Here is a 54052-nt window from a genome sequence, read left to right as displayed (position 1 = left end):
TTAAGTTTCTTTCGTTCTTTCGTTCGACCGCCGAAGCGACAAGGAGTAATATAGCAAATCCAGAAAAAGAATGCAAGGATTTTTTTAATATAATTAAAAATTAAAAGAAGCACGTATTCATATACGCACTTCTAATGAATTTAATCCTTATGAATTTTGACACTCAACACCAAGCCCATACAAAGCATATTAGTCATCAAGGAGCTGCCTCCGTAACTAATAAAAGGAAGTGCTATCCCTGTAAGGGGCATTAAACCCGTATGCATGGCAATATTTTCGAAAATCTGCAAAGTAAACATGGAGATTACACCAATGATCACATAAGAACCTGCCAGATCTTTGGATGCAATAGCAATATGGATCATTCGATATATGAGGAAAAAATATAAAAAGAGCAGCAAGGACGATCCTGCAAAACCAAACTCTTCACCAATTACAACATAGATGGAATCTGCATAATCATAAGGTATATAACCGCCTTGAATCATAGTTCCATGCAGATAACCCTCGCCCATCAATTGTCCGGAGCTTACTGCCTTTATTGAATTAAGAACATGATAGCTTTGGTCCGGATCGCTGGCGGGGTTGAGGAAAGTTTGAATCCTGTGCAGTTGATGGGGTTTGACGATTTTATTGAACAATGGCACATCGTAAAAATAAAGAGCTGTGACACTGCCAATTACCCCGACAATCGCACTTACCCCAACGATAGCGTGTTTTATAGGAATTTTGCCGATCCACATCATCCCGATTAAAATACATACAAATACAATGGAAGTACCCAGATCCGGCTGTTCCAGCACCATTAAAAAAGGAACGCCTACAATAGCTATCATCGGCAAGATATCACGAACCGGGCGCAAGTACTCGCCCTTCTTATCACCTAGCATTTTGGCAAGGAGCAATATAACGAATATTTTGACAAGCTCTGACGGTTGAAATTGAATAAAATGAAGGTCAATCCAACGTGTGGAGCCATTGATCGTCATCCCCTTGAATTTGACAAAGATGAGCATGAGTATACCGCTGACATATAAGTAAATGGATAAGTGCCGAATAATGACATTGTAATCAAAAAGCGCTACGCCAATCATAACGATAAAAAACACGAGAAACATAACCAGATTGTTAATGTGAATGCCCGCGTATTTGGTGTTGTTGGTAGCACTATAAATGGCCATCGTGCTAATAACCATGAAACATAGCAGGATAACGAGCGTTGTGACATCGATTTTCTTGCCTCTAAATAGGATCTCTCGTAACACGTCTATGCCTCTCTCTCATTGTTCTCTCTCCATCATAGATGAATTTATAGGCATGTTACAAATTATAAGTTCATGTGAATGAAAAAAGCTGCGTAAACTTCACGCAGCTTTTTGTTTTTAACCTTGGCTTCCAATAAACACATACCGGGCAATAACCAGAACAGCAAGCACCCACATTAACCAATGAATCGGATAACGCGTCGAGCTTTTACCGCTTAAATTAGAAGCAGCCGCCAGCACAACGTACGTTACGATACCAAAGGAAATCCCGTTCGCAATATTATAAGTGAAAGGCATCAATACGATTGTAAGGAACGCCGGGATGGCCACAACGAAGTCTTGAAAATCAATCTCACGGATGGACTGTACCATCAGTACGCCAACCACGATCAAAGCAGCCGCTGTAGCGGAGCCTGGAATCAACATAGCAATAGGAGCTAAGAACAAGGCAAGCAAGAAACATACGCCTGTCGTCACCGACGTCAGACCTGTACGTCCGCCCTCTGCTACACCCGCTGCGCTTTCGACGAAAGCTGTCACGGTACTCGTTCCAACTAACGCACCGCCACTAACACCGACAGCGTCTACGAACATCGCTTTGCCTACGCGTTTATTGCCTTCTTCTTTGTTCTTCATAATCCCTGCACGGTTAGCCGTTCCAACCATTGTACCGAAGGTATCGAATAGCTCAACAAACGTAAACGTAGCAATGACAGATACAATTCCCGTGGTCATAATGCCTGCAAAGTCAAAATCAGCAAAACGAAGCTTGGACAAATCCGGAACCCAAGTTGTATCTGCACTAGTCAGCGTGCTCAAGTTAACCAGACCCATAAAGTAACCGATCACCGTTGTAGCCAAGATTCCGAGCAGAATTGCGCCACGAATGCGAAGCACCATAAAAATGGAAATCAGCAAGATCCCGATGATCGTTAAAATAACGCCTTTGTCATGCAAGGAGCCCAAATGGAAGATCGTTTCAAATGAAAGAACCTCCGTATACTGATGAGCTTTCAGATCTTTGCCGCTTTCGACAGCAACGCTTAGGATGCCGCTATTTTTGAACCCGATCATGGCGATAAATAACCCAATACCTACCGTAATGGCATGTTTCAAACTGTCCGGTACGGCCACAAGCAGCATTTGACGAACTTTCGTAACGGTTAATATGATAAAAATGATCCCCGAGATAAAGACTGCGGTTAGAGCCATTGAAAATGTAAATTTACCTTGCGATGTCAAAATAATCGTTGCAAAATAAGCATTCAAGCCCATTCCCGGCGCAAGAGCAACAGGAAAGTTAACGAATAACCCCATTGCAATTGTCATGACACCCGCAGCAATCGCTGTAGCCAAGAAAATCGAAGTCCAGTCACCGCCGGTAGCTCCCGATTTAAAAGCACTCAGCACGTCCGGGTTGACCGCAAGAATGTAAGCCATGGTCATGAATGTCGTGATCCCCGCCATGATTTCCGTTCTTACGGTCGTGCCGTTTTGTTTCAATTTGAAAAAGCGATCCATTTTTCCTACTCCTCCTAAACGAATGGTGGGGAACAGCAAAAAACCCGGAATCATGTTGCCTGATTCCGGGTACGAAAAAGGAGCTTCCATATGAGGCCTGCCCCTTCGATGCGTAACGCAAAGAGACGTCGTAACTCACACAGATACCGTTCCTTTTTTTCGTAGCCAGATCATTTACGGTGATCTCGTAGAAACTCTCGGGCCAATCCCCAAGATTATACGAAAAACTGTTATCCATTTCACATTTTATTGCGAAACTAACCCTTTGTCAATAAAAAAGACGAACATTACCGGGTTAATTTTTCCCTTAATGTTCGTCTTTTCTATTTATCTATTCCCACTCAATCGTAGCAGGCGGTTTGGACGTAATGTCGTACACAATACGGTTTACATTCTCCACTTCGTTCACGATACGAACGGAGATTTTCTCCAGCACATCCCACGGAATACGCGCCCAGTCGGCGGTCATGCCGTCGATGGACGTAACCGCGCGGATGCCTACGGTGTAGGAGTATGTTCTGGCATCTCCCATAACCCCAACGCTTTTCATGCCCGGAAGAGCCGTGAAATACTGCCAGATCTCGCGATCCAGGCCAGCTTTGGCGATTTCATCGCGCAGGATGGCGTCGGATTCACGAACAATTTTCAGCTTATCCTCGGTTACCTCGCCTAGTACGCGAATAGCCAGACCAGGACCTGGGAACGGTTGTCTCCAAACGATCGCTGCAGGCAGACCGCACTCTTCGCCCACTTTGCGCACTTCGTCTTTAAACAAAGTTTTGAGCGGCTCGATCAGTTTGAACTTCATATCTTCCGGCAGGCCGCCTACGTTATGATGTGATTTAATGGTATGCGCTGTAGCCGTGCCGCTTTCTACGATATCCGTGTAGAGCGTGCCTTGTGCCAGGAATGTAAAGTCGTCGAACTTGCCGGATTCCTCTTCGAACACGCGGATAAATTCGTTACCGATAATTTTACGTTTTTGCTCCGGATCGTCAACGCCGGCCAATTTGCCGAGGAAACGCTCACTCGCATCAATTTTGACAACTTGCATGTCGAATTTGCCGACAAACGTATCCATTACGCTTTCAGCCTCGCCTTGACGCAGCAAGCCATGATCAATGAACATACAAGTCAATTGCGAGCCAATCGCTTTGTGCAGCAGGATCGCAACAACGGATGAATCCACGCCGCCGCTAAGCGCGCAAAGCACTTTTTTGTCGCCGACTTCTTCGCGAAGTTCTTTCACCATATCCTCAACAAAGGAGGACATCGTCCAATCCCCTTCACAGCCGCAAACGCCGTAGATGAAGTTATGGATCATTTCGTTCCCTTGAAGCGAATGGCGAACTTCCGGGTGGAACTGCACCGCATGAATGTTGCGGTCGCGGTTGCTCATCGCGGCAATTTCCAGGGAATCTGTGCTTGCTTCGATCACGAAGCCTTCCGGCAGAACGGAAACGTGGTCGCCATGGCTCATCCAGACCGTTTGTTTCGCCTCCAAACCTTTCACAAGCGGGCTTTCATTCGTAAACGAAAGATCGGCTTTGCCGTATTCACGCGTATGCGCGCGTTCAACTTTCCCGTTCAATTGGTGGGCAATCAGCTGCATGCCGTAGCAAATTCCCAAGATCGGAATCCCCAGATCAAAAATTTCCGGATCGACAGCTGGAGCTCCTTCCCCGTACACGCTTGACGGACCGCCTGAGAACACAATACCTTTCGGCTGAAGCTCACGAATTTTTTCGACGGTTGTGTTAAACGGCAGCAATTCGCTGTACACGCCCAAATCACGGATTCGTCTGGCAATCAGCTGGTTGTATTGGCCTCCAAAATCTAAAACGACGATCATTTCACTCGGTTTACTCATTATCCGACCTCCTAATTTCATAGCGATAAGGTTATGGGGATCCCCTTGTCCACTTACCGCTATTTATAGGTACTAATTTTAAACATTAGGTACCTAGGATGTAAAGGGGTTTAATGTGTCTTTTGAATGGCTTTCCATGTTGCCAATATCTCCCGCTTCGTGTATGAGGCAGAGATAGCGCTGTCATAGCGGATGCTTTCATAGATTAAAGCGAACCTCAGCAGCGCTTGTTGCTGCCCTGAATGCTTGAGGTTTAGCGCTGAAAAGTAGTCCCGGACGGTTTGATCCTTAGGCTTGGCGCCGTACTTGCGAAATAACTGCATCCACAAACGATCCATAAAAGGAATTAGAGGATGCGGATTGTTGAGCCCGTTTTTGTAAAAGGGATGGAGCGCCGCGCTAACCAAGAAACCTTTTCGCTGAAGAAGAAGGAAAGCCATAGCCAGTAAAAGGATGCTTCCTATTAGCGCCATGAGGAGGTTCCGGTTCGATTTTGCATAATCAAGCACCGTATTTTTCGCTGCAAGCAGCCACTCGCCCGGATTCGCCGTAAAATTCCCCGGCATCGGAATGTTCATGAGCGAAGCTGTCATGGCAGATTGCTCCATAGCCGCTGTCGTCAGAGTCTCTCTTGGATGATCGGAAGAAATACCGGAGAATCCCGGCGTAGGCTCAAACGGCACCCAACCCATCGAGGGGAAATAAACTTCCACCCAGGAGTGCGCATCCTGATTGCGTACCAGCACCTCTTGAAGCGAATCCGCGCCATCCCCGGAAGAAGATTGCAGTGCTCCTGGAGCAAAGCCTTTAACCCAACGCGCAGGCACGCCGACAGAACGCAGCATAACAACCATCGATGTCGAAAAATGATCGCAATAGCCCGCCTTATCCACGAACAAAAAGTGGCTGACAAAATCCTCGCTCCGACTCGGAGGCGTAGGCTTCTCAAGGCTGTACGTATAGGTATGGCTCAAATATTGTTCGATCGCAACGGCTTTGGCATAGGGCGTCGCCCGATTCGCCGTCACTTGTTCGGCAATGCTGCGAACGGACCGCGGGAATGCCTCCGGCAGCTGCAAATAGTCCCTTGCAATCTCAGCAGGGTAACTGCCTGTATCCGAGTTCAGCAAGGCGGGATCTTCCTTGACGGGCTGCACGGTTATTTTGTAATACGAAAGCGGATCCGAGATATCAGGCAGAACCACTTTGCCGCTGAACGGAGAAGCAAGCAGAATATTTGACGTTAGCGGCTTCCCGCTTTCGGTCAGAAGCGAGTCTACCTCTGCCAGGTTGCCTCCCACGAACAACTGCTTATTCGGCTCCTTGCCGCTCCACAGAACTTCCTGCGTGACAAGCCGGTTTGCAATAGTTGAAACAGGCGATTCATAAGACTCGAGCTCTTGATTCGTTTGGGTCCAACCTTTGCCGTTGTAAAAGTTTTTGGATTCCCCGCGCCAGTAAGTAAGCTCGGACGTTCTGGCTGTGAAAACCGGCGTCGTGTCCACTTGGAGCGGACCGCCCAGGGAGGTGTCATTTTGGCCGTAACCCGATTTGGCTGCAGCTCCTCCTGGATATTTCTCCTCACTGTAAAGCTCAAACAGGCGATCGGACACATAAGCCCAGCTTACCGGCTTCATCAGCGGTTCCGGCTCTGCCTGCCTGGCCGAATACCACGCTGTACCAGCCAGCGCCCCCACAACGACCACACTAACAGCCAGCCATTTAAAAGCGCTGCCTGGCCGCGTCGAAGCAACGCCGTAGGTTTGTTCGATTCTCGAAAGATTGAGCAGCGACAGCAGCAGCAGCCCATATCCTATTGTGCGCATGATGCCTTGAACGGTATCCGCACCAAAAACCAATTGCAAAACAACCAGATAAATCAGTGTAGCAGCGACGAACCACAAGCTGTGCTGTCTTTGCAGCATAAGAGTTTGAATGACGGAAATGAGCAGCGCCCAGCCCAGCAAAAACAGCAAGGTCCTGAGCTCGCCGCTGATGAGGTCGAAATGGCCCTGCATCAAATGAGCGGCGTCCTGAGCCATGATCCTCAGCAAATCAATCCCCCAAGCTCCGGTTGCGAAAGTATCGCGGTTAAACATGAAACCAACGAAAAGCAGGATCAACACGCCTTTGGCGGTCCACCCCCATCCGTAGGGAACTTTGAAGCAATCTATGGCGATGCAAAGCGCAAAAACAACAAGAATCGGTCCGGTTTCAATCGACATATCTGCCATCCAAGCCAATGGACTGAGCCACTCCGATAACAGCAGGAAAAGCAAGAGCGAGGTCAGCATGTCTCGGAAAAAGGGTTGGCGGACCTCAGGCGATGTCTGCACACCGGCAATCGCGCCGGCGCGGAAGACAGGACCTGACGGGATAGCGCCCGAAGAGCGTACAGCCTCACCTGTGGTACGAGGCGATTTGGACGATTGAAAAAACATGCGCGAATCGCGCCGTGGTTCAAGCGGTTGCATCCGCGACACCTCCTTGCTTCGGCCATTGGCGAACGGGGTGCGGCACTTCCGTGAAGGAGCAGCCTGCGGCCTGCAGCTGCGAAGCCATCTCTCGCTCAGCGACCGAGAGCGAAGGCTTGGCGTGCACGTAAATCACGTGCACGGAGCGGCGCCTGGCGCGCGCGTCGAACACTGCGCGCACCAGCGCCGCATCCAACGTCGATGTGATGCTCACCATCGACGCCCCCGGCGGCAAGGCCCCGGCCTCTTTCCTGACGAGGTCAGGAAAGGCCATGGCGGGCTTGCCGCCCACGCTCGCGAGCACCTCGTACGCGAGCGTCAGATCCGGGCGAATCGTCGGCGCGATTCGCCTGCCGTTCGAGCTGCTGGCGAAGCCGCAGCTCTCGCGCCCGCCGGCGGCGGCTTCGAAGAAGCCGGCCGCGAGGGCGACGCCCTTCTCCAGAAGCGGCTGAGCCGCTTCTGCCGCGCCGGCCGCCGGCGCCGCATCGAGCAGCAGCATCCGCATCGCGGAGGCGGCCTGCTCGGGGTCTTTGGTCATCAGCCGGTTCAGCCGGGCTGTGGATTTCCAATGAATGCGGTGATACGGATCACCGCTGGCGTAGTCGCGGACACCGCTGATGAGCGGTGTCTCGGCTTTGGGGCCCCGGGCGGTCGAGACCTCGCCATCGTCCGCTTGAAATGTCATGCCGGAGCGGCCGAGCGTATCCGGCTTCGGGTAGACGAGGCAGCGATGAAGATCGTCTCGCCTCGCTCTGCGGACGGCAAAGCCGAACAAGTCTCCGCTGACCGCTTCACATCCCGCGAACCGGTAGACGCCGCGCATAAGCCCCGTTATTTTATAATGAAATAACATTGTGGATTGAAACCATGGAAAAAGCAGCTTGCTGTAAATCAGCTGCGCACCGCTTCCTTCATGCACCCACGTTTCTTTAATCACCATCCAAGGCAGCGGGATCTGGGCGCGGTGCCTGATATCCAGCGTAATTTTCATCTCTTCGCCGGAAACAAAAACCTCTCCCGACAACTGCCGGTTGATCGACAGTCCTTTGAACGCAAAGACATAAAATACACCGGCCTGTATCCAGATCAAGGTTAAGCAGATGCCTAAATACCAGGCGGCGAAACCGCCTTGCCGGTAGGCCAGCAGAACCGACAGCACACAACCCGCAAAGAGCAGCGACGTTTTACCCCAGCTTTTCATGAGCGCGCCTCCTACTTCGACGAAACATAGCGAAGCACTGGCGTTTGCAAAGAAGCGGATACTTCTGCCAAAATCAGTTCCGCCGACTTGCCCGTCATCCGGGCTTCGGAAGTCAGAATAAGCCGGTGCGTCCACACCGGAAGCACCAAATCCTTAATATCGTCAGGCACGACGAAGCTTCTGCCCTTCATGTAGGCGGATGTTTGCGCAGCACGCATCAACGCGTGGGTTGCCCGCGGACTAACGCCGAGGTACAAATCGGCATGTTCCCTTGTTGCTAACGCAAGGCGGACAATGAAATCTTTTAACGTATTATCAACATGAATCATTGCAGCTTCTCTTTGTAATTGCACAAACTCATCCTGCACAATAACGGGCTTCACCTGATCGACCGGATGGCGGTCCTGGAGTCGGTCCAGCATCAGAATCTCTTGATCCGGCGTCGGATAACCAAGCGACAGCTTCATCATGAACCGGTCCATTTGCGCTTCAGGAAGCGCGTACGTTCCCTCGTAATCAACCGGGTTCTGAGTTGCGAGCAGGACAAAAGGCTTGGGCAGCTCATATCCCACTCCGTCCACCGTGACCCGCTTCTCTTCCATGGCCTCCAGGAAAGCAGACTGTGTTTTGGGCGAGGTGCGGTTGCATTCATCCGCCAACACGACCGGCGTCATTAAAGGCCCGGGGCGAAATTCGAATTCACCGGTCTTCGCATTAAAAACAGACACCCCCGTCACATCCGACGGCAGCAAATCAGGCGTGCATTGAATTCTCTTAAACTCGCAACCAATCGTTTTGGCCAAAGCGCGCACAAGCATCGTTTTGCCTACGCCCGGCACATCTTCCAGTAACACATGACCGCCGCTTAACATGGCGATAAACGCCTGCTCAATCGTCTGTCTTTTGCCGACAATGACTTTCTCCACGTTCAGGATCATCCGTTCCACGAGAGGCTGCGGCTGATCGAATATTCGCGTCTTCGACTGCATAGTCAAGAAGCCTCCTTATATAAGGGTATGCTTCTAGTTTTTCCAGTCTTCTACTCTTTTAGACATTAGCCTGCCATGGCAAATAGAGAGTTTTTCAGACTATTATTATTGTCTCTGAGCATATAAAAGTGCCGGAATGTCATAGATACCTCTCGCCTGCCGGGCTCCATAACCGTCTCTATAATTTGCCCGCCTAAGGATTCCACCGTTTTGCGCAGCGGAACGATAATCGATCCTCCCAGCAATTCCATATCCGCTAAGTAGTAGTCTGCTACGCTATTGCCCAATACATAGGCACGGATCGTTCTTGCAGGCAGATCATATTCCAAATCATATACGCCATAATGGGCATTAGCCGTCTTCGTTTTCTCCTGCCAATGCACCTTTCCGCCGATCTGCTCAATCAACGACCGCAGGGGAAGCTCAATCCGATTCGACCGCAGCTGATATTCCGCAGGCCCCAGCGTAAAGCTGCTCCCTTCCAACAAGCGGATCTGCAGCGGTACCGCCGACTGCGCAGCGAGCGATTTCACCTCTTCGTCCGCAGAAGCTGCCTTTTTGACAAGCTGCTCGTCAGTGCTCTTAAGCTCATCCTTTGTCTTCTGCGGCTCCGAATGCCCGTGCGCTAGAGCGTATTGCTGCGTTTCCTTCAATAACTGTTGAAAATGAGCCGCACTCATACTTCTCGACCATTTGGGTTTACCCACGCGAAACTGTTCGGGTTTCACCTCTGTTGTCAGAGGCGCGAAAGCGTAACCGAGATTTTTGTAATAGGCGATTACTTTAGGCAGCACCTCCACCGTCGACTCATGCCCCGTGCCATCATGGAACAGGACCGTTAATTCATGCTCGAGCGGCGATGCCTTCACAGTCTGCCATATCTCGCTTGCAGGAACATGAAGTCTCTTCGAATCCCCGCTGTCCACATTCCAATCCACGACGGTATAACCCGCTTGATCCATTAAATAGTAGTAATAGGCGTCAAAATTGGTATAAGTTCCTCCGGGAGCGCGCACCAGTTGCGGGCGGACATCCGCGATATCGGCGAATACATCCTCGCTGCTCTGAATTTGATCCCAAAACGTTTGAAAATCGCTGTAAAGCTCGTTATATACGTGATTATAGGAATGATTGCCTAAGGTATGTCCTTCTTTCACAATCCGCTTTACCAAATCAGGGTGTTCTTTGGCTTGTTCGCCCAGTGCGAAAAACGTCGCTTTCACGCCTTCTTCTTTTAAAATATCTAAAACCTTCCCGGTCAGCTTGCTGGGGCCGTCATCAAAGGTTAAATAAACCGTGGGCTGCTCCGGCTTTACATAGGTTTTTTCCGTTTGCAGGCGTTTGCCGTTTTTGAGCTTTTGATAGATGTCTTGACCGTCTTTGGCGGAGTTTCCTTCGTCCTCCGAGGCCTTTACGGGAACAGCAGAGAGAAACAGTGAAACTAGTAATAGAATGACCATGGTGAGTTGAATTCCTTTTCGGCTACTGGTTGCATGGTGAACTTGAAAGCGCATGCGATGATCCCTCCGCTTGTTCTATCATTTTGGTAACTGATAGAGTATATGGGAGAAAAGCCGGGAGTATGTCTCTTGTGTAGCAACAAATATTATAAGAGCGGTTCAATTAGCGACTGCCGATTTGCAAAGGGAACTACAGTCCTCTATTCAGGCAAAATCGGCCGCTTTTACCGATTAAGCGGAACTACAGGGTCTTATATGTTCGAGAGTGGCAGCAATTTCCACAGAAAATAGAAGATAGCGGATCAGAGTTCCGTTTCATGTACCAAACCCTATTTTCGAAGAAAATAGCGGACCCATAGGTCTCTCCACCTCTACACTACCAAACAAAAAGCCGCCGAGATCATATCCCGGCAGCCTCTTCTATTCCAACGCCACAACCGCATCCAACACCGATTGCACATGATTCTTAATCCGCACCTTGCTCCATTCCTTCACAATGTACCCTTCCTCATCAATGAGGAAAGTCGAGCGCACAATGCCCATGTACTCACGGCCATACAGCTTCTTCAGCGCCCATACACCGTATTGCTCAGCCACCTGGTGGTCCGTGTCAGAAAGCAGCAGGAACGGCAGCTCATACTTGGTGATGAATTTATGATGAGCGTTCAGCTCATCAGGGCTGATGCCGATGACTTCCACTCCGAGCTCGGCGAACTTCCCATTATAATCGCGGAAATCGCAGGATTGCTGTGTGCAGGTCGGCGTATTATCTTGCGGGTAAAAGTATATGACGACCTTCTTCCCTTTGTAATCGTGCAGGGATACGCTGCTTCCATTGGATGCAGGCAGTGTAAAATCGGGAGCAAGACGCTTAATTGTTTCCGGCTCTTTTTTCTTAGCCATTTTCTGAACTCTCCTCTATCCATTCCTTCTTTTCTCCCTCCATTATGCGGTATTTGAAGCATCACATCAAACCGGCATGTCCAAAACTAGCATAAGGTAAGAAAAATATGGTAGTTTTAAGAGGAAGCTATAAACTTTAAAAGGAGTGAAGAAACGTCATGCTTCCTATCAAACGTATGTCACTGCTCTCCGTCTTGGGATTAACACTAGCCGTCCCTACTCTTTCTGTCTCTGCCGCAACGGTGAATGATAGCGCGCTTGTGACTCGCGGTCAATTTGTGAAACAAATTGCCGATGAGCTGAAACTGGCACCTCTGAACAATCAAGCTGCTCTGCCTTCGGATGTAAGCGCCGATTCTCTTTATGCAAATACGGCACGAATCATGCTTGAACGCCACATTCTGCAAGGCTACTCCGACGGATCCTTTCGTTTGGATCAACCCGTCAGCCCCGCTGAAGCTGCGCTAATTCTGGGCAGATTCCTCGGCATGGCCGACAGCAAGGCACTCGCCGAACTGCAGAGTGATTTCGGTGTTGATCTGGGCCAAGCTTCCGGCATTTCCCGTGATGCTGCAGGGGCCGCCATCAAAAAAGCATTAGCCAACGACCCCTCGGTGTCCTCCTGGTTAGGTGCAGACCCGGCTTCGCCGACGGATTTGAAAACGTTCCGCGGTCACATGGAAATGGACATGCATATTCTTTTTAAACACAATGCAGGATATCCGCTGGATAACGTTCAAACAACCGTCAAATCGGACATCAGTTTTAATAAAGATCAAGGCATTCATCAATCCATCACGACCACGGCGCCAGGCTCGGATATGGTATCGAGGACGATCCAAATGGAACAATATATGGTCAGCCAAGGTACTTTCATGACGATGCCGAATGCGGCGAACGATGGCTTCGAATGGTATGACTTGTCCAAGCAGGTCCCCTTTACCTTCGAACAGCTAATGGAGCTGCAGAAGAAAAGCATGGACATTAACAAAGCCTTGGTAACGCCTTATTTCTTCTATAAAGATCTCGGTACGGTCGAGAAAGACGGGAAGCAGCTGCGCAAAGTTTCGGTTCGAGGCAAATTGACCAATACTGCCGATATCGTCAAAACTTTGAGCGGACTTGGCGGCGGTCAAGATGCTTTCAAAGATGTGCTTAACTCCCCAGCCATCGCAGGAATGAGCGTTTCCTTATCAGCCGTACTCACGGTCGATGAGCAAACTAAGCTCCCTGTCAGCATGGATGGCGATTATAGCATCGGCTATGGCGAAGATCCGAATATTCCGATTGACCATATGGATATGACCATGTCCATGACTTACCAGGATGTGAATCAGCCGGTAAATATTCAATTGCCGGAAGAAGCCAAGAAAGCAAAGCCGCTTCCTGTCCCTGCTCAGTAACAGCTATGCAAAGAACCTCGATCTCCGCTTTCCGTGGAATTGAGGTTCTTTTTTGAACCGTCGAAACCGCCCATTCGCGCGCGCCGCTTTTTTCCATTACAATGAATGTTAGAAATTTGTCGCAAGCGGGTGATTCCTAATGTTTAAAATATTGCTGATCGAAGACGATGCCACGCTCTTCACAGAAGTTAGGGACCGGCTCGCCCAGTGGTCCTATGATGTCCATGGCATAACGGATTTTGGCCGGGTGATCGAGACGTTCGCCGCCTTCAAGCCGGACCTCGTGATTATCGATATCCAGCTTCCGAAATTTGACGGCTTCCATTGGTGCCGCATGATACGGACCCACTCCAATGTGCCCATTGTCTTCCTGTCCTCGCGCGATCATCCGACCGACATGGTCATGTCGATGCAGCTTGGCGCCGACGATTTTATCCAGAAGCCTTTCCATTTCGATGTGCTTGTCGCCAAAATTCAGGCCATCCTCCGGCGTGTCTATAATTACAATACGGAACCGCTCAAGCTGAAAACCTGGTGCGGCGCTACCATTGATTACGAGAAAAGCACGGTGGCGAACAAGGCGGGAACGATTGAATTAACGAAGAATGAAATGTTCATTCTCAAACTGCTCATCGAACGCAAAAACACGATCGTAAGCCGGGAAATCCTCATTAACAGCTTATGGGACGATCAGCGGTTTGTCAGCGACAACACGTTAACCGTCAATGTCAACCGGCTGCGGAAAAGGCTGGACGAGCTGGGGCTCGGCACATTGATCGAAACGAAGGTCGGTCAAGGCTATATGGCCACGGAAGAGGCTCATTTCCATGATTAGACGCTACCTTGCCGAACGAAGAAGCTGGCTGCTTTTCTTTTTATCCGTACAGGCTCTGTTTCTGCTTATCGCCTTCTTGGATCATGCCGTTCCCTTTGCGTCCATTCTATATATGGTCTTTCTATCGACGACGCTATTTCTAATATTTCTCGTTTTTCGCTACAACAAGGAAACACGCTTCTATAAACAGCTGGAAGAACGGGACAACAACTTGGACCTTTCCAGCATAGACGGGGCCGGCAGTCCCTTCGAGTGTATCGTAGAGAACAGTATGACGAATCTGGCCGCGCAGCTTGGCAGGTCGGCTTCCCGGCATCAGGTTGCGCTGGAGCAGGAAAAGGACGATCTGCTGGCATGGATTCATGAAGTTAAGACACCGCTCACCGCTATGCGTTTGATGATGGACCGTATGGCGGATGAGACGATGAAAACCGCATTAACCTACGAGTGGCTGCGAATACACCTGCTCTTGGACAGGCAGCTTCACCAGAAGAGGCTCCCGTTCATGGAGAATGACCTGTATATCGAGCAGGTAGATTTGGAATCATTGACCTATACGGAAATTAAGCTGCTAAAAACATGGTGCATTCAAAAAGGTATTGGCTTCGATGTCGATTTCCAAGTGACGGAAGTTTTGAGCGACGCCAAGTGGCTCGCCTTCATTCTGCGGCAGCTCGTGACGAACGCTGTGAAGTACAGCGATCCCGGCGCTGCGGATATCCTCATTCGAAGCCGCTCCTGCGAGGAGCGAACCGTCCTTGAGGTCATCGATCACGGCCGCGGGATCGAGCCGCAAGATCTGCCGCGCATCTTTGACCGCGGCTTTACTTCCACAGCCTGGCATCAGGATAGCGCAGCTACGGGGATGGGCCTCTATCTGGCGAGGAAAGCCGCCGAGGCGATGCTCATTCATCTGGCCGTGAAATCGGAGTCCGGCGTGGGCTCGACGTTCACCCTCACCTTCCCTCTGCCGAATGAGGCCGTGCGGATCACGGGCATGTGACAACATTGTCACATGCCTTTCTTCTTTGTTCGCCCGATCGCAGGAAAAACGGGGCGGCGCTTTTTATAATAAAGCTAACGAATAAAGGAGTGTGTGTCATGACCATTTTGGAAGCAGCCAAAATCCATAAAAGCTACGGCAACAAATTCAACAAGCAAGAGGTGCTGAAAGGTCTCGATATCCGGATTGAAAAAGGGGAATTCGTCAGCATCATGGGGGCATCCGGCTCGGGAAAAACGACTTTGCTGAATGTGCTTTCTTCGATTGACAAGGTCAGCCAAGGCTCGATTCAGATCGAGGGCAAGGAGATTACAGCCTTGAAGGAGAAAGAGCTGGCCGATTTCCGCAAGCGGCATTTGGGGTTTATTTTTCAGGACTACAATCTGCTCGATACGTTGACAGTAAAAGAAAACATTCTCCTTCCGCTTTCCATTACCAAAACTTCGAAGGTGGAAGCCGAGCATAAATTCCGAACTGTCGCCACTGAACTTGGGATTTATGAAATCAAGGACAAATATCCGAATGAAATTTCAGGCGGACAAAAACAGCGAACCTCCGCGGCCAGAGCGTTTGTTCATGAGCCGGGCATTATTTTCGCGGACGAACCGACAGGAGCGCTCGATTCCAAATCCGCATCGGATTTGCTGCATAAGTTGAGCGGCATGAATCAGGGGCGGAAAGCGACCATCGTCATGGTTACGCACGATTCGGTCGCTGCGAGCTATGGGAGCCGTGTCATTTTCATCAAAGACGGACAAATCTACACGCAGCTTTATAAAGGGCAGGAATCCAGGCAAGCTTTCTTTCAGGACATCATGAAAACACAAGCAGTTCTAGGCGGTGTGCAGAATGAGTATTAACCAACTGATCGTTCAAAATTTAAAAGCGAATATCAAACATTACTATTTATATGTGTTTGCCTTAATGTTCAGCGTCGCGCTTTATTTCGCCTTCGTCACCTTGCAGTTCGATCCTGCCTTGGACCAGACCAAAGGCTCGATTAAAGGGGCAGCCGCCCTCAAAGCCGCCTCTGTTCTGCTGATCGGGATTGTCGCCATCTTTAACCTGTATGCCAATAACATCTTTGTGAAAAGGCGCAGCAAGGAAATCGGTCTTTTGCAGTTGATCGGCATGACGAAAACGGACATTTTCCGTATCCTGAGTACAGAGAACTTCATCCTGTATTTCGGTTCATTGCTGGCGGGGAGCTTTATCGGGTTCTCCGTATCCAAGCTGATTCTGATGATTTTATTCCATATTACAGGTGTCGACGCCATCGCAACGCTGCATTTTTCCACGCAAGCCCTTGTTCAGACTCTTGTCGTGTTCGGGGCCGTCTACTTGTTTATCATGCTGGTCAATTACGCTTTTATTAAAAGGCAAACGATTCTGTCGCTTTTCCGCGTCTCCACATCCACCGAAATCAAAGTAAAACGAATGTCTCTTACAGAGGCCATCCTCGGAATCATCGGAATCTGCCTCGTCCTGCTCGGTTACTATGTCTCATCGAAGCTGTTCAGCGGCGATTTCACAACGATGGTCGAGCTGTTCACAGCCATGATCTTTATTCTGGCTTCCGTTATCATCGGCTCATATCTGTTCTACAGAGGCTCCGTTCGGCTGCTGCTTAACGTCATCCGCAAGAAGAAAAACGGTTATTTGAACGTACGTGAAGTGCTCTCGCTCTCTTCCATCATGTTTCGCATGAAATCCAACGCCCTGCTGCTGACGGTCATTACAACCGTGTCCGCGCTGGCCATCGCGCTGCTGTCGCTCAGCTATATCTCTTACTACTCCGCTGAAAAAACAGCGAAAAATGACGTGCCGGCCCATTTCTCCATCACACAGAAGGAAGATGCCGACAAGTTTAAAGCTGCGCTGGATGCCCGTCACATTCTTCACAAAGATACGACGATTGAGGTGATACAGGCGAAAGCTAACTTGAAGGGCATCCTTGCGACCAACATGAGCGGGCTTATGACCGATCCTGGCAGCATGACGCTTTCTGTGATCAGCGACAAACATACGTCCTCCTACGATATGACGCCTGAACAAACGCTGTTTACGGGCACCAACGATCTGCTGAGTAATTTTATGAATTTTAAAGATTCGGGGCGAATCGAGTTAGGCGGACAAGGAATCACTATCCCTTTAACCTATATAGGCTCTAAAAAACAATCCGTTATCTCTTGGTACTTCACAAGCGGCGGCCTGCCGACAGCAATTGTTGACGATGCTGTTTTCCAACGGTTGAAGCAGGATCTGATCCCTTCGCTGCAGAAACAATCCTCCACCTATTTGGGAATCGATATTGTGAATGAAGCGGAGCTGAAAACAGCCAATCAGATTTTCGGAGAGCTGGGCTTTGACCATAACGAACGTTATGATTCCCGGTTGGACAGGACCCTCGGCCAGAAAAACAGAATGGGTCTCATTATGTTCATCGTCGGGTTCCTCGGACTTACCTTCCTGATTACATCGGGCTGTATCCTGTACTTCAAACAGATGGACGAGAGCGAGGACGAGAAACCGACCTATACGATTTTGCGAAAACTCGGGTATTCGCAAGAAGATTTGCTAACAGGCATACGCCGCAAGCAGCTCTTTAACTTCGGCATTCCGCTGGTCGTGGGACTTTTCCACAGCTACTTTGCCGTCCAGTCAGGCTGGTTCATGTTCGGAGCGGAGCTGTGGACGCCGATGATGATTGTCATGGCGCTGTATACCGCCTTGTATTCCGTCTTCGGATTCCTGTCCGTCCAACATTATAAGAAAGTCATTCGCAGAGCGCTTTAATTTGGATAGACGGCTTTTTTGCAGCATAGGGAATTAGAGAACAGCCGCTACATGTCTGAGTTTATCGGGGTTCAACACAATATACACGGCCGCAACCCGGCTATTTTCAATCTGAAATGTTATCACATTGCTCGGCTGCCCTTCCTGATAACATACAATGCCCAATTGTCCATTCACCGTCATTAAGGCGTAGCTGAAACCAACTGGAACTTTGGCGAGCAGGCCGGATAAGAACAACGCAATGCGTTCCGCACCCTCAATAGGGCGCACGGCTGCTCTGATCTTGCCTCCACCGTCTGAGTAGAGGACAGCATCCGTTTTGACGATACGCAGCAATTGCTCGATATTGCCGGAAACTAAAGCATGCACGAATTGTTCAACGACAGCGTTGGCGCCATCATTTCCCGGCTGCCGGTGCGGCAAAGCCCCTTCAGAAGCGCCGCCCTGCCCGGCGGAGGTGCTGATCGCGCTTTTGGCCCGGCGGAAAATCTGACGACAGTTCGTGCTGCTTTTGCCGACAATCTCAGCGATTTCCTCGTATTCGTATTGCAGCACTTCCCTCAATATGAAAACCGCGCGCTCTACCCAGGAGAGCTGCTGAAGCAGCAGCAAATATGCGGTAGATAAGGACTCTTTTTGCGAATAAAACCGTTCCGGCGCATCGTCCCGGCCCTCCGTCGTCATCAGTGGCTCCGGCAGCCATGGGCCTACATACACTTCGCGGGTTTTGCTCGCGGAACGCAGTTTGTCGATGCAGCGATTGGTCACGATTTTGCATAAATACGCTTTAGCATGATGAATGCCTTGCGGATTCTTCTCATTCATATAGAGAAATGCCTCTTGTACGACATCCTCCGCATCCATGACGCTCCCCAGCATCCGATAAGCCAATGAGAACAACAGCGGTTTATATGCGGTATACATCCGCTCAGCATCCCCGGTTATTTCCATCGTGTTCCCCTCCTATTCATTTCCATCTTACGCCATACGGCCGTTCTTTAAAATAGCAGCTGCCGCTCGTCTGGCGCTAGCCGCTGAAGCATCGGCGAGCATTTCGCCATGTGTAACCCAATCTCCGGCCACATAGAGGCCGGGCACGCCTTCAACAGCCGGCCCCGTGAAACGTACCGTTCGACCGATGTGCAGCGTGTCGTGAACAACGGTGATATTGGGCAGGAACTGCCGGGCCACCACTTCTTGTTCCCATCCCGGATGGAGGGTATTCATCACGTCGGTCAGCAGGCGCTCATCAGCCTTGGGATCGCTCTCCCCAGGGCCGTTGTACTTCACCAAATGCACAACCCGCGTCCCATCGTCGCTTAACCGGGCATTCACGGTATGGTGGGAGAAAAAGATCGGTTGATCAAGGCCAATGACAAAGTCCAAGCCGCGTTCAGGCAGCTTTCTCAACCCGAGGTCCAGGCATGCGGCCATAGCCGGACGAGCCTGATCCTTCCATTGTTGCAGCAGGGTGCGGTCAGCCGTATCACCGACGAGCTTATACGTTTCAGAAGGGGAAGCCGTGCTGATGACATTCGATGTTCTGACCTCTTCTCCGCCCGCAAGCCTAATCTTCTGTACCTTGCCATTCTCCTGCACGATTTCCTTCACATCTTTGCCGTTCACGATTTGCACGCCTGCTTGAATCGCTTTGTCTTTCAGCTGATCTACAATCACTTGCCATCCTCCGTGCAGGTAGAGAACGCCTTTTAAAGAACGCTTCACCTGTGCCAATACTACACCTGCAAGCTGATAGTCAGGATCCTGCGCATAAGTGGCTGTCCTGCACAGCGAGTAAAAGATATGACGGACCATCGGGTCGGGTATTTCCGCCTCGGCCCATGCTCTCAAGCTCATGTCCGGAATGCGGTTTGCGTCCATTTGGGCAAGCTTCACTACAAGCTGTATGAGCTGGATTTTGCCGGACCATGTAAGCAGCTTCGAGGTGAGCATGCTGCCCAAGTTCGCTGGCATGGGAACGATTCGGTTGTTCCACATGGCATTCATCTTAGAGGACGGGTTGCCCCCATCCAGCCGAATGCCGAAATCTGTCAAAATCGCATGCGCCTGACCCGCACGGTATAACGCGTGCCCGCCTAGATTAAAGAAGGCGCCATTTTTCTTATTCGTCATCGCCCTGCCGCCCAAGCGCCCCGACTTTTCAAAAACAACGACGGATTGCCCGCCTTTCGCTAAATCAATCGCCGCGATTAGTCCCGCCAAGCCTCCGCCTATGACAGCTGTATCGTATTGGCTTACCTCAGATTTCTTCAATTCCATCATCCTGCATCACCCTCCGTTTTCTCATTTCGATATATAAGGCGAATGAGGTGATGGTTCTGTGACAAAGTTAAGCATGTTTTTCAGCGTTAAGGCAGACCCGCATAACAAAAAACCTCCGACTCAAAGAGTCGAAGGCCAAGGCCAAGCAAGATTACGATCCCGCGCCGCGGTACCGCTTCACGCCAATATTCCAAACCGTAATGCCAATAAAGCTGAAAACAATGCCCATGACCGGTGTCAGCAGCGCAAACCACTTCCAGTTCGCCGGATCGATGAAATACGCAGCGGGATAAAAGCCGACGAACGCGAACGGCAAAATCCACGTCAAAATGCTGCGCAGCAGCTTGTTGTAGATCGTCGCCGGATAACGTCCATAGTTCTGGATGTTCCAGATCAGCGGCAGAATGCCCGTCGGAGCATCGGAGAAAAAAGCAAGCGACGTCAGCGAGATATACACGCCCGCATAAATCAGAATCGATCCCACAACCATCACGATAAACATCAGCGGATCCGTCCAGTGGAACGGAAGATCCAGCTGCACCCAGGAGTAAATCATGACAATCAGTCCCGCCAGCGCGCTGAAGAGAGACGCGGGATCCAGATTTTCAATCATCAGCTGCCATAAGTTATAAGCCGGCCGGGTCAGGATACGGTCCATTTCCCCTTTAACAATATATCGTTCACTGAAGCCCCACAGATTAAAAAAAGTGATGAATATGCCATACGGGATCATAAAATAACCGTAAATGAACAAAATTTGTTCTTGATTCCAGCCGCCCATCGATTGTGTTTGCATAAAGACAACGAGAATGAAGAATAAGTTAAGCCCATTGAACATCAGATCGGAAAGCACTTCAATCCAGAAGTCGGATCGGTAGGTGAGACGGGTTTTCATGTAGTTTTTCAAATAATCGACAACTAGGGAGACATAGAACATCTTGTGTTAACCCCCCTGTACGAATAAGCGCGTTTTGGATTTGATCCAGAGAACGGCCATCGGAATGAGCAGCAGCACGAACCATAACACCTGCACGCCAAGGTTTTGGAAAATCGCAGAGCCTGAAATTTTTCCAGTGAACACTGCGCTCGGCAGGTACGTAATTGCTTGGAACGGCAGCCATTCCAACACCGATTTGGACCATCCCGGGAAAAAGGAGATCGGAATAATCAGACCGGAAAACAAGTCGACCGCAACGCGCTTCATGCGCATCAGGCCTTCGTTATTTTCCAGGAAGAACGCAAACAACCCGGTAATGATATTAAGCTGCGTATTGATTAAAAAGCTGAAAAACAACATGACGAAATAGATCAGCCAAAGCTTGGGATCGCTTGGGAATTCAATCGGCAGCAGCAGCCAAATGAAAATCATGCCCGGCGTCGTGAAAAGCAGCAAACGGAAGATCCCTTCACCGAGTCCCTGCATCATTTTCACAAAAACATAATTATAAGGGCGTATGAACTGAATCGCTACGCTGCCGTCGCGAATTTCATTGGCAATTTCCCTATCCAAGTTATTGAAGTAAAATGCGCGCCCCATCCAGGAAATCGCCACATAGGTGGTCATTTGTCCCAGCGTCAGACCGCCGATCATCGCTTGCCCGCCATAAATCGCTTTATACACAAAATAATAGGACCCAATATTGAGGGCATAAATCAAAATGCCGCTGTAATAATTCACCCGGTAAGCGAGCATCATGAGGAAACGCATGCGAATAACTTCCAAGTACGCGCTAAGCATGGGTGACGACTCCCTCTGGCTGCTTGACTTCCTCTGGACGTTTCACATCGGCTGAACCTGCTTTATATATTTCTCGTACAATGTCGTCTGTGTTGGTTTCGTTGATTTTGATATCTTGAATTTGGACAACGCCGACCACGCGGCTCAGCACTTCAGACACGTTGGCACGCTCGAAAGGGATAAACACCTTGGCGGACAATTCGTTCTCAAGCTGCCACGCCACATCCAGACCCTGCGTCAGCTCCTGAAGTCGCGGCAGTGTGATCGGATGCTCGAACTGGAGCACCACTTCCTTGCCCTTGCCCCACTTGAGTTTCAGCTCCTCCAGACCGCCGTCATAAATAATCCGGCCGTCATCGAGCATAATAACACGCGAGCAAAGCGCCTCGATATCCTGCAAATCATGCGTAGTCAACAGGATTGTCGTCTCGTAGCGCTGATTGAGTGATTTCAGAAATTCACGGATTTCTGTTTTCACGACGATATCCAAACCGATGGTTGGTTCGTCTAAGAAGAGAATCGCCGGATTATGAATCAGCGAAGCGGCCAGCTCACAGCGCATCCGCTGCCCCAAACTCAATTTACGGACAGGTCGTGATAATAGATCGGATAACTGCAGGCGGTCGACCAGCTCGTCGAGACGCTTTTTGTAGTCGGCTTCGGAGACGCGGTACACCTTTTTCAATAGCTGAAAAGATTCCACAACGCCGATGTCCCACCACAGCTGACTGCGTTGGCCGAACACGACGCCGATTCCGGCTACGAACTTCTCGCGCTCTTTAAAAGGAACGAAGCCGTTGACCTTGATATGCCCTGAAGTTGGGACAAGAATACCGGTCAGCATCTTGATCGTTGTCGATTTACCGGCGCCATTTTCACCGATATAACCGCAAATTTCGCCTTTGGGAATTTGAAAGCTAATGTCTTTGACAGCTGTAATGTGCTTGTATTCCCGATGAAACAAATCTTGAAAGGCACCTTTTAAGCCGCCGCGGCTCTGTTGAACTTGAAATTCTTTGCGAAGCATTTCTACATCTATGGCTAACATGAATTTCCCCCCTGTCCCTGTAGACTCGGCTACATATAACGGCAAAAATCGCCGTAACTTGCTATCGAAGTTTCATAGCATCTATAATATGGATCATAAAGCTAAAATGTAAAACAGATGCATCAAACACATGATACATGAATTCTGTAAGAAAAAAAAGTACAGATTATCCCTACATATGAAAGGAGCGCAGAAACTTGAGAATTATCAAACGAACCTTGCTCCTGATCGGCTTGCTCCTGATGGTGGCGGCCGGTTATTACTCCTATTCCTTTTATAATTTTGCACAAAATATTTCCCATAAATCGGAGGATCCGAAGGGCAGCACCCCTCTTATCGCTCAAACGGTTAAGGACAAAGGTGAAAAGTATACACCGCCCAAATGGGAAGGCAAGCAGCGTGTAAATATTTTGCTGTTAGGCGGAGATTCCCGCGGCATGGTGAAGAACGAGCTGCCCCGCTCCGATAGCATTATGCTCGCCTCGATCGATCCTGTGACCAAAAAAGCGCACCTTTTCTCGATCCTTCGCGATACGTATGTGAAAATTCCGGGCGAAGGCGAAGACCGCATCAACACAGCGATTACGACAGGCGGTCCGAATTTGGCGATGAAAACCGTCAGCGACCTGCTCGGCATCCCCGTCCAGTATTATGTTTATACGGATTTCAAAGGTTTTATTGCCCTTATTGATGCCGTTGGCGGGATTGATATCGACGTCGAAAAGGATATGAAATATTCCGATTCGGAAGATGACCATGTGTATGATATTAATTTGAAAAAAGGGCCTCAGCATCTCGACGGCAAAACGGCTCTGCAGTACGTGCGCTTCCGGCACGATGCTCTATCCGATTTCTCGCGTACGGAACGTCAACGGAAGTTTCTTACGGCAGTAGCCCAAAAAATGCAAACTACGTCATCGCTCATTAAGCTGCCCAAAATTTTGAACGCCATGGACCCTTACATTGATACCAATCTAAGCGTTTCGGATATGCTGAAGCTCGCTACCCTAGGCTATGAAGCCAAAGCGGACGGCATTATTTCCTCCCAGCTTCCGCCGACCGATCTCCTCGCTGAGAAGAATGTCCGGGGCGCTGCGGTGATTACAGCCAACAAAGATAAGCTCCAGCAATATGTTAAGGATCTGTTTGCCGGCAAGGCGGAAGCGGACACCGGCCCAACGAAGCCGTCGCCGTCCCCTACACCGAAGTCATCCGTGAAAACAACGGCGAAGTAAGAACATGCCTCTACTTGGCGCAGGGCTTAGAGCCCCGCAAGTAGAGGCTTTTTGTGAGATGTCCGCAGCGGACTCCGGGGACGTTATTTGTGCGTTTGGGGCGGCTAGCGATTCCTATCGGACTCGGTAGGCGTTATTAGACTTATTACCATTGAAAATAGTGCCAGCGTGGTCGAATAACGTTATCTCTGTCCGTTACATTATCAATTTGGCTTAGAAGGGCTACATAACGTCCTGTGAGTCCGTTGGAGTTTAGAGGGCGTGAGGACTGAGGTTAAGGACTAAGGTCAAGGACTGAGGCAAGGACTACGGCGTGGACTAAGGCATGGACTAAGGCAAGGACTAAGGCAAGGACTAAGGCAAGGACTAAGGCAAGGACTAAGCAAGGACTAAGGCAAGGACTAAGGCAAGGACTAGGGTAAGGACTAGGGTCAAGGCAAACAAAGGTCAAAAGACAAAACAAATACTACGAAATAAAGGACTGATTTTCTCTTATGGAACGCAAAAACTCCGAGCAATTATATCAGGAAGCACTGCAGCACATCGTTGGCGGGGTCAATTCCCCTTCCCGCTCATTCAAAGCCGTCGGCGGCGGCGCTCCCGTCTTCATGAAGCGTGCGCAGGGCGCACACTTCTGGGATGTAGACGGGAATCGCTTCATTGACTACCTCGCCGCCTATGGCCCTATCATTACCGGTCACGCGCACCCGCACGTGACAGAAGCGATTTGCCGCGCCGCACAGAACGGCACGCTGTACGGCACCCCGACCGAACTCGAGATCGAGTTCGCCAAAATGCTGAAGTCCGCGATTCCTTCGCTGGACAAAGTGCGCTTCGTCAACTCCGGCACCGAGGCCGTGATGACGACGATCCGCGTAGCGCGCGCCTATACCGGGCGCAACAAAATCATTAAGTTCGCCGGCTGCTACCACGGCCACTCCGATCTCGTGCTCGTGGCCGCCGGCTCCGGGCCGTCCACGCTCGGCACGCCGGACAGCGCCGGCGTGCCGGCAAGCATCGCGCAAGAGGTCATCACCGTTCCGTTCAACGACATTCCGGCACTGGAAGCCGCCCTTGCGCGCTGGGGCGAAGACATCGCCGCCGTGATGATCGAGCCCATCGTCGGCAACTTCGGCATGGTCATGCCCCATGCCGGCTACCTCGAGCAGCTCTGCGCGGCTGCCCGCAAACACGGCGCCCTCGTCATCTACGACGAGGTCATCACGGCGTTCCGCTTCCATTACGGAGCGGCACAGACCTACCCCGGCCTCCCGCTGGCGGAGGGCGGTACGGCCGAGGCGGCGGCGCGCTTCGCCGCCGTCGAGCCGGACCTGACGGCCCTGGGCAAAGTGATCGGCGGCGGACTGCCGATCGGGGCCTACGGGGGCCGCAAAGCCGTGATGGAGCAGGTCGCTCCGCTCGGACCTGCGTACCAGGCCGGCACGATGGCGGGGAACCCCGCCTCCATCTCGGCCGGCATCGCCTGCCTGGAGGTGCTCCAGCAGGCAGGCGTTTACGCCAAGCTCGAGCAGCTTGGCGCAACGCTTGCCGGCGGCATCGCGGAATCCGCCGCGAGACATGGCATCGCCTTGACGCTGAACCGGATCGGCGGCGCCTTCTCTACCCACTTCTGCGATCATCCCGTCACCAACTATGACGAAGCGCAGGATACGGACGGCGAACGCTTCGCGGACTTCTTCCGCCTCATGCTGGAGCAGGGCATCAACCTTGCACCTTCCAAATATGAAGCATGGTTCATGACCATCGCCCATACGGAAGAAGACATCGCGAAGACGCTGGATGCAGTCGACAACGCATTCAAAACAATGAAAACGAGATAAATATCCAAAAGACTAGATCAATCCATATTTTGGATATAATTCTAGCTTTGATGTAACCTATTAGGACAATTACTCTTAATAAATCTATTTATAGATAAATCATGTAAAAGAAAGTTACATCGAAATCGGCTCATACAAACTAATCAAGCAAAAAGACGAAATGTTAACATTCTCAACGAAAAAGCAGAAATCGTACGCTTAATCTTACAATGACTCAACGCCAATCCGCGGCTGATTCATAAGCGTAAATTTGTTAGAAAATACAAACAATTATCGCATCTTTGCTCAAAAATATCCGTGGTTCGCCCCCCTGCGGCAGCAGGAAATACTTGCTGCCTCCCACACTCAGCATGTCCCAAAAACGAACTATGATCCCACTTGAATCATAGTTCGTTCGTATTTTTAGCCTAATCCAAGCTATGAATAAATTGGTTTTATTCACCAGTATACAAAAAAGGTAGCGCTTACATTTCTGTTTTCGCTTTGCGACTATTGTCGGATGAACTTTTTCATGCTATTCTAAGATTACTTTTACCCTTTTCACGAAAAGTCTTGTTTTCGCAGTATTCTCCTAGAAAGTTAGGGCATGATTTACAATTTCACGTTCGTTTTTTGTATGCTATGCCCTACTTTATAACGGGTCGATTCTTGACTGAATTCAAGGGAGCCATTTCCTCGAAATTGGCATGCTATTCAGTTAAATTGCATTTTTATTCAAAATCTCGCATATTTCGTTTTTGGCCACTTTGCGGCCATCCATTGAAAATGCTAAGAGTTGCGGGCTCCTAAAGCCAAAATGCAAGAAGCGTAAGTAGGAAGAGGAGTTTAATTATGTATGGGAGGTGACGGTCAGGCGACTGACCGAGCAATGAATGAAATTATGCGTAATGAAGGCCGTTTTCAAGATCTACTAGGAATCGAACATGACAGTTGCGGAATTATCTGTATTATTGAAAAAAACGGTCATCCTACCCGTGAAAACATCCAAAAGACGATTGATGCTCTTGTCAAAATGGAACATCGCTCCGGATTTATTAACGGCGAAGGCGACGGTTGTGGTATTTTAACTGACATCCCACGCGCCCTTTGGGAAAAGAAATTAACAGACGCTGGTTTGGACGGCAAGCTTGCCTACGATAACCGTTTTTCTGTCGGGCATATCTTTGTTCCGCGCAAACTTGACCTGACCGTTACCGAGATTCAGAATGGCATCCGTGAGCTGTTTGCCTCCCACGATGTGTCCATCATTCTCGAGCAGGAAAACCAAGTCGATAGCAGTGTCCTTGGTCCGAACGGATTGAACGACGAGCCCACTTTCTGGCAAATCGCTGCCATCAGCAACAGAACGGAAGGCCAAGTGGCTGATCACCTTTTTGAACTTCATATTGCCATCGAAGACCGTTACAACGTTCACGTTGCGACACTAAGCAATGTAACTTCTGCCTACAAGGTATTGGGTGCAGCAAGCATTCTGCCGAAATATTTCAACGATACACGCGATCCGCTTTTCGCTTCCCAAGTCACTATTGGTCACAACCGGTATTCCACCAACACACTATCCAGCTTTTTCCGCGTTCAACCGTTCTCCCTGCTAGGGCACAATGGTGAAATCAATACTGTTAAGAAACTTCGTATCGAAGCTGACATGGTCGGCGTACCGCTTGTTAGCGGCGGTTCTGACTCCCAGGACATGAACAGAACGATTGAAACGTTCATTCACCGTTTTGGTTTATCCCTTTTTGAAGCCATGGAAATGGTTTTCCCTCCTATTATTAATGAAATGAAACAATTCCGTCCTGAACTTCAAGATCTGTATGTGTATTTCCGCCAAGTATGGGGCCACTTCGCACAAGGGCCTGCAGGTATCGTTTCCCGTTACGGCAACGAATGTATTTTCAGCGTAGATGCGCTTGGTCTTCGTCCGGTTTGGATGGTTGAAAGCGATTCTTCCTTGTACTTCTCTTCCGAGCAAGGTGTCATTACGGTAGGAGAAATGGTTGCCGATCCGAAACCTATCGCACCAGGCGAGAAAGTCGGCGTTGTCCTAACGCCGGGTGAGCATGTCCAAGTTATTCCTTACCATGAAGTACAAACTTTAGTGTACGAGCGCGCAAGCAAACGTCTGAATATTAGCGGTCTTCGCAAATATCTGAATCCTGCAAAAACGGACGTGCAAGCTGAGCTCAATGAAAATATGGTAGCAACAGATCAACTGTACAGTGCGTTCGGTTGGGATCGCGACGGAATTTCCCATATCGAAACGATGTCTGAAACAGGCGCCGAGCCAATCCGCTCCCTGGGCCACGATTCGCCTCACGCAGCAATTGCTTGGGAACGTCAAAATGTGCCTGACTTCATTAAAGAGAGCGTAGCGGTTGTTACGAACCCGGCGATTGACCGTGACCGTGAAATGGAGCATTTCTCCACTCGTGTTATCGCAGGTGCGCGTACGCCCGTTTACTCACAGGTTGATGGAAACCTGCGTCTTGAGCTTCTGGCTCCGCTTGTACTCGAAGGTACGAACGGCGTAGACAGCGAAGAGCATCTGTCCCAGCCTTCCTTTGAGCAATTAGTTGCTTTGTTCCGTGCGCAAGGTGACAATGCGGTGGCCGTGCTTTCCACGACCTTCGCAAGAGGAACGTCTCTGAGCGCAGGTTTGGACGCTTTGGCTGCTGACGCGATCGCCGCTGCCCGTGCTGGCGCTGCACTCATCGTGCTTGACGATGCGGAAGCTCACCAGAACGATCGTTTGTGGCTTGAGCCTCACCTAGCCGTATCCAAAATCGATATCGCGCTGCGTGCAGAAAAGCTGACTTTCGGCGATAACCTGCGCCGTCACGTTACATTAGTCCTGCGTTCGGCTGCTATTCGCAACCTGCATGATATCGCTGTAGCCTGCGGTCTTGGCGCTGACGTCATCTCACCTTACCTGTTGTTCTCAACGGCTTCTGATAAAGATGGCAATGCGGCAGCAGCACGCAAAGTATATTCAGCTCTGACCAAAGGTCTGGAGAAAGTGATCTCCACGATCGGTACACACGAGCTTCGCGGCTATACGCGTTTCTTCTCCTCCATCGGCTTCCATCCGGAAGTGGCTGAGGTGCTGGATATCGTGAACTACCTCGGCAGTGAAAAAGGCGGAACAGGCTTTGCCCAGCTTGAAGCGGAGGCAGAAGCTCGTTATAACGACTTCACCAATCCGAAGGCGAAAGCAGCGAAAAACTTCCGTTTCTTCCAACGTATGTGGAAAGCATTAGGCGATGCCGCTTCAGGGGCTGCTTCTTATGAAGACTACCGCGACAAGCTGCGTGAAGAAGAGAAGAAAAATCCGATTTCCATTCGTCATATCGCTGGATTCAATGTTGAGAAAGCGCTGGCCGACGGCCGCAAGCCGCTTGATCCATCGAAGGTTGATATCTCCATTGGCGATCATTCCTTGCCGATGCTGATTTCCTCCATGTCCTTCGGTTCACAGAACGAAACAGCTTTCCGTGCCTATGCTGAAGCCGGCGAACGCCTGAACATGGTTACCATGAACGGCGAGGGCGGAGAGATTAAAGATATGCTTGGACGTTACAAAAAAACGCGCGGCGCGCAAGTCGCATCCGGACGTTTCGGTGTTAACGTAGAACTCGCTAACGCGGTAGCATTCCTTGAAATCAAAATCGGTCAAGGCGCTAAACCGGGCGAAGGCGGTCACTTGCCAGGTTCCAAAGTTACGGCCAAAATTGCGGCAGCCCGTAATGCGACAATCGGCTCCGACTTGATCTCCCCTTCGAATAACCATGATATTTATTCGATTGAGGATTTGGCCCAAATCATTTCCGAGTTGAAAGAAGCAAGCGGCCGTAAAGCCAAAATCATCGTGAAAATCCCTGTCGTACCTGGTATTGGTACAATTGCGGTCGGTGTTGCCAAAGCAGGCGCTGACGTTATTACCCTCTCCGGTTTCGACGGCGGTACAGGTGCGGCTCGTATCCACTCCTTGACACACGTAGGTCTTCCTACTGAAATCGGAACTAAGCTTGCTCACGTTGCATTGATCGAAGCCGGTCTTCGTCACCGCGTTGAGCTGTGGTCCGATGGCGGTCTGAAATCAGGTGCGGATGTTGTTAAAATGGTTATGCTCGGTGCGAACCGTGCAGGCTTCGGAAGTATCGCTATGCAATCGATCGGTTGTACAACTTGCCGCGGCTGTCACTTGGACACTTGCCACGTCGGTATCGCAACCCAAATCGATTCCATGGAAGAAGCGGAAGAAAAAGGTCTTCGCCGCTTCGTACCTCGTCAATTCGACGTAGCTGTAGACAGCTTGGTTCGTTTGTTCGGCGGTATTGGCGAAGAAGTGCGTGAAGTTGTTGCATCCCTTGGATTCACTAGTCTGCAGGATCTTGTAGGCCGTTCCGACCTGCTTGAGCAAGTTAGCCACTTGGATCGCATTGATCTGTCTGACATTCTTCGTCCGGCTCCGCTTCAGTTCATTTCTGACGCTGAAAGAGCTATGGAAGAAGCAGCGGTTTCCTCTGACATCCGTATCGCGGCTGGCGCAGAAGGTCTTGAATTCTTCCCAGAATCGTTGGCGCTTGATGCTCCGATCGTTCGCAATTGGTCCAAAGTGGATGCAGAGTCCCGTATTCTCGGAACTCGCTACTCCAGCCATCGCGTAAGAGACCGTTTCGACGGCAGCTACGATGAACTGCCTGCTATCGCTCTGAACCTCATTGACGGTTCTGTTCCAGGTAACGGCTTGGCTGCATTCAATGCCCGCGGCGTTGACATCACTGTTCAAGGTGGTGCTGAGGACGGTCTTGGTAAAATGGCGTTCGGCGGTAAAGTTGCCATCGTAAAATCGCTTGGCAAAAACAACACCTTCATCAACGGCAGCGTTGGTAAATCGTTCGGTTACGGCGCACAGAAAGGCTTGTTCTTGATTCAAGGCAGTGCAGATACGCGCGCTTGTATCCGTTTCTCCGGTGCAGACGTCGTATTCGGCGGCGAAATCACAACGCCTCTCCGTGATGAGCTTGGCGGATTGGCTGCTCGTGCGAACCTCAAAGGCTTCGCATTCGAGTACATGACTAACGGTCGTGCCGTTGTAATGGGCGATCCGGGTCCATGGATTTGCGCAGGGATGACAGGTGGCGTGATCTACCAACGCCTTGTACCGGAAATGGGTCTGGATCAAGCAGCTATCGAACGTCGTATCGCTAAGGGCGCTAAAGTTAAAATCGAGTCCATTGGCGTACAAAGTAAAAATGATCTCACAGAACTGCTTAGCGCTTACCGCACAGAGCTTGCTAACTCCGGTCAACCGGAAGCAGCGGCTAAAATCGACGGTCTGCTAAGCGATCTGGAAACTAATTTCATCCGTATTTCTCCGGTTAATATGCAAGCTGATCAATCCGTCGCTACGGAATAGATCAAAGGAAAAAGCTGTCCCAGAAGTCATCGCTGATGACGGAGGGGCAGCTTTTTTTATGGTTTGCGGGGAGGACAACCACAGAGCTGTAAAAGCTTGCAACCACAAATAGCCTTGCATAAAAGAGACATCCGAATCACATTTTATTAGAGCAACACCCATCCGCATACCATAGGAGGTTTTGTGCTATGAGCCAATCGAAACGCCGCGAAGAAGCTGCATGGAAAAGCCGCAAACAAGCTAGACATCCACATGGTAAGGTGAAGTCTCTGGCCGAATTCGCCAGTGAGTACGACGCGGAACGCAACAAGTAACACAAAGAACCCGCTGATCGCATCGCATATGTGATCAACGGGTTCTTTGCGTTTTTTGGGGGAGTCTCAGCTTGCAACTTCCCCCTTCTCAGCACAGCACGTAACGGACCCGAGAGTCGCTATTGCGGCCAAAATGCTCCATATCAGATCCTTACAGACACGAGCGCCTTTATTTCCTCTTCGGAGAAGCTTGGCTCCATTCAATATGGCCAATACAGGCTGCGGTGTCCGTTACAACTTCATCGGCTAGCTGTTGTCACAAATAACTCCCTCTGTGTCCATTAGCACATACGTCTCCTCCGGCTGACTCGTAATAAACCGGCACGGGTCGCCGAGCACGAAGATGCACAATTCGTGCATCGCCCGGGTGCAAGCGGTGTAAAACAGCTTGCGCTCGTTTTCATGGCCGTACTGATGATGGGAACCATCATAGATGAGGACGGCATCGAATTCCACCCCCTTCGCAAGATACGAAGGGATGACGAGCACGCCCGACTCGAAGGTCGGGCTATGCTTGGTGATGCGCCCCAGCGGTACCTCCAGCAGGGGCGCAAGGGCTTGATGCGCGAGCTCGCTCTCGCTCGCGGTCTTGGTAATGATCGCGATGGAGGCATAGCCCTCGCCCAGCAGCCGCGCTGCTTCGGCTGCAAGGAGGCTATGCAGCGATCCGCGATCGCTGGTTTTCACCACCCGCGGCAAAGCGCCGGCGCGGGTGAAGGGCTCTATGGCATCGCCGCCGGGCACGATGCCGCGGGTGAACTCCACGATCTCGCGCGTGGAGCGGTAGCTGCGGAACAAACGGATAACTTCCGTTTGTTCCGGCCCATACAAGGCGGCGATCGGATCGATTTCGCTGTACGCGGAAGCGTGCGAATAGATCGCCTGGCCCAGATCCCCGAGCGCTGTCATGCGGCAGCGCGGGAACAGCCGTTTCAGATAAGCCAGCTGAAACGGAGAGTAGTCCTGCGCCTCGTCGATGATGACATGGCGCACGGCAGCGTTCGTCCGGAAGCCGCAGACGGCTTCCGTCAAATAAAGGAACGGCGTAGCGTCCTCGTACGGCAGCCTGGCCTGCGCCAGCTCCTCCAGCGTCCGCCCGCAGATTTCAGCCCAATAGCGCGGTTTCTCCGCTATCCGTCCTCCCTCTTCCGCCTCTTTCTCATCGCGGAACAACTGCCCATAAAGACCAGTCAGATCAACGAACTTAAACTGTTTCACCATACTTTGAACAGGTTTTAAGTGCTCCTTCATCACGATCCGGGCCAGAAGCAGCCTTTCTTGATCATAATCGTCGAATGAAGCTCCCAAGCCACCCTCCATTTTGAGCAGCCGCAAATAAGCACGATGATAGTCCTCGCTGCTGAGGAGTTCAATCTCCTCGTCCATCCAAGCTTCCTCCATTTCAAGCTCGGCAAAATGCTCAAGCTGCTCCACGATCCACTCTTTCAACAATGCCAAACGATTCGGCAGCCGAATGGATGCATCGTAACTATAAAAGCGTTCCGTCAACCGGGCCGCGCTAAGCACTTCTTTTTCCCGAAAATGAACAGGATTAAACAGCATCCCTGTGTGCTCCAGCTGCTTTTTGTAAGCTTCAATAACGGTAAGAAAAGAAGTTGAAGATTTATAGTAAATTCCGCTCAAACGAGCCTCATAAGCCTCTTCAGTCACAGGCGTTCCTTCGGACACACCGGAAGAGCTGCCTCTCATTAAAATGTATTCCAACTGCGTGAAAGAATCCTCCACCTCAAACATCCCGCCCAAACGATGCTCCAGATAAGCCTGGTAAGTCGTTTGCTGCATATTTTCTTCGCCTAACTCCGGCAGCACCGTGGACACGTAATGATTAAATAGCGGGTTTGGCGAAAATAATACCATCTGATCGGAGCTCAGCTTATCCCGGTGTTTATAAAGGAGGTACGCGACTCTTTGCAGAGCGGCCGACGTTTTACCGCTGCCCGCAGCGCCCTGCACGATTAACATGTGTGCGTTGTCGTTGCGAATAATGCGGTTTTGTTCTTTTTGAATAGTCGCTACGATCGTCTTCATTTGTGCATCCGAGCTCCGGCTTAGCACTTGCTTCAGCAACTCATCGCCGATGGTCACTCCGGTATCAAACATGAGGTGAATATGACGGTCGCGAATCACATATTGACGCTTCAAAACCATCTGCCCTTCTACGGTGCCACTCAGTGTAGCAAAGGCTACTTCTCCCGGCGCAAAATCATAATACAAGCTGGAGATGGGAGCACGCCAATCGTAGACAAGATACTGGCCTTCTTCCTCATCGAGAAAAGAAGCAATGCCCAAATAAACAGCCTCTTCTGTCCGCTCACCGCGTTCAATGAAATCAATTCGGCCAAAATAAGGAGAGTGAACGAGCCTGCGAAGCTTGCCTAAAGCTTTGGCCGCTTGCCGATAGGTTCGTTCCCGCTCAGAGAGCACTTCTGCTTGCTGCCTCATGCTCGCAATGGATTCCACCGCGTCTTCCGCCGTGCTCATATCCATCGTCACTTCGTCCCAATAATGTTTGCGAATTTCCACAACGTCAGATTGAACCAGGCCAGCCTGCTCTTCCAACTCTGCGATTTTGACCGAAATCTTGGCTGTTACTTCCTGCACTCTTTGCTTTTCTGCTGCCCATGCTTGATCTGTTAGACTCATGACAACGCCTCTTTTCTTACCATTTTATAACGATTTGACATGGAGGTTGTTTTGATGCTATAATTATATTAGGATAATACTGTTATTTATCCTAAATATTTGAATCAATCTTTATTTTAGCAAGTTTTCAGCCCAAAATCAATAAAAACCCCGAGTCTTTTGACCGGGGTTTTACTGCGTTCTTTTGCGACTTGGGTTGGGTGCTGGGGTGCTGATTCCTTGCTGCAGATTCCGGGTTCAGCTCTTGCGATCCCAGCCGCTCAACAACCATGCTGCTCCCGAATGAGCCGCACAGCTCGGATATGATGCTTCGCATGACCCGCCATCATTTTCAGCAATTTGGCAATGGACTCTTCGCGGTCCTTCGTGACGACGGTCCTCTCGAGAGCATCCGGCAAATGTTCGCACAGGCCAAGGATATGCTGCCGCATAGCGCGGAAGAGCTGTACTTCCGGATGAATCGGCCGATTGCGGTAATCCAGCCCTGCGCTCCAATCATCCTGCGAAAAGCCATTGCCTTGATAGGTGCGGCCCGGCTCTGCCAAAGCGAATTTCACTTTATGCATCGTGACCATTTCTAAGTCGATCAGATGCAGTACTTGCTCGCGAATAGACCATTTGCCCGGGGCCTGCGATAAGCTCAGCTGCTCCTCCGTCAAGCCGGCTACTGCACTTTCCAGCTCACCGGCTCCAACCGCATACATCTCAACAATCTCAGCAGGGGCAGCGGTTAGCTCCTCCCAATATACAAACGTATATCCATCGATGTCGGGAACAAAAAGCTTCCGAATATGTCCGGGGTCCTCTTCTTTTCGCAGCCCTTTGCAGCCTTTGGCTTGCAAAGTTTGCTCCACACCGTTCACCGAGGGTACGCCGACGTAGATAAGATCTCCGGTTTTTGGCGAAGAGTGTTTAGGCTGCAGCCAGTGCAATAGTTGCGTCTCCTTCACTTCGGCTACCTGCTGAGCAGAGGGATTTCGCTGTATCAATAAAACGTTATAGTCCATGACGATTCTCAGAAGCGCAGCTGGACCGGACGCCGCTCTTTCGAGCAGCTCCCAGTCCAGCTGTTTCGTATAAAAGGCAATCGATGCCTGAAGATCCTCAACCTGCAGCAGCAGCTTCGCTCCGCTATGTGCCATCGCTTTACTTTTTGGCCGCTTGATAGGCCTCGATATATTGCGCAGCCCTCTTGGCCACAAGGCTGTAATCGCCGGTTTTGACCGCTTCGCTGGTCAAATCGGAACCGATGCCGACGGCAACGGCGCCGGCCGAGATCCATTCGCCGAGGTTGCTCAGCGAGACCCCGCCGGTTGGCATGATGTTCGCCTGCGGCAGTGGACCTTTAATGGCCTTAATCATTGCCGGCGAGTAGAGATTGCCCGGGAAGAGCTTCACGATATCGACGCCAAGCTCCAGCGCCGTTTGAATCTCTTGAATCGTCATGCAGCCCGGCATGACGGGCACACGGTAACGGTTGCAGAGCGCAACCGTGTTCGGGTTAAGCGACGGGCCGACGACAAACTCGGCCCCGCTCAGGATTGCGGCACGCGCTGTTTCCGGGTCAAGGGCTGTGCCCACCCCGATTATCGCGTACTTGGACGCGTCCTGCGTAGTGCTCGAGTAGCGCTTCGCCAGCTCCTCGATGGCGCGCAGCGCGAATGGCACGGTCATCGTGACTTCGATGACTTTGATGCCTCCTGCAATAGCTTGATCCGCCATTTCGACGACTTCTTCCGGCGTCTCGCCACGCAGTACGGCAACGACGCCCTCACTTGATATTTGTTGAACAAGCTTCAATTTTTTCAACGGAATCTTCCCCTTCTTTTGCGAGCATGTATTTAGCGTTCTATATGTTTAACGTCGTTAAGAATAGCGTCTACTTGTTCCCATGTCGGAGCGCCTTCCCAATCCCCTTCGGTTTGAACGATCAAGGAGCCCACCAAATTCCCGATACGCACCGCTTCCGCATACTCGTATTCTTTGGACAAGCCTACCAAAAACCCGGCACAAAAGCCATCGCCTGCACCAACGGTATCGACCACCTGCTCCGCCTTAAAATAAGGAACGGCTGTAACCGAATCCTGCGTTACGACGTAGGTCTCGTTCTCTCCGCCTTTGACGATGGATACAGCGGACAATTCACGCAGCTTGCCTACAATGACATCCCAATCCTCCGACTGATAAAGCAGCTTCAATTCATCAAGGCCCGGCAGGAAAATGTCAGCCAATTCGGCAAGCTCAAGCAGCACGGGACGCGCTTCCTCGATACTCCACAGCTTCAGCCGCAGATTAGGATCGAAGCTGACTTTGACGCCATGTTTGCGGGCTATGCGGACCGCTTCGAACGCAGCTTCTTTGCAAGACTCGCTCAAGGCCGGCGTGATGCCGGTGATATGCAGAATTTTAGCTCCAGCGATATAGTCTTCGTCCAAATGTTTTGCGCTCATCCGGCTTGCCGCCGAGTTTTTACGGTAATAATACACAGAGGTTTTGCCCATGATGACCTCGCGCATCATAAGCCCTGTCGGAGCTTCCGCTGTTAGTTCAGCACGGGAAACATCGACGCCTTCGCCGCGAATTTTCTTGAAAATCAGACGGCCCATAGGGTCCTTGCCTAACCGTCCGAACCAGCCTGCTTTCCCCCCAAGCCGGGAAATACCGATGGCTACGTTGCTCTCCGCGCCGCCAAACAAGCTGTGCAGCTCAGAGGAATACTCCAGCCCTTTTCCGTTGGAAGGCATAAGAAGCGCCATCGTTTCTCCGAAGGTAATGATATCAGGTCCGGCAACCGATTGAGATTGTGTGTTCGTCGTCATATTAGCTCCATCCATTTCCTGATCGTTAGTTGAAACGTTTAAACAATGATTATACTTCATATTATAGTGTATTATCAGCGATTGTACCAGATAGGAAGAATCAAAAAAACCTCAGACTTGCGTCTCAGGTTTCTTAGCTATAACGTTCAGTTAAAATCCGGTTGCTTCCGCTTTCACCAGCTCTTGTCTCAGTTCATCATGGATATGTCCGTTGGTAGCCAGCACATTGCGAACAGCCAAATTGTAAGGTCTGCCTTCCGTGTCCGTCACCTTGCCGCCTGACTCTTGAATCAGCAAGGCACCTGCTGCAATATCCCAGGCATTCAAACCGATTTCCCAGAAGCCGCTAAGGCGTCCTGAGGCCACATAAGCTAAGTGAAGCGCGGCTGAGCCTGCGATCCTTAGATTGCGCACTTGGGGAGACAACGCCTGAATGCCCTTCAGGTTAACCGGCAGCGCTCCGTTGCGGTCCGCTGGAAAGCCCGTAGCCACCAGACTGCCCGCTAGCTGCCCATCCAGCGATACGACTGTCTTTTTGCCGTGCATGTAAGCGCCTTTCCCTTTCTCGGCAACGAACAGCTCGTCACGGGAAGGGTCGTACACGACGCCGACAATAATCTCGCCTTTGTGAGCGAGCGCAATCGAAACGGAGAAGAACGGAAACCCATGAACAAAATTCGTCGTTCCATCAATAGGATCTACGATCCAGAGGTACTCTTCCTCACTCATGGCTTGCAGTGCCTTGGCCGATGCTTCCGGCCCCGGCTCCACCCCTTCTTCACCCAGAATGGAATGGTCGGGGAAATGCGTCATGATCAAGTTGCGGATGAGTTTTTCCGAGCCCTTATCCACTTCCGTCACCAGATCCTGCGGGGAGAACTTCGTATCAATGCGGTTGATATCCCCCATCTTGATTTTGATCCATTGCCCAGCCTTGGCTGCCGTATTAATAGCCACTGCCGTAAAATTTTTACTGCCGACGACGAACGGCTCCGCCCCACTGTTTACCACTTATATCAACTCTTTCTTTTTTATTTAGATTTAGATTTAGATTTAGGAGTAAGTTAAGTATAGTAAATTATACGTTTTAATTACTAGTGCGTTTCATCCCAAAATATTCGTACATTCATACATTTATTAAAAATAATAAAGATATTTTTGACTATCCGCCAATAAAAAATCCGCACTGCCGAGTCGGCAATACGGATAAATAATTCGTATAAATAATGGATTCTTCCCTTAAATTCCAACGATATGATAGCCGCCGTCCACATAAATAACTTCTCCCGTAATGCCGCGGGACAGGTTGCTCATCAAGAACATCGCGGTGTCGCCCACTTCAGCAGTTTCGGTTGTTTTACGCAGCGGAGCCTTCTCTTCGACTTGACGCAGGATCGAGTTGAAATCCTTGATGCCTTTGGCCGCCAAGGTACGAATCGGTCCGGCGGAAATGCCGTTTACGCGAATGCCGAATTGGCCGAGGTCAGCCGCCAGATAGCGTACGGACGCTTCCAACGCAGCTTTGGCCACGCCCATGACGTTGTAGTTTTTCATTGCGCGCTCAGCGCCAAGGTAAGTCATCGTCATGATGCTGCCGCCTTCCGTCATAAGCGGATAAATGCGTTTGGAAACCGCAACAAGCGAGTATGCGCTGATGTCATGCGCTAAGGCAAAGCCGTCACGCGATGTGTCAACGAACAGTCCGTCCAGCTCTTCCGTTCTGGCAAAAGCAATACTATGTACAAGGCCATGAACGACACCGAACTTCGTTTTGAGCGTCTCCGCCAACGTATCGATTTCAGCATCTACCGTTACGTTGCAAGGCATAAGCGTTGAGCCTGGAATGGTGTCGGCAAGCTTGCGAACACGCTCCTCGACACGTTCATTTTCAAACGTAAATACTAAATTCGCTCCTTGCGCCGCTAAAGATTGTGCAATCGCCCACGCGATGCTGCGATCATTGGCAACACCCATGACCAGTATATTTTTTCCTGTTAACAGTTGACTCATGGTCGTTAAAAACCCCTCTCAACATTGGATTGTGCGTCATTCATACCCACTCTCCAAAGTACCCCATTTTGCCAAACATTTCAAGGAATAAATATGAATCGCTATAGCTTAACAGAGGCTTGATCGAGCACCGTGACGTCCTCTTGCAGCTTAAAATCCTCCATCAGACGAAATAACGCCTCATCCTTCATCTTCGCTTCAATCATAATATCGAGCCTCGGGGTAACAGGGGCGATAACTCGAAGAAAAGCAAGAAGAGGGCCTGCGTCCACATAGTCGGCATGACTTCTCCGGTCGGTCTCGCTTTTGGGGCTTGAAACGTGTATTTTGGGCGGAAGCGCCTCGCCCGGCTGCTGATTCTCTTGCTGTGGCTGTTGCTGTGGCTGTTGCTTCGAGGCAGGGTTTAGCCACGTTTGTTGGATACGCGGCCACAGCGCCGCAGCATCCTCGCCCTCGTTATTCACCGCATGATGATGAATATCCAAAACCATTGGAACGCCTACCGTTTCAGCGATGTTCAGCGTCTCCAGCGCGTTGAATGTTTTGTCGTCGTTTTCTAAGGTAATCCGCCTTTGAATTTCCGGGCGCAGCGTGGAAAAGTTATGGATAAACCGTTTGGCCGCTTTACTCTTATCCCCATAGGATCCGCCTACATGGATGTTGCATCTCGCTTCCGAGCCAAGCCCCATTGCATTCAGCATCGCGTTATGCCGCTCCAGATCCAGGATGGATTTTTGCAAAACGTCTGCTTTCGGCGTACTCAGAACGGTAAAGTGATCGGGATGAAAGCTGACGCGCATGCCTGCCTGCTTAGCATAGGCGCCTAGTTCTTCAAATTCAGCGGAAAGCGTCGGAATGGGGTTCCAATCGCCCAGCATCTCATGCCCGATGAGGGGGATGAATCTGGAGGAGAAGCGGAAAACCATGATATCGTGGGCCCGGTTATGGCGCAGCAATCGCAATGTATTATGCAAATTTTCCGCCCCAAGGCGTTCCAGTTTGCGGATGGCTGCCTCTCGGTCCAACAGTTTACTGAAGCTCGTGGCAGTCATTGTTTTGGACGGCGAGGCGTTCTTGACTACGGTCGACATCGCCACATACCCAAAGCGAATAATCATGCATGTGTAACCTCCAGGAAATTAAGTATAATCCCGACTTAGGTTACCCGCAGGCCATTTCGCACATTCATTTTCATCTGTTTCCGGATTGGCAGAGCAGAGCGTTATTAGGACGAAACCGCCGCAATTATTTTGAAGCTGCAAAAAGCGGTTATTGCAATAGGCAACGGACTCAGCGCAAGCATGCCCAGCCTGGTGGCCCGGTCTTCTTTCCGCAGGATCAGCAAATTGCCGAATAGCCAAATAAGAATGTACACGAGCAGCGCTCCGGCAGCCATGTACTTGTCATTGATCGATGAGGGAGCCATGAAGCCGTAGAAGCCGAAGATCATGAAGATAAGCACAAACGGTGTCGGTATGCCAAGCACGATATTAAAAAGCCAATAGGCGGTAAATTTCATTCTATTCATCCCTTCGCTGCGAGTCTGCTAAGAACATTGTAGCTGCGGGGATTCAAAAGAATAAGTACTAATTTCGTATAGTACCGTTTGCCGTAGAAGGGCATGGCTGAGGATTGGAGACGAGTCGATTTTTGTGCTGTGCGATACGTTTGTGGCATGGGGGAGTGATTGGACGGGGGGAATGCGTGGAACTTAAGTAAAGTGTTTATCGCCTAGCTGCACAATTGCCCTACGTTGCACTTTGTACAACATTATGGCTGCAATTTGCACCCAGCCCTCCCCTACGTTGTACTTTATACAACATTATGGCTCCAATTTGCGCCCAGCCCTCCCCTATGTTGTACTCTGTACAACATGCAGGGCCGAAAACCGCCGCTGTCGCCCCCACGAGGCCAAAATAATTGCACTTTGTGCAACGAAGATTGCGATTGCGAGGCGTAAACCGCTTCCAAATTGCACAAAGTACAACCAAAGACGGCCCAGCCGCCCAGCAGCCCACCCACCTATAGACAGAAAAAGACACCGACCTCACCGGACGATGTCTCCCTTTACCTAAACTTGCTCGCCAAAGAACATCTCGTAAGCAAGCTTCGTCTGAACACGCGCCTCTTCCTCCGTCAAACGGCGTACCAGCTCCATCTCCACTTGCGTCACTTCTTCGCCTTGGAAGTTGATTTCCGCGATGGAAGCAACGATTTTGACGATGGCGATCGCTTCATTATCAGGCGTATACGCAATGACCTTCTGCCCTGTCGGGAAGACGCGGAAGCCGCTTTTAACCATTTTGCCGCGGCCATACTCCAGAAGCTCGAAGAGCTCCTGCGAGGACTTAAATTTACAGACCGAATTAAACTCCGTTTGGAATCCCATTAGCATCTACTCCACATCAAAAGAATATTGGATACTTTGCTTCGCTGTATGCCGTTCTATAGCCAGACGAATGAGATCATCCAGCAGCTCTGCGTATGGCTTGCCGGATTCTTGCCACAGCAATGGGTACATGCTGTAAGGCGTGAAGCCCGGCATTGTGTTGATTTCGTTGATATAGATCTTTTGATCGGCTTTGCCGAGGAAAAAGTCCACACGGGACAAGCCGCTGCCATCCACAGCCAAGAAGGCTTGAAGCGCAAGCTGTCTGACCTGCTCAGCAGTTTCCGCCGGAATATCGGCCGGGATCACCATCGCGGATTTGCCGTCGACATATTTGGCCTTATAATCGTAAAACTCGTTCGAGGAAACAATTTCGCCAACAACAGACGCTTGTGGCTCATCATTTCCGAGTACCGCAACTTCAATCTCACGGGCATCGATATTTTCTTCCACAATGACTTTACGATCATATTGGAAGGCAAAATTAACCGCCTCAATCAACTCCGCTTGGTTCCTTGCTTTGGAAATACCAACGCTGGAACCCAAGTTAGCCGGCTTCACGAAACACGGGTAGCCAATGGCCGTTTCGAGCTCAACGAGGTGATAAGCGCGATTCTTTTCCCATTCTGCCCGGGTGAAGTGGCGGAAAATACATTGCGGAAGTCCTTCTTGCGCAAATATTTTTTTCATCATGACTTTATCCATGCCCACGGCAGAAGCCAGTACACCTGCTCCTACATAGGGGACATTCGCCATTTCCAGCAAGCCCTGAATGGTTCCGTCTTCGCCAAACGTACCGTGCAAAAGCGGGAAAATGACATCAAGGCCATCCTTCGTTCCAGCCGCGGCGGCGGAAGCGACAGCTACATCGCCTTTCGGTTGAACGGATCCAAAAATAGGCGCTAAAGCATTTGAAACAGGCGCATGTGCGGAGTCAACGCTGTTGAACGTCAATACCTCTTTCGATGCAGTAGGAGCCAATAGAGGCGCACCGCTTTTCCATTCCCCTTTCTTGGAGATGTAAAACGGCACAACTTCATACTTGGTGAAGTCTACGGCTTTCATAACGGCCATTGCTGTTTGCAAGGACACGTCATGCTCTCCTGATTTCCCTCCATAAATTAGTCCAACTCTTATTTTGCCGCTCATTGCGTACCTCCGTCTAGTCGTTCTTTTCCTTCCAATGTACCTGTTACATTTCGTCAGCAATTCGAACGAATGCGTATCGGGTCCGCACCGTCCAAGCAGGTGAATCTTTATAAGCCCAATAGCGGTTGCGGCTATTATACGTGTGTGCATTGACGAGCGGCATGCCGTTGGCATCTTTGCCCGTCACAACAACATTATGCTGATAACGGCCATCGCCGTCCCAGTCATAACTGATGGTGTCTCCCGGCTGTAGTTCTCTCGGGTCTTGAACGATATGCCCTTGAAGCCCTTTACGACTGTGCGAAAGGAAGGATTGCAAGCTATTGGCAACCGCCCAGGAGAAGCTCCACAGCTCTTGATGGCCTCTTCTGCCAGCGTACCACCAGCCTAAATCCCTTTTCCCAGTATAGTCCATTGGAGCCCCGCCTGCAAAGAGGCATTGCGATACATAATTGGTGCAATCCACTTCGAACTCCTCATACTTTGGGTTCGGCGTCTGCCACCATGTTTCCGCATATTGGACGGCTTTGGCGCGATTATAAATGATTTTGCGCGGAACGAATTCCTGAGCTCCGCTGTTGAGTATACTATGGTTGATATAAGGAAGCGACGGCGCTCTGCGCACGCCTTCCGCAAAATCTGCCTGCTCAGCGAAAAAGACGCCCCGTTGCTTGTTCGGAGACGATTTCTCCCCCTGAAGGGACTCTGAGCTTCTCACCTGCCAGCGGTTCGCTGTGCTGTCTATGAGGATTCGTTCAGGCTCAATGCGCTCCTCCACATGCGTGGCGGAACCGATCCGGTAGTGTATGAAGCGGTGCAGCTTAACATCCGCAATAATCCCTTGCGCTGCTTCTCTGACACCGGTTAGACGCAGTTTCGTCTCTCCGCGCAGCAGCTTGGCATCGCGGTCGTGAAAGCTTTCCAGGAGCCTGCGTACCCTCACATCCTGTCTGCTTACATAAGCGCTGTCTGAAACATAAGCTTCCATTGGAGCTGCAGAGCCTTCAAGCTCTGACTGATTTTTGGCGTGGACATAATTATAGAGCGCTGTTTTCCAGGACATCGGGGTTACCCTCCTAAAAAGTTTTTGCTGGGAAAGTTAGGTGAGCGATTTCTCGCCCGGTTGAAACTTTATTTATGGAAAGAGCATTTTTGCGGCAAAATAACTGTCATCTTAGGACGAGCCCGATTTGCTTTGAATTGATTCAATATATGACATTTGTGCGGCAAAAATGATTGAAATAAATCTTTACTCATACACACCGAAACGCTATACTTGAAGTAGGGGATTTATGAAATTGAGTTTCATTAGATGAAACCAATGGATGAAGATATTAAAGGAGGAATAACCTATGTCCAACAAGGACACTTTTTCTGTGCGTAAGCAGTTAACTGTCGGAACACAATCGTTCCAATACTACAGTCTTCCTGACTTTGAGAACCAAGGTCACGGTACTGTAAGCAACCTTCCTGTTTCCATTCGCGTTTTGCTTGAAGCCGCTATCCGTCAATTCGACGGTCGTGCGATTACAAGCGAACATGTGAAACAAATCGCCGGCTGGGCTGAAGGCCGTGACGACAACAAAGAAATTCCTTTCATTCCTGCTCGTATCGTTCTTCAAGATTTCACGGGTGTACCTGTCGTCGTTGACCTTGCGGCAATGCGTGCGACAATGGCTCGTGAAGGCGGAGATCCGAAACGGATCAACCCGCTTGTTCCCGTAGATCTCGTTATCGACCACTCTGTCATGGTTGACGCTTTCGGTTCCCCGGATGCGCTTGACATGAACATTAACTTAGAATTCGAAAGAAACGAAGAGCGTTACCGTTTCCTTCGCTGGGCGCAAACAGCATTCGATAACTTCCGTGCAGTTCCGCCTTCAACAGGTATCGTTCACCAAGTTAACTTGGAGTACCTTGCTTCTGTTGCAGCTACAAAAACAATCGATGGCGAAACAGTTGTTTACCCGGATTCCCTCGTAGGAACAGACTCCCATACAACAATGATCAACGGTCTTGGCGTTGTAGGTTGGGGTGTCGGCGGTATTGAAGCTGAAGCCGGTATGCTTGGACAACCGCTTTACTTCGTAGCTCCGGACGTTGTCGGTTTCAAATTGACAGGCCAATTGGCAGAAGGCGCTACAGCAACTGACTTGGCTCTAACTGTTACACAAATCTTGCGTAAAAAAGGCGTTGTAGGTAAATTCGTTGAGTTCTTCGGTCCTGGTCTGAGCAACATTTCCCTGGCTGACCGTGCAACTGTAGCGAACATGGCTCCTGAGTACGGCGCAACAATCGGCTTCTTCCCAGTTGATAACGAAACATTGAACTACCTGCGTTCCACTGGCCGCGAAGAAGATCAAATCGCGCTGGTTGAAGCTTATTATAAAGCACAAGGCATGTTCCGTACGGACAGCACGCCGGATCCTGTGTTCACAGACGTGATCGAGCTTGATCTGAGCTCCGTAGTACCAAGCTTGGCTGGTCCTAAACGTCCGCAAGACCGCGTTGAACTTACGAACATGAAAGAATCCTTCAACAACATCATTCGTCAGCCAATCGAAAAAGGCGGATACGGTCTCTCCGAAGAGAAAGTAGCTGAAGTTGTCGATGTGGTTTACCCGAACGAAACCGTTAAAATGGGTACTGGCGCTGTCGTAATTGCAGCGATCACTTCCTGTACGAACACATCCAACCCTAGCGTAATGGTCGGTGCCGGTCTGGTAGCGAAAAAAGCGGTTGAGCGCGGTTTGAAAAAACCGGCTTACGTGAAAAGCTCCCTGACGCCTGGTTCCCTGGTTGTTACTGAGTATCTGGAAAAATCAGGCCTTCTGCCTTCTCTTGAAGCGCTTGGCTTCCACGTTGCAGGTTATGGCTGCGCAACTTGTATCGGTAACTCCGGTCCGCTTCCTGACGAAGTCAGCAAAGCGATCGCAGACAACGACATGACTGTTGCGGCTGTGATCTCGGGTAACCGTAACTTTGAAGGCCGCGTACACGCGCAAGTCAAAGCGAACTACCTGGGCTCACCTCCACTTGTTGTGGCTTACGCACTTGCAGGTACAGTAAACATTGATTTGGCGAACGATCCAATCGGCTACGACCAAAACAACCAACCTGTCTACCTGAAAGACATCTGGCCTACAAACCAAGAGATTCAAGACGCGTTGAACTCCGCGATGAGCGCAGACATGTTCCGCGACAAATACAGCAACGTATTCCGCGCGAACGAGCGTTTCAACCAAATCGCGATTCCGGAAGGCGACCTATACGAGTTCGACACGAACTCCACGTACATCCAAGAGCCTCCTTTCTTCACAGATCTTGGTACTGTGCTTGATGATATCGCAGACATCAAAGCTGCGAAAACACTTGCGCTCATGGGCGATTCCGTTACTACGGACCACATCTCCCCTGCAGGTAACATCAAAGTCGACAGCCCTGCCGGTCAATACCTGATTGGCCATGGTGTAAAAAGAGAAGACTTCAACTCCTACGGTTCCCGTCGTGGTAACCACGAAGTGATGATGCGCGGAACGTTCGCGAACATCCGTATTCGTAACCAAGTGGCGCCAGGAACTGAAGGCGGCGTAACCACTTACCTGCCAACTGGCGAAGTGGAGTCCATCTACGATGCATCCATGAAATATCAAGCTGAAGGTCAAAACCTTGTCGTTATCGCCGGTAAAGAGTACGGAACTGGAAGCTCCCGTGACTGGGCGGCAAAAGGTACATTCCTGCTTGGCGTCAAAGCGGTTATCGCAGAAAGCTTCGAACGTATCCACCGCAGTAACTTGGTAGGTATGGGCGTACTTCCGCTGCAATTCGTGAACGGCGAGAGCTGGACGTCCCTAGGCATTACAGGCCGCGAAACATTCGACATCACAGGTCTGAGCAACGACGTTCAACCGGGTTCGACTGTGAAAGTAACAGCGACTCGCGAAGACGGCACAAGCTTCGAATTCAGCGCCCTGGTGCGTCTGGACAGCTTGGTTGATGTGGACTACTACCGTAATGGCGGTATTCTGCAAACCGTTCTTCGCCAAATCTTGGCTGAGAAAAACTAATCTTATCTTTCGTCATAAAACATCACACACAACGAAAAAATCCGGGATTGCCATGTGGCTTTCTCTGATTTTTTGTGTTTTTTGAGGCGGCCGCAGCCTTAGAGCCCCAAGGAATTGCGCCACATTGGTAATAACTGCGGGTTGAGCCCGCCTTCCTCCCCGCCTATAATGGATAACAGCGAAAGGGGAGATGAAGATGAACTCATTAAAAAGGCTCGTCCTAGTCATGCTGATCGCTTCGATTGGTCTAGGTCTATCTGTAAGCGCATGGAGCCAACCAACTTCTGCCGCATCGGTTACTTTGCAGGCAGGTTCTCAAAACGGAGACGTCTGGGATGCCCAGTTCCGTCTTAAAATGTTAGGCTATTACCAGCAGCCGGTAGATGGCGTGTACGGTCCAGTAACCGCCGCAGCTGTGCGTAATTTTCAATATAATTATGGCTTAACGATTGATGGCATTGTTGGTGCAAATACGTGGCAAAGCTTACGCAAGTATTCGGTCAATCAAGCGGACCTTGATATTCTGGCGAAAGTCATCTACAGCGAAGCGCGGGGCGAGTCCTATACAGGACAAGTTGCCGTCGGAGCGGTAGTCATGAATCGTCTGAAATCAAGTCAGTTCCCGAATACGATCGAAGGGATTGTATTTGAACCGGGAGCTTTCACCGCAGTGTCTGACGGGCAATACTGGTTGACGCCGGACAGCACGGCCTACCAAGCTGCACAGGATGCTGTGCGCGGCTGGGATCCAAGCGGCGGTGCGCTCTATTACTTCAATCCGGCAACAGCAACAAGCAAGTGGATCTGGTCGCGACCGCAAACGGTTAAGATCGGCAATCATATTTTTGCCAAGTAAGACGTAGAGAAACACCTCTTCAGACAGCTGCTCCTTCGTTGGAGCCGCCTCGCGAAGAGGTGTTTTTTTCATGAGCTAATGCTAGTTGGGCTCCTTGTACCAAGGATTCAAATGCACCAACACCTCGTCCACATCGTTATGGGCGGATTGGATTTTATGCTTGATGCGGCGGATAATGTCATGACCTTCCTGGATGGTAAGGGTGCCGGGCACACCCAGTCTGGCGTCCACTAGGATATAGTGACCGTGCTCCCGGGCCCGCAGGCGGTCAATCCGCTTGATTTCAGGCACAGAACGGATCAATGCCGCGTATTGTTCAATCTGAACCTCGTTGACACTTCTTTCCATCAGAACATCGAACGATTCCCGACCCATCTCATAGGCAAGCTTCAGCACCAGAAAAGAGACGATGATTCCCGCTATAGGATCGCCATAGGCCAAAATTCCATAGCCGTAATGGTCGCCGATCAAGGCTAGACCGATACCGACTGAGGCTGCGATAGACGCATAAACGTCTGCCAAATGATCATAAGCCGTCGCTATCAAGCCTTTGCTGTTGAGTTTGCGTCCGATGCGCATCGTGTAGACATAGAGAATTTGCTTCCAGATTAACGAAATGACCGCCGCCACGAAAGCAATGAAAGCCGCATGGCCCGGAGGCTCAAACAGCGCGTGAATAGAGTGATACCCCATATAAATGGCGGCTGCGCCCAAAATGATCGCAACGATGAAGGCGCCAAGCACCTCGGCCTTGCCATGCCCGTACGGATGATCGCTATCCGCCGGTTTCGAGGATACGCGCATGGCGCTGTAAGCTGTCGCTGTCGCGATCACATCGCCCGCGTTATGAATACCGTCGGCGATAAGCACTTGGCTGCCTGTTAGAAGACCGACGACAATTTTGATGGCGGTCAGCACGATATTGCTGGCAAGGCTGATCCAGATCGCCAGCATCGAGGCTGTCTTCTTCATGCTTGCCACTTCCTTTCCCTCTTCTAGTATGGCTTCCTAGAAGCAAAAAATCCCCTATCCTGAAACCAAGGATAGGGGATTGCGGGACGATGCGCTAGCGCAGCATCGTGCCCATGCGCCGCGCCGCTTCCATAATGAGCGGCGCCTGCTCTTGCATCAGCTCCAGCGTAAGCCTGTTCGCTGGACCCGATACGGCGAGGGCGGCTACAAGCCGGCCCCCGCGGTCTATAATCGGTGCGGAGACGGCCGCCGCACCGGGCTCGCGCTCTTCCACGCTCGTGGCGAAGCCGGCGCGTTTGGTGTCGCTGAGCTGCTGCAGGTACGCCTGCTGATCCAATGCGGCCGGCCAGTCGGCCGAAGCCAGAAGCTGCTGCTGCACGGCAGGCTCAGCGAAGGCGACGAGCACCTTGCTCGAGGCGCCGACGTAAAGCGGCATTCGCGCCCCTACAGGGGCAACGCGGCGAATGGCGTGGTTGCTCTGCACGGCTTGGATGCGGATGCGCTCCATGCCGTCCTGCACGTACAGCGAGATCGTCTCGCCGAGAAGATCGCGCAGCCGTTCCATCTCCGGCAGCAGAATGATGCCGGGATCGCCCTCTTGGGAGAGATTCGCCGAAAGCTCCCAAAGCCGGTAGCCCAGTCTGTATTTCTCTGTGGCCGCATCGCGCATCATGAAGCCCTTGCCCTCCAAAGAGGCCAGGAGGCGATGTACGGTACTTTTATGTAATTCCACACGACTTGCAATTTCAGTCAACGTCAGCTCGGTCGATTCGGTAAAACAGAGCATAATATCTAAAGCACGTTCCACTGCTCGCACCGTCAGCTTGTTATCTTCCATGACTAACACCACTTTCATTGCCTCTAGGCCTGCGGAAGCATCAAATTGTTTCACTATATGAAACCCAGTTATATCTAGTATAACCAAACTCCCACGATGCGTAAAGGTCAAACATCTGTTTCTTCTATTGTTACAGAACGGTTACAATGGCTTTACAATTGCCGCATCTGCATTGACTTGAAAGCGTATTCAGAATACTATTAAGATAATAGATCACTTATCTGAAAATTTAGATAATATTTCCTTTCTCCCTATAACATCTCAGAGCAGCCTATTTGAACACACTACTTTCTATGGAGGGAGGGTACTGCGATGTCAACCACATCACTATCCCCAGGCTCACTTCAACCAACGCTCGATCAAGTCGTTACCCGTCCGATTGGACGCAAAAGAAGGCTGGTTCTCACCATCCTGATCTCATTCCTAACGCTATGCACTTCTCTCCTGCTTGGCTTTCATGCCTATATTGCCTGGACGTTGGCACGGCCTCATATTGACCCGCTTCATTCCGATCCAATGAGGGCGGTAGGCCTTCCCTACAGCAGCGTTACGTTTCCAAGCCTCAACGGCACTTCGAATTTGGACGGTTGGTTCATCCCGGCTCCTTCCGACAAAACCGTCATATTTTCTCACGGCTACGGCGGCAATCGCGAAGAACTGTGGGTCCCGATTTATAATCTGGCCCGCGAGCTTCACTTGCAGAACTACAATGTACTGATGTTTGACTACGGGTATGTTCATCCCGGCAACGAACATGTTATGACCGGCGGCATCCAAGAATCGCAGGAACTGCTCGGAGCCGTTAACTACATTAAACATTTAACAGGCGGTCCGATCTATATCTGGGGATTCTCTATGGGTGCAGGAACAGCGCTTCAGGCCGCACTTCAAAATGGCACCGATATCTCGGGGATGATTCTGGACAGCACGTTTATGCTCAATCCGGATACGCTCTATCACAATATGAAGCAAGTTGTAAATGTCCCGAAATTTCCGTCTCTCCCGCTCGTTCGCTTATTTTTCCCGCTTCTGAACGGGGTGAGCTTGCACGAGGTTCCGTATAAGAAGGTAACTTCGACCGCTTACTCCATGCCCATTTATTTCATTCATGGGACAGAGGATTCCAAGGCACCTTACGAAATGGTTGAGGATATTTATAGCGTGCAGAGTGATCCGAAGTCGAAGCTTTGGATCATTCCTAAAGCGCAGCATGAGCTGTTATATCGCGCAGAACCGAAACAGTACGTGCGCACTACGCTGAGCTTCCTTAACGGCCTGACACCGAAGGCTGTGGCTGCAAACTGATTCAGGTATTCCCTCCTCCCTATAAAATCGACCCCTTGCGGGGTCGATATTTTTTTGCGGGGATATCCGCATTTAATCCATCTCATAAATCGAGCCGGACTTGCTCGCAAACAGCTCCGCATACACTTTCTCCGCGTACGCGTCCGTCATGCCGGAGATATAGTCCGCTACGAACCGCGGCCAGCTCCAGCTGCCCCCCCGGCGCTCGTAGCTATCGATCCAATCGGGAGGGATGATCCACATCCCTCTTTCTTGATCGATAAAGCTTTCCCACAGGCGCTCGACGATGATCTCGCTGCGCTTCTGCAGACGAAGCACTCGAAAATCCTTAATCAGCGTGACCCATGCCAGCTTCTTCAGAATTTCCATCGTCCGCAGCAGATTCATATCCTCCGCTCCGTCTCTCACGAGGGCAACCTTCTTCCAGCCCCGTTCAGGGTCGTCCAGAATGTCCAAACGGCTTGCAAAGGAGCTTACCCAGCGCGCTTTCATCTCCCTGCGCGTCCGCGATTCCTCCCGGTTGCACTCGGTGAAAATCTGCTGCCACTGCTCCAAATAATCGGTCAGCACCTTCCGGACCATCTGCTCGATATCGATTTGCTCCCAGCCGAATTTATGCTTGTTGGGATCATTCAATATTTCCATGACCAAATGACGGATCAGCCGTTGATCTTCGAAGAACGTGGCGTTCATCTGAATTTTGCCGGCGCGGATCCCGTCTTCGATATCATGCGTCGAGTACGCGATATCATCGCATAAATCCATCAATTGCGCCTCTAACGTGGAGCATCCCTGCGGCATGTTCCACTCTCTACGCAGCTCGCGGATGATGTCCCACTCGGAAGCGTATACTCCCTTGAGCCGGCCTTCTTCCTCGAGTAAAAACGGATACTTATTAATGCCGAGCAAGACCGCCGCGGTAAGATCCAGCCCGCTTTCGCTGCCCGCCCGTTTCTCGAGAAACATGAGAATTCGGAAATTTTGGGCGTTGCCCTCGTATTTCAAGCCGTGATCCTTCAGCAGGATATGGTTCAGCACCTCTTCCCCCTTGTGACCGAAGGGCGGGTGGCCGAAGTCGTGCGCAATAGACGCACACTCGACTACGGTAGGGTCAATAATGAGACCCGGATGCTCTCTTTTTTGCAAAAAAGGGTTCGTCCGCTCCAGACGCTTCGCTACTTCCCTGGCAATCTGGGCGACCTCTAGCGAATGGGTCAGCCGCGTCCGGTAATAGTCGCCGGAGCCGGCTCCAAACACCTGTGACTTCCCCTGCAGCCGACGAAAGGTCGGCGATTGGATCAGCCTTGCGTAATCACGCTCAAATTCATCCCGTTCTTCGCTCACTTTAGAGGAAGCGGCCTCACCGGGCCGAAATTTCCGTATGTTATTCATCAGCTTGCCTCCTCTGGTACTATTGCCAACTCCCGGATCTGTCCGATTTGTACAGCTAGCCATAAGCCGTTTCTAAGCCTCTTCCTGCTGTTAACAGTTTATGCTATAGCATGTACGCTAGTCACCCCGGTGCTATATATTTATAAAAGAATACTATATTCGCCCGTTCGGCAACAAGTCATGTCTTATTATTTGTACAAAAAAAAGGATGTTGCACAAGACGTTTGTCTTTATGCACCACCCATACCATCAAGTTAACTCAAGTTGGTTACAGTTTAACAATAAACTTACTTTCCTTTTATTCGGAAATAGCAACTTTTCTACTCCAAGACTTAATTGAAATTGTTACTTTTAATAAATACTTGTGCAAAATATATATTCCATAACATTGTAAGATAAAAATGCAAGGCATAATATCAAACCGATAGCGTGTTTGAATCTCTATAAATAAGTGTATGAATGCATAACCCAAAAGCAGTAACAAAAAGAAAGCCTGTTTGGGGTACTCATTTTTTCGCAGCAACAGCAACAACGACAAAAAACCAAATATCATGATCCAAAAGTACTGAATGCCTTCAGTTAGAATCAACGCAATACGAAGAATGGATGATTCGTCCCCCTTCCCTATACTCCAAACCACAGATGAGTCAGAAGATCCCCACAATAGTGTAAACTTTTTCATAAAAAGAATGAATAACTGAACTTTATCAGCCACTCTATCCTGTATCATTTGCAACTCTACCCTGTTTCTTTCTTCTCCAAAAGTGTACTGCGCTACATAATTTGCATCCTCTAATGACCAAGTTCCGGTATGCTCTTGATTCAATCCTACAACAAATTTCCAATAGGGCTCCTTACTGGTTAAGTTAGAAGGGGTGATACCAGTAGTAACTAAAGTTAAGCTTATTAGCTGTTGAAGCATAACATATATGACAATAACACCAATGGAATTCCTTATGTAAGTCCACCCTTGCTTTTTTTGAAAAGGAAATAATTCAAACAAAACTATATAGATTACTGTACCAATGATAAAAAAGCTCCCTAAAGGTCTGAAAAGATTGCCTAACCCAAAACATAAACCAATAATGATCCAATTGTACTTCGTCAACAGCCCTTTGCTGATTATAAAATAACTCCCTAAAAAGAAAAAGAAAGTAGACTGATGTTGATTCGTCAAAACTGAACACAAAATAATATTGGGTATATATGTAGTATAGAGCAATATAGCAATTCTACCGCAAAATTCATTGCATACTTTGGCAGCTGTTAAATAGATGACATAGGCTGTTCCAGCACTAAAAATTATATTGAACAATTGAAGTATGATCATAGAAGTACCAAACAATTTTATCAACAGCGCCTGATACAGTGTAAATCCAACTTGATACGCCCAACTGATAAAATACTCTGAGCTACCGAATGAAAAGTCTCCTTGAGCTGCACTTAAAGCAGCGTTATGCATAAATAAAAAGTCGGATATCGGCTGCGTATCCGTAGATAAGACCCAGAATAATCTTATTAAAATAGCGATTGTTAACAAAGTAATTACGTAAACTTTTGTAGAAAGTCCACTTGCCGCTATGGACATAACTATACATACTAAAAAAAACGATCCTATAACAACACTAATTATAGTTGCATCAATATTAATGAAACTAGCAACAATACGATAAATTCCAATGATTGCAAACATAAAAAACAATAGTCCTGAAACGATCAGGGATTTGGAATACATCCATTCAAATTTCTTTGTTATCATGTCATATTAGTTCCTATTCGTCTCCTAAATTATAGAATAAATTAAATTTGATTGATATTTACCCATTAATTGCCATGTCATTTATTAAAGATACCTCAAACAGGGAAAAAATGGTATATATATTTTTTACAGTTTATATCGGGCAAGCAAGGATAACCGACTTCGTCGTCCTTTCAGGACGGGCGCGTTTGTCAAGGTAGATGCGAAGCAAAAGTATAAAACTTATACTTTCTT

General features: G+C 50.0%; 40 protein-coding genes and 1 riboswitch. Of the genes, 12 read left to right on the top strand and 28 right to left on the bottom strand.

From position 1 onward, the window contains the following. Positions 1-140 precede the first annotated feature (140 nt). From rodA to bcp, 8 genes are all read right to left on the bottom strand, one after another. Positions 141-1265, bottom strand: coding sequence for a rod shape-determining protein RodA (rodA, locus tag AC3WRW_RS25050; protein ID WP_492548965.1), 1125 nt, complete (start codon positions 1263-1265; stop codon positions 141-143). A gap of 117 nt (positions 1266-1382) precedes the next feature. Beyond that, entirely contained in the window at positions 1383-2786 is a 1404-nt protein-coding gene (locus tag AC3WRW_RS25045; RefSeq protein ID WP_492548964.1) for an NCS2 family permease, read from the bottom strand. A gap of 142 nt (positions 2787-2928) precedes the next feature. Continuing rightward, a riboswitch (purine riboswitch) is annotated at positions 2929-3029 on the bottom strand. Positions 3030-3117: 88 nt separating this feature from the next. Continuing rightward, positions 3118-4656, bottom strand: coding sequence for a glutamine-hydrolyzing GMP synthase (guaA, locus tag AC3WRW_RS25040; protein ID WP_492548963.1), 1539 nt, complete (start codon positions 4654-4656; stop codon positions 3118-3120). A 110-nt stretch (positions 4657-4766) separates the two neighbouring features. Beyond that, positions 4767-7130 (bottom strand): transglutaminase-like domain-containing protein, encoded by a 2364-nt coding sequence (locus AC3WRW_RS25035; RefSeq protein WP_492548962.1) that lies wholly within the window; start codon positions 7128-7130, stop codon positions 4767-4769. Further along, positions 7117-8331: a DUF58 domain-containing protein gene (locus AC3WRW_RS25030; protein ID WP_492548961.1), complete on the bottom strand. Its 1215-nt coding sequence runs from the start codon at positions 8329-8331 to the stop codon at positions 7117-7119. The genes AC3WRW_RS25035 and AC3WRW_RS25030 overlap by 14 nt, the downstream gene beginning before the upstream one ends. An 11-nt stretch (positions 8332-8342) precedes the next feature. Then, a complete protein-coding gene (locus AC3WRW_RS25025; RefSeq protein WP_492548960.1) occupies positions 8343-9320 on the bottom strand; it encodes an AAA family ATPase in 978 nt (325 codons plus the stop codon). 65 nt (positions 9321-9385) lie between these two features. Next, positions 9386-10834, bottom strand: a complete 1449-nt coding sequence (locus AC3WRW_RS25020) for a polysaccharide deacetylase family protein (protein WP_492548959.1) — start codon at positions 10832-10834, stop codon at positions 9386-9388. Positions 10835-11200: 366 nt separating this feature from the next. Then, positions 11201-11683 (bottom strand): thioredoxin-dependent thiol peroxidase, encoded by a 483-nt coding sequence (gene bcp / locus AC3WRW_RS25015; RefSeq protein ID WP_171685645.1) that lies wholly within the window; start codon positions 11681-11683, stop codon positions 11201-11203. A gap of 158 nt (positions 11684-11841) precedes the next feature. On the opposite strand from bcp, the gene AC3WRW_RS25010 reads away from it, so the two are divergent. From AC3WRW_RS25010 to AC3WRW_RS24990, 5 genes are all read left to right on the top strand, one after another. Continuing rightward, positions 11842-13086: a DUF6612 family protein gene (locus AC3WRW_RS25010; RefSeq protein WP_492548958.1), complete on the top strand. Its 1245-nt coding sequence runs from the start codon at positions 11842-11844 to the stop codon at positions 13084-13086. A gap of 139 nt (positions 13087-13225) precedes the next feature. Then, a complete protein-coding gene (locus AC3WRW_RS25005; RefSeq protein ID WP_492548957.1) occupies positions 13226-13921 on the top strand; it encodes a response regulator transcription factor in 696 nt (231 codons plus the stop codon). After that, positions 13914-14924 carry a sensor histidine kinase gene (locus tag AC3WRW_RS25000; RefSeq protein WP_492548956.1) on the top strand — a complete coding sequence of 337 codons (1011 nt, stop codon included), beginning with the start codon at positions 13914-13916 and terminating at the stop codon, positions 14922-14924. Before AC3WRW_RS25005 ends, AC3WRW_RS25000 begins: the two co-directional genes overlap by 8 nt. Positions 14925-15022: 98 nt before the next feature. Then, positions 15023-15784, top strand: a complete 762-nt coding sequence (locus tag AC3WRW_RS24995; RefSeq protein WP_492548955.1) for an ABC transporter ATP-binding protein — start codon at positions 15023-15025, stop codon at positions 15782-15784. Continuing rightward, positions 15774-17720, top strand: coding sequence for an FtsX-like permease family protein (locus tag AC3WRW_RS24990; protein ID WP_492548954.1), 1947 nt, complete (start codon positions 15774-15776; stop codon positions 17718-17720). Before AC3WRW_RS24995 ends, AC3WRW_RS24990 begins: the two co-directional genes overlap by 11 nt. A 33-nt stretch (positions 17721-17753) precedes the next feature. Here AC3WRW_RS24990 and AC3WRW_RS24985 read toward each other — a convergent pair whose 3' ends face one another. The 5 genes from AC3WRW_RS24985 to AC3WRW_RS24965 all read right to left on the bottom strand — a co-directional run bounded on the left by AC3WRW_RS24985 (position 17754) and on the right by AC3WRW_RS24965 (position 22789). Further along, entirely contained in the window at positions 17754-18671 is a 918-nt protein-coding gene (locus AC3WRW_RS24985; RefSeq protein ID WP_492548953.1) for an RNA polymerase sigma-70 factor, read from the bottom strand. Between the two features lie 27 nt (positions 18672-18698). Then, complete coding sequence (locus tag AC3WRW_RS24980) at positions 18699-20003, bottom strand: phytoene desaturase family protein (RefSeq protein ID WP_492548952.1); 1305 nt, start codon at positions 20001-20003, stop codon at positions 18699-18701. Between the two features lie 151 nt (positions 20004-20154). Continuing rightward, positions 20155-20940, bottom strand: a complete 786-nt coding sequence (locus AC3WRW_RS24975) for an ABC transporter permease (protein WP_492548951.1) — start codon at positions 20938-20940, stop codon at positions 20155-20157. A gap of 6 nt (positions 20941-20946) precedes the next feature. Beyond that, on the bottom strand, positions 20947-21741 hold the full coding sequence (locus AC3WRW_RS24970; RefSeq protein WP_492548950.1) for an ABC transporter permease: 795 nt from the start codon (positions 21739-21741) through the stop codon (positions 20947-20949). After that, the gene (locus AC3WRW_RS24965; protein ID WP_492548949.1) at positions 21734-22789 is read right to left on the bottom strand and encodes an ABC transporter ATP-binding protein; all 1056 of its coding nucleotides are present in this window, start codon (positions 22787-22789) and stop codon (positions 21734-21736) included. The genes AC3WRW_RS24970 and AC3WRW_RS24965 overlap by 8 nt, the downstream gene beginning before the upstream one ends. Before the next feature lie 206 nt (positions 22790-22995). Between AC3WRW_RS24965 and AC3WRW_RS24960 the strand changes: the two genes are divergently transcribed. The 4 genes from AC3WRW_RS24960 (at position 22996) to AC3WRW_RS24945 (ending at position 31598) form a co-directional block, all read left to right on the top strand. After that, on the top strand, positions 22996-24024 hold the full coding sequence (locus tag AC3WRW_RS24960; RefSeq protein ID WP_492548967.1) for an LCP family protein: 1029 nt from the start codon (positions 22996-22998) through the stop codon (positions 24022-24024). A 494-nt stretch (positions 24025-24518) separates the two neighbouring features. Continuing rightward, entirely contained in the window at positions 24519-25865 is a 1347-nt protein-coding gene (locus AC3WRW_RS24955; protein WP_492548948.1) for a glutamate-1-semialdehyde 2,1-aminomutase, read from the top strand. 880 nt (positions 25866-26745) lie between these two features. Beyond that, on the top strand, positions 26746-31284 hold the full coding sequence (locus AC3WRW_RS24950) for a glutamate synthase-related protein (RefSeq protein ID WP_492548966.1): 4539 nt from the start codon (positions 26746-26748) through the stop codon (positions 31282-31284). Positions 31285-31472: 188 nt separating this feature from the next. Further along, on the top strand, positions 31473-31598 hold the full coding sequence (locus tag AC3WRW_RS24945; RefSeq protein ID WP_222432689.1) for a DUF6254 family protein: 126 nt from the start codon (positions 31473-31475) through the stop codon (positions 31596-31598). Between the two features lie 246 nt (positions 31599-31844). On the opposite strand, the gene helD is transcribed toward AC3WRW_RS24945, so the two are convergent. The 11 genes from helD to AC3WRW_RS24890 form a co-directional block, all read right to left on the bottom strand. Continuing rightward, positions 31845-34262, bottom strand: coding sequence for an RNA polymerase recycling motor HelD (helD, locus tag AC3WRW_RS24940; protein ID WP_492548947.1), 2418 nt, complete (start codon positions 34260-34262; stop codon positions 31845-31847). A 260-nt stretch (positions 34263-34522) separates the two neighbouring features. Then, the gene (locus AC3WRW_RS24935; RefSeq protein ID WP_492548946.1) at positions 34523-35404 is read right to left on the bottom strand and encodes a DinB family protein; all 882 of its coding nucleotides are present in this window, start codon (positions 35402-35404) and stop codon (positions 34523-34525) included. Positions 35405-35408: 4 nt separating this feature from the next. After that, the gene (locus tag AC3WRW_RS24930; protein WP_492548945.1) at positions 35409-36071 is read right to left on the bottom strand and encodes a bifunctional 2-keto-4-hydroxyglutarate aldolase/2-keto-3-deoxy-6-phosphogluconate aldolase; all 663 of its coding nucleotides are present in this window, start codon (positions 36069-36071) and stop codon (positions 35409-35411) included. A 32-nt stretch (positions 36072-36103) separates the two neighbouring features. Further along, the gene (locus AC3WRW_RS24925) at positions 36104-37081 is read right to left on the bottom strand and encodes a sugar kinase (protein ID WP_492548944.1); all 978 of its coding nucleotides are present in this window, start codon (positions 37079-37081) and stop codon (positions 36104-36106) included. Between the two features lie 150 nt (positions 37082-37231). After that, positions 37232-38092, bottom strand: coding sequence for an inositol monophosphatase family protein (locus tag AC3WRW_RS24920; RefSeq protein WP_492548943.1), 861 nt, complete (start codon positions 38090-38092; stop codon positions 37232-37234). A 228-nt stretch (positions 38093-38320) separates the two neighbouring features. After that, positions 38321-39091, bottom strand: a complete 771-nt coding sequence (gene fabI, locus AC3WRW_RS24915; RefSeq protein ID WP_492548942.1) for an enoyl-ACP reductase FabI — start codon at positions 39089-39091, stop codon at positions 38321-38323. 101 nt (positions 39092-39192) lie between these two features. Then, a complete protein-coding gene (gene uvsE / locus AC3WRW_RS24910) occupies positions 39193-40209 on the bottom strand; it encodes a UV DNA damage repair endonuclease UvsE (protein WP_492548941.1) in 1017 nt (338 codons plus the stop codon). Positions 40210-40316: 107 nt separating this feature from the next. Beyond that, a complete protein-coding gene (locus tag AC3WRW_RS24905) occupies positions 40317-40619 on the bottom strand; it encodes a hypothetical protein (protein ID WP_492548940.1) in 303 nt (100 codons plus the stop codon). Positions 40620-41162: 543 nt separating this feature from the next. Continuing rightward, positions 41163-41480: a hypothetical protein gene (locus AC3WRW_RS24900; protein ID WP_492548939.1), complete on the bottom strand. Its 318-nt coding sequence runs from the start codon at positions 41478-41480 to the stop codon at positions 41163-41165. Between the two features lie 6 nt (positions 41481-41486). Further along, the gene (locus tag AC3WRW_RS24895) at positions 41487-42629 is read right to left on the bottom strand and encodes a D-alanine--D-alanine ligase (RefSeq protein ID WP_492548938.1); all 1143 of its coding nucleotides are present in this window, start codon (positions 42627-42629) and stop codon (positions 41487-41489) included. 43 nt (positions 42630-42672) lie between these two features. After that, complete coding sequence (locus AC3WRW_RS24890; protein WP_492548937.1) at positions 42673-43692, bottom strand: amidase domain-containing protein; 1020 nt, start codon at positions 43690-43692, stop codon at positions 42673-42675. A 289-nt stretch (positions 43693-43981) separates the two neighbouring features. On the opposite strand from AC3WRW_RS24890, the gene acnA reads away from it, so the two are divergent. Both acnA and sleB read left to right on the top strand, forming a co-directional pair. After that, positions 43982-46696: an aconitate hydratase AcnA gene (gene acnA, locus AC3WRW_RS24885; protein ID WP_492548936.1), complete on the top strand. Its 2715-nt coding sequence runs from the start codon at positions 43982-43984 to the stop codon at positions 46694-46696. 196 nt (positions 46697-46892) lie between these two features. Continuing rightward, on the top strand, positions 46893-47552 hold the full coding sequence (gene sleB / locus AC3WRW_RS24880) for a spore cortex-lytic enzyme (protein ID WP_492548935.1): 660 nt from the start codon (positions 46893-46895) through the stop codon (positions 47550-47552). An 81-nt stretch (positions 47553-47633) separates the two neighbouring features. On the opposite strand, the gene AC3WRW_RS24875 is transcribed toward sleB, so the two are convergent. Next, positions 47634-48524 carry a cation diffusion facilitator family transporter gene (locus AC3WRW_RS24875; RefSeq protein ID WP_492548934.1) on the bottom strand — a complete coding sequence of 297 codons (891 nt, stop codon included), beginning with the start codon at positions 48522-48524 and terminating at the stop codon, positions 47634-47636. A gap of 94 nt (positions 48525-48618) precedes the next feature. After that, a complete protein-coding gene (locus AC3WRW_RS24870; RefSeq protein WP_492548933.1) occupies positions 48619-49362 on the bottom strand; it encodes an IclR family transcriptional regulator in 744 nt (247 codons plus the stop codon). Positions 49363-49674: 312 nt separating this feature from the next. Here AC3WRW_RS24870 and AC3WRW_RS24865 point away from each other — a divergent pair, with 312 nt between their 5' ends. Further along, positions 49675-50667 carry an alpha/beta hydrolase gene (locus tag AC3WRW_RS24865; RefSeq protein ID WP_492548932.1) on the top strand — a complete coding sequence of 331 codons (993 nt, stop codon included), beginning with the start codon at positions 49675-49677 and terminating at the stop codon, positions 50665-50667. A 72-nt stretch (positions 50668-50739) separates the two neighbouring features. Here AC3WRW_RS24865 and AC3WRW_RS24860 read toward each other — a convergent pair whose 3' ends face one another. Then, positions 50740-52059, bottom strand: coding sequence for a deoxyguanosinetriphosphate triphosphohydrolase family protein (locus AC3WRW_RS24860; RefSeq protein ID WP_492548931.1), 1320 nt, complete (start codon positions 52057-52059; stop codon positions 50740-50742). A 298-nt stretch (positions 52060-52357) separates the two neighbouring features. Then, positions 52358-53818, bottom strand: coding sequence for a glycosyltransferase family 39 protein (locus AC3WRW_RS24855; RefSeq protein ID WP_492548930.1), 1461 nt, complete (start codon positions 53816-53818; stop codon positions 52358-52360). Positions 53819-54052: the final 234 nt, after the last annotated feature.

This window comes from Paenibacillus sp. FW126-R14, assembly GCF_058789495.1.
The sequence above is the reverse complement of the archived record's forward strand: the minus strand, read 5'-3'. Positions and strand labels throughout refer to the sequence as shown.

Excerpts from the sequence above, each read along its gene's own strand:
- AC3WRW_RS25045 (WP_492548964.1), bottom strand. The coding sequence starts at position 2,786 with ATGGATCGCTTTTTCAAATTGAAACAAAACGGCACGACCGTAAGAACG.
- guaA (WP_492548963.1), bottom strand. The coding sequence starts at position 4,656 with ATGAGTAAACCGAGTGAAATGATCGTCGTTTTAGATTTTGGAGGCCAA.
- AC3WRW_RS25035 (WP_492548962.1), bottom strand. The coding sequence starts at position 7,130 with ATGCAACCGCTTGAACCACGGCGCGATTCGCGCATGTTTTTTCAATCG.
- AC3WRW_RS25030 (WP_492548961.1), bottom strand. The coding sequence starts at position 8,331 with ATGAAAAGCTGGGGTAAAACGTCGCTGCTCTTTGCGGGTTGTGTGCTG.
- AC3WRW_RS25025 (WP_492548960.1), bottom strand. The coding sequence starts at position 9,320 with ATGCAGTCGAAGACGCGAATATTCGATCAGCCGCAGCCTCTCGTGGAA.
- AC3WRW_RS25020 (WP_492548959.1), bottom strand. The coding sequence starts at position 10,834 with ATGCGCTTTCAAGTTCACCATGCAACCAGTAGCCGAAAAGGAATTCAA.
- bcp (WP_171685645.1), bottom strand. The coding sequence starts at position 11,683 with ATGGCTAAGAAAAAAGAGCCGGAAACAATTAAGCGTCTTGCTCCCGAT.
- AC3WRW_RS25010 (WP_492548958.1), top strand. The coding sequence starts at position 11,842 with ATGCTTCCTATCAAACGTATGTCACTGCTCTCCGTCTTGGGATTAACA.
- AC3WRW_RS25005 (WP_492548957.1), top strand. The coding sequence starts at position 13,226 with ATGTTTAAAATATTGCTGATCGAAGACGATGCCACGCTCTTCACAGAA.
- AC3WRW_RS25000 (WP_492548956.1), top strand. The coding sequence starts at position 13,914 with ATGATTAGACGCTACCTTGCCGAACGAAGAAGCTGGCTGCTTTTCTTT.
- AC3WRW_RS24995 (WP_492548955.1), top strand. The coding sequence starts at position 15,023 with ATGACCATTTTGGAAGCAGCCAAAATCCATAAAAGCTACGGCAACAAA.
- AC3WRW_RS24990 (WP_492548954.1), top strand. The coding sequence starts at position 15,774 with ATGAGTATTAACCAACTGATCGTTCAAAATTTAAAAGCGAATATCAAA.
- AC3WRW_RS24985 (WP_492548953.1), bottom strand. The coding sequence starts at position 18,671 with ATGGAAATAACCGGGGATGCTGAGCGGATGTATACCGCATATAAACCG.
- AC3WRW_RS24980 (WP_492548952.1), bottom strand. The coding sequence starts at position 20,003 with ATGATGGAATTGAAGAAATCTGAGGTAAGCCAATACGATACAGCTGTC.
- AC3WRW_RS24975 (WP_492548951.1), bottom strand. The coding sequence starts at position 20,940 with ATGTTCTATGTCTCCCTAGTTGTCGATTATTTGAAAAACTACATGAAA.
- AC3WRW_RS24970 (WP_492548950.1), bottom strand. The coding sequence starts at position 21,741 with ATGCTTAGCGCGTACTTGGAAGTTATTCGCATGCGTTTCCTCATGATG.
- AC3WRW_RS24965 (WP_492548949.1), bottom strand. The coding sequence starts at position 22,789 with ATGTTAGCCATAGATGTAGAAATGCTTCGCAAAGAATTTCAAGTTCAA.
- AC3WRW_RS24955 (WP_492548948.1), top strand. The coding sequence starts at position 24,519 with ATGGAACGCAAAAACTCCGAGCAATTATATCAGGAAGCACTGCAGCAC.
- AC3WRW_RS24950 (WP_492548966.1), top strand. The coding sequence starts at position 26,746 with ATGCGTAATGAAGGCCGTTTTCAAGATCTACTAGGAATCGAACATGAC.
- AC3WRW_RS24945 (WP_222432689.1), top strand. The coding sequence starts at position 31,473 with ATGAGCCAATCGAAACGCCGCGAAGAAGCTGCATGGAAAAGCCGCAAA.
- helD (WP_492548947.1), bottom strand. The coding sequence starts at position 34,262 with ATGAGTCTAACAGATCAAGCATGGGCAGCAGAAAAGCAAAGAGTGCAG.
- AC3WRW_RS24935 (WP_492548946.1), bottom strand. The coding sequence starts at position 35,404 with ATGGCACATAGCGGAGCGAAGCTGCTGCTGCAGGTTGAGGATCTTCAG.
- AC3WRW_RS24925 (WP_492548944.1), bottom strand. The coding sequence starts at position 37,081 with ATGACGACGAACACACAATCTCAATCGGTTGCCGGACCTGATATCATT.
- fabI (WP_492548942.1), bottom strand. The coding sequence starts at position 39,091 with ATGAGTCAACTGTTAACAGGAAAAAATATACTGGTCATGGGTGTTGCC.
- uvsE (WP_492548941.1), bottom strand. The coding sequence starts at position 40,209 with ATGATTATTCGCTTTGGGTATGTGGCGATGTCGACCGTAGTCAAGAAC.
- AC3WRW_RS24905 (WP_492548940.1), bottom strand. The coding sequence starts at position 40,619 with ATGAATAGAATGAAATTTACCGCCTATTGGCTTTTTAATATCGTGCTT.
- AC3WRW_RS24900 (WP_492548939.1), bottom strand. The coding sequence starts at position 41,480 with ATGGGATTCCAAACGGAGTTTAATTCGGTCTGTAAATTTAAGTCCTCG.
- AC3WRW_RS24895 (WP_492548938.1), bottom strand. The coding sequence starts at position 42,629 with ATGAGCGGCAAAATAAGAGTTGGACTAATTTATGGAGGGAAATCAGGA.
- AC3WRW_RS24890 (WP_492548937.1), bottom strand. The coding sequence starts at position 43,692 with ATGTCCTGGAAAACAGCGCTCTATAATTATGTCCACGCCAAAAATCAG.
- acnA (WP_492548936.1), top strand. The coding sequence starts at position 43,982 with ATGTCCAACAAGGACACTTTTTCTGTGCGTAAGCAGTTAACTGTCGGA.
- sleB (WP_492548935.1), top strand. The coding sequence starts at position 46,893 with ATGAACTCATTAAAAAGGCTCGTCCTAGTCATGCTGATCGCTTCGATT.
- AC3WRW_RS24875 (WP_492548934.1), bottom strand. The coding sequence starts at position 48,524 with ATGAAGAAGACAGCCTCGATGCTGGCGATCTGGATCAGCCTTGCCAGC.
- AC3WRW_RS24870 (WP_492548933.1), bottom strand. The coding sequence starts at position 49,362 with ATGGAAGATAACAAGCTGACGGTGCGAGCAGTGGAACGTGCTTTAGAT.
- AC3WRW_RS24865 (WP_492548932.1), top strand. The coding sequence starts at position 49,675 with ATGTCAACCACATCACTATCCCCAGGCTCACTTCAACCAACGCTCGAT.
- AC3WRW_RS24860 (WP_492548931.1), bottom strand. The coding sequence starts at position 52,059 with ATGAATAACATACGGAAATTTCGGCCCGGTGAGGCCGCTTCCTCTAAA.
- AC3WRW_RS24855 (WP_492548930.1), bottom strand. The coding sequence starts at position 53,818 with ATGATAACAAAGAAATTTGAATGGATGTATTCCAAATCCCTGATCGTT.